The sequence below is a fragment of the Acinetobacter sp. CFCC 11171 genome (assembly GCF_003268405.1).
In the GTDB taxonomy this organism is placed as follows: Bacteria; Pseudomonadota; Gammaproteobacteria; order Pseudomonadales; family Moraxellaceae; genus Acinetobacter; species Acinetobacter amyesii.
Window position 1 is genome coordinate 57,672 of the sequence record NZ_LQXP01000010.1, and the last position, 41,480, is coordinate 99,151.

Here is a 41,480-nt window from a genome sequence, read left to right on the forward strand (position 1 = left end):
TGCGCCCTCTTTTCTTGCAGTAAAAATTGCAATAAGTGTTCCAACTTTGCGCTTTTTTGAATATTTTTTAAGATGCTTTTGTTTTAATATTTTAATCAATAATATCAATTATTTATGCCTACTTAATCAAGAATATTAAACACAAATTGACGTTAAGATGCTGATATATATAACATAATCAAGCTGCTTTATTGCTGATGAGCGCGGTTAAAGTCTATCAATGGGACGCCATCCATCTTCATTGGCTCAAAACTGCACTTGAACATCATCCATTCACATAAAAGCGCATAGCAAATTAAAAATTTTAGAGGAAATTCAGCTGACGGTGCTGCTGCAGCTCATCCAAAGAATTAATACTGTGAAAAAAGAGTGCATGGTTCTGAAAACGTGCGACTTGCATGTGCATTTTACTAAAACACCCCTTCAAACTGCGCTGTTTTTGATCAAGATGCGCCTGCAGCTTTGCGAGACTGCTTCGTTTCAGCAAACAAAATGGATACAGCGCTTTGCCATTAATTTCCACTACAGCTACTTCACACAAGGGATCCCGCTGCATGGCCTGATGCAATCTCGAAAGCACTCTCTTCGGGATATAGGTCACATCGCACGGGACAAACAAAACATAATCAGACTCAACATGTGACCACGCGCTTTTCATCCCCATCAATGGCCCTAAAAATCCGGCTTCATCATCTTGATAAAAGCGGATCGAGGGAATGAGCCGTTTATAAATCGAATGATCGCGATGGCTGTTGATCCAGACATTTTCAGCCCGTGATTTCAACTGCTGATGGATCTTAATCAGCTGAATTTCATTATCAAATTTTTGCAGCACTTTATTCATGCCGTTCATTCTGCGGGCCTGACCGCCCGCCAAAATAACCAAGTCTGTTTCTGGATAGCCTACTGATTTGGTGATTTTCTTCATCATTCTGCGTACTCCGTCTGACAGGCTTTAATTAAGCCTCGAATTTCTGATAAGCACGAACCGCAATTGCCGCCAGCCTTTAAACATGCAGTAACTTGTTTTTCATGAGTAATATTCTTTTCTTTAATGGTTTCGATAATGGTATTTTTACCGACTTTAAAGCAGCTGCACACCAGCGGACCTGCACTGTTGGTCATGTTCATCGGCTGACCTGCAAGCAGCGCTTTGCGGTGCATTGCGCTTAGTCGTTCACGCTTAAACATGCCAGCAATCCAATCACGGTCTGGCAGCATAGAGCGTTGCGCAATATATAGACTGGCAATTAAATGCCCATCTTGCAGCACCACGGTATGACTCAAATCGGCAGTTTGATCTTCCAAATTCAGCCATTCAAAGCTTTCATCGGTAAATGGCAGTAATGTTTTCAGCTGCTGAACCGTGTTTCTAAATTTTTTACGATCTGCCAACTCAAAACGTGTCGCTTTCGCTGTTTTAATTTTGGTCCACCACACCGTGTTTTGAATGGTGTTTTGCACCATTTGCTCAAAGCCGTCACGTACATACAGTACACCTTGCCACTGTGTATAAAACGGCTGTACAAATACAGGTGTATGTTTAAATTCAGGCTCACCAGATAGTGCATCGACCACAGGATTCACCACTTTGCCAATACGCGCATCCGATGCGACTTGGTCATTCCAATGAATTGGCGCAAAAATTTGACCGCGTCGAATTTTACTGCTGACCTGTGCACGTAAAATACATAAGCCCCAGTTAGATTTCACCTCAACCAGTTCACCATCTTTAACACCAAACTTCAGTGCATCTTGCGGGTGTATTTCACAAAATGGTTCGGCGATATGTGTACTCAAGTTTGCAGATAAACCCGTACGGCTCATGGTGTGCCATTGATCACGGATACGGCCAGTATTTAAAACCAGCGGATATTCGCCGCAAATCTTGTTCAAAGGGTCAATAGCGGTTGTTGCTACAAACTTAGCTTTGGCATCGGCATGGCTGAATTGGCCTGCTGCAAACAAACGGCTGACTGCATCAGTGCTCTGATCTAACTGCCAAACTGGCCATTGCACGGGCTTTAATTCAGCATAATCTTGTGCAGACAACTTACTTAAACCCTGCAAGTTAAAGTAGCGAAAAGACTCAGTGGTATCACGTTGATCTAAAGGCGCATTTTGATAAGCAGATAATTTTGCATGTTCAATAAATATGTCATAGCTGCTGCTGTAGTCAAAACCGCTATAACCCATCTTTTTCGCAACTTGTGCAATAGACCACCAGTCTGCTCTGGCTTCACCCGGCGCATCTAAAAAAGCAGTTTGACGTGAAATACGGCGTTCAGAATTGGTAACGGTTCCGTCTTTTTCACCCCAGCCCAATGCAGGTAAAAGCACATCTGCATATATTGCTGTGTCTGTGTCTTTGCAAATATCCGACACCACTACAAACTCGCATTGCTCTAAGGCACGTTTGACTTGATCTGCATCTGGTAAGCTAACTACAGGATTAGTAGCCATAATCCAGATGACTTTTATTTTGCCGCTTTCAACCGCCTGAAACAGATCAACCGCTTTTAATCCCGCTTTATTGGCAATAAATGGACTTTGCCAAAACGCTTGTACTAATGCCTGATGCGCTGTGTTATCGACATCTAAGTGCGCAGCCAGCATATTGGCTAAGCCGCCAACCTCGCGGCCACCCATTGCATTGGGTTGACCTGTCATAGAAAAAGGCGCTGCACCTAATTTTCCGATTTTGCCAGTCAGCAAATGGCAGTTAATAATACTGTTGGCTTTGTCTACACCGCGCGAAGACTGATTAACCCCCATCGAAAATAGCGACAAAACTTTGTCAGTTTGCGCAAATTTTTCAAAAAATAGCTGTAATTTTTCTAAAGAAATACCTGTATGCTCAGCAACTGCTGTCATAGAAGCTTCTGTTTCACTGTGCTCCAGCGCTTGCGCCAAACCTTGAGTATGTTTGGTGATAAAATCTACATCACTATGATTATTTTGTACTAAATACTGCAGCAAACCGTTGAACAGTGCGACATCTTGCCCCGGTAAAATTGGTAAATGCAAATCTGCAGCCTCACAGGTACTGGTAAAGCGCGGATCAATGACCACCACGAACAAATCACGTTCTTCTTTGGCTTTCATAATACGCTGATACAGCACGGGATGGCACCATGCTGTATTGGATCCGACCAGCACCACCATATCTGTATGCTCAAAGTCTTCATAGCTTGCTGGTACAAGGTCTTCACCAAATGCACGCTTATGTGCCGCCACAGCCGATGACATGCAAAGCCGTGAATTGGTGTCAATATTTGCAGTACCTAAATAGCCTTTGACAAATTTGTTAACGGCATAGTAATCCTCCGTCAGCAGTTGGCCCGACACATAAAAAGCGATGCTTTCACGTCCGTAAAGATCTATACATTGCTGAAATTTTTCGGCAATCAGTGCTGTTGCTGTGTTCCAATCTGTAGCCTGACGAGTATGAAATGGTGATGTTTGACGCCCAAGCATCGGCTGTAAAACACGTGTTTCTAATCCAATCGTATCGGCTAAGTTACTGCCTTTAATGCACAGCTTGCCATAGTTTGATGGATGGTTCGCATCGCCAGTCACGCTCACTTTTTGCCCTAAAGCTGTCTGTTCAACTGTTGCGCTCACGCCGCAGCCGACACCGCAATATGGACAAGTGGTTTGCGTTGTTTTAATTTTATTTTCTGTGGAGCTATGCAGTTCCACTATCGGGATGCTATTCACTTCTGCTGGCTCCTTTTCCAATTCTAACGAGGTATTGCAATAATTTTTAATATTAGACTACTTGCATAAGTAGATTTTTAATCAACACTTAATTCATATAGGAAGTTCCCTCTCCTTTTAAAGGATGAGGAACATAGTTCCGCAAGTGGGAGAGGATTTATATGAAAAGCCCCCTCATCCTCACCTTCTCCCAGTGGGAGAAGGGACTTTCAAAATTAAAGACGCATTACCCTGCTTTCTTTAATGCAAAATCCTTACCAAACAGCAATTTGTTTCGGATGCTTGAAATTGGAGTTTGATCTGAAATCAATTCTGCATACCATGCACCGTCTTCAGTATCGCCAAACAGCACAGCGCCAACCACTCTATCTTTTTGAATAATAATGCGTTTATAAATCTGACGCTTTTCATCATTCAAAATAATGTCTTCAAAATCATCCTGCGGTTCAAAGTTGCCAGCTGAAAATACATCACAGCCGCTGACTTTTAACTGCGTCGGAACCGTAGGCGCTTTGAAGGTTAAGCTGCCATGTTCGGCCAAATGCGATGCACAAATGAATGCCTGTCCCCAAAGCGGTTCAACTAAACCGAAAGTTTGGCTTCGGTGTTCAATACATTCACCCACCGCATAAATACTCGGATCAAAAGTTTGCATGGTGTCATTCACCATGACACCGCGGCCGCAGCGCAGTCCTGCACTTTGCGCAAGCTCAATATTCGGACGAATACCCACCGCAAAAACCACAAGATCTGCATCTAAAACAGTACCGTCTTGCAAACGCAGCTGCTTCACATGGCCATCTTCACCCATCAACTCTTGGGTATTTGCTGCGGTCATGATTTTTATACCTTTTTGTTCAATCGCATGATTGAGCATTAAGCTGGCTTTTTCATCTAACTGACGGTCCATAATACGATCCATCAAATGCAGTACTGTGACATTCATGCCACGCTGTTTCAGGCCATACGCAGCCTCTAGGCCAAGTAAACCGCCGCCAATCACCACTGCATTTTGCTTAGATTTACAGTAATCCAGCATGCGGTTTACATCATAAATATCACGGAAGCTGAGAACACCTTTTAAGTCAGTTCCCGGTATAGGCGGAATAAATGGCTTAGAACCTGTCGCTAAAATCAGACGGTCATAATCGATGACCAAGCCTTTTTCTGTGTATACCTGCTTGCGCGGACGGTCTATGCGTACCGCCGCATCACCTGCTACAAAACGGATATTTTTGTCTTTATACCAAGCATGTGAATGCAGCATGATATCTTCAATGGTTTTATCACCTGAAAGCACAGGGGAAAGCATAATTCGGTTGTAATTACCCCAAGGTTCTTCACCAATGACCGTAATTTCATAACGCTCTGGCGCCATATCCAGCAGATCTTCTAAGCAACGCATACCTGCTAAGCCATTGCCGACCAAAACAAGTTTCATCAACTCAGACGATGGCGCGTTATTGGTAATATAGGTTTTTTGAGCAGTTGGACTAATCAGCACGCGGCCATTTTCAATTTTGCTTGGAAAAACCAAGAGTTTTTGGTCTTTATCTTCTAAGCAGCGTCCAGTAGCAAGGCTGAAATGCTGTTTATAAATGGGTGATGCCACAACACGCTCACCCTGCAAGTCACCAATAATACCGCGGGACATAACATAGGCTTGACTAAACGGATCTTGATTGCTCAGTGCATAAACCCGCTTTTCTTCACCGACACGGAATATCGCAATTTGCTGATTTTCAATCAGTGCGCCCACACCTGTATTTGGCGTAATATCATCTAATGCACAAATATCAAACCAGTCTAAATCATTCATTTCTTTTAAAACTGTCATCTTTAAGTTCCTCTTATCATTCTTTAGCTTTATTAGATCTCTTACAGAAGTTCTTTTTATCCATAAATTCATTTAGATCTAAATTCCCTCTCCTTTTAGGAGAGGGTTAGGGAGAGGTATTTGTTAAAACTCTTCATCCTAGCCTTCTACCTGAGCCATATAAGGTCTAAGTAAAGGAATTTATACTTTGAAAAATAATGGAAAATTTTAATTTTAACTTTCGTAAGATCTCTATTGCTGTGATTAAGCTTCAACCACTGGAATGCGTGACGAATCGCGTTCAGCTTCTGTTTTGGGTCTGATTTGACCGCGAACGGATGCAAACTGAATATGCGGATCATTTTGCTGTTCTGCTTTTGCATTCACGAAAGTCACAAAGCGTTTACGTACTTCAGGATCTTCTACAGCAGTACGCCATTCATCTTGATATGTACCCACAACATGGCTCATACGGCGTTCAAGTTCACCCGCTACGCCAAGCGAATCATTTACAACGACATCTTTCAGGTAATCTAAACCGCCTTCCATGTTGTCGCGCCATACAGAAGTACGCTGCAAACGGTCTGCTGTTTGAATGTAGAACATAAAGAAACGGTCAATGTATTTGATCAATGTTTGCGTATCTAAGTCTGATGCCAAAAGCTCTGCGTGACGTGGCTTCATACCGCCATTGCCGCATACATAAAGGTTCCAGCCCTTTTCTGTCGCAATCACGCCCACATCTTTACTTTGCGCCTCAGCACATTCACGGGTACAGCCCGACACAGCCATTTTCAGTTTGTGCGGTGAGCGAAGGCCTTTGTAGCGGTTCTCTAAATAAATCGCCAAGCCGACTGAATCGTCCACGCCATAACGGCACCAAGTACTGCCGACACAAGATTTCACTGTACGCAGTGATTTGCCGTAGGCATGGCCAGACTCAAAACCAGCAGCAATCAATTTTTCCCAGATTTCAGGCAGTTGATGCACTTGTGCACCAAACATATCAACACGCTGACCGCCTGTAAGTTTGGTATATAGACCATATTCTTTGGCAATTTGACCCACGGCAATTAATCCGTCCGGAGTAACTTCACCGCCTGCCATACGTGGCACGACTGAATAAGAGCCGTCTTTTTGTATGTTGCCTAGGTAGTAGTCATTACTGTCTTGCAAGCCCGCATGGCTTGGTTTAAGTACAAAGTCATTCCAGCATGAAGCTAGGATATTGGCTGCCGTCGGTTTGCAGATATCACAGCCTAAGCCATGGCCATGCTGCTGAATCAGGTCATCAAAAGTTTTGATTTCATTCACACGTACCAAGTGATAGAGCTCTTGGCGTGAATAAGCAAAGTGTTCACATAAATGGTTATTTACAGTTACACCTTGACGCTGAAGCTCCGATTTAAGTACTTGAGTGACTAATGGCGCACAGCCGCCGCAAGCTGTTGCAGCTTTAGTACATTTTTTCAATGCGCCTAAAGAAGTCGATCCGTCAGCAATGGCTGAACAAATATCTGCTTTAGAGACGTTGTTACATGAACAAATCGTTGCGCTGTCTGGCAGCAGATCGACACCGCTTCCGCCCGATTTACCTGCAGATTGTGCATAGCCAGGCATGATTAGGCTTTCTGGGCTTTCTGGAACTTCTAAGCCATTCAGCATCATTTGCAGCAGGTCATTGTATTCTTTAGCACAGCCCACCAATACTGCACCTAGCAGCTTAGTTTTCTCTGCATTCACGACAATTTTTTTATAAACCTGAGCTGCTTCATCTGCATAGAAATAGCTTAAAGAATTTGGTGTCATTGCATGCGCATCGCCTACAGATGCAACATCAACTCCCATCAGTTTCAGCTTGGTGCTCATATCTGCACCAGCGAAAAGCGTGCAGTTTTGTTCCATCACATGCTTTGCTGCAATACGTGCCATGTCATAGCCCGGCGCAACTAGGCCATAAATTTTATTTTGCCAAAGCGCACATTCACCAATTGCATAAATGTCAGGGTTTGAAGTTTGGCAATAATCGTTAATTACAATACCGCCACGCTCACCAATGGCTAAACCACTTTGGCGCGCTAATTCATCGCGTGGGCGGATACCTGCAGAGAATAAGATGATGTCGGTTTCCAGTTCAGAACCATCACCAAACTTCATTACATGCTTCGCATTTGCACCGTCTTCAATGCAAGATGTTGCTTTTTGCGTATGGACTTTAACACCTAGATTTTCAATTTTCGAGCGTAAAACTTTACCGCCTAGATCATCAATCTGAACTGCCATTAAGCGTGGTGCAAATTCAACAACATGGGTTTCTAAGTTTAAATCACGCAGCGCTTTTGCTGCTTCTAGACCCAATAAACCGCCGCCGATCACCACACCTGTTTTAGCATTGAAGCTTGCGGCACGGATGGCATCCAAGTCTTCAATGGTACGGTACACAAAGCAGTTTTCACGCTCATTTCCTGGAATTGGCGGCACAAATGCATATGAACCTGTTGCGAGCACCAGCTTGTCAAAAGAAAGAATATCACCGTGATTGGTCGTGACCGTTTTATTGCACTGATCAATTTCAACTGCTTTGGTGCTCAGGCGTAAATCTATACCGTATGCATCAGCAAAGTCGCTGCGGCACAGGGTTAAGTCTTTCGCTGACTTGCCGCTGAAGTATTCAGTTAAGTGCACACGGTCGTAAGCTAGACGCGGCTCTTCAGCTAAAATGGTTAATTCAACATCATCACCTGCGTGTTCCAGTACAGATTCGATAAACTTGTGGCCAACCATGCCATGTCCAATCATGATGATTTTCATATTCTTTCTCCGCAATATTTTCTTTTGCACAGCCTAAGCCTCTATACGCTTAGGCTGCTATTTGTATTAGTTTTGAACTTCAGCTAGATTTCTTTCATTCACAGCTTGTTCAAATAAGCGCTGTTCTTTTTCTTTATGCTCTACAGAGAAGCGGATCATCAGCACACAGCTTGCAGCAATCACCACCAAACCGCCAAGCACCATCAGCGTGGTTTGAATATCCAACATGCCTTTAAGCAAGAATCCTGCAGCTACCGCACCAACGTTACCGCCTGCGCCGATAATGCCTGCCACGCCGCCTAAAGCATCACGGTCAATGAATGGCACCAAGGCATAGGTTGCGCCGCACGCCATATGGGTGAAGAGCGCAAAGACTGTCATGGCAAGAATGGCGAAGATTGGCGTGCTCATTTGCGAGAACAGTATTAAAAACAGTCCTTCTAGCAGAATCATCGCAAACAGAACTTTGGTACGGCCATCCAAGCCTTTGGTAGTCGCGACTTTGTCTGAAACAATGCCGCCGAGCGCGCGGGCAAACAGTGCCAATAGACCGAAGATCCCTGCTGCCATACCCGCTTCTTTTAATCCAAATTGGAAGTTGTCGACGTAATACAGCGCAATAATGTTGTGAATAAAGATTTCTATACCAAAGCAAGCTGCATAAGCGCCAAATAAAATCCATACGCGATAGTTACGTGCAGCGTGCATGAGAATGGCTACACCGCCTTTTTTATCTGAACCGACTGCAACGCCTTGTTCACGCAGTTCTTTAAAGTTGCCTTGCGGGCAGTCTTGGGTAAATTTCCAATACAGCGCGCCTACGATCAGCATCATTACACCAGGAACGATTAACGCTATGCGCCAGCCCATCGCTTGCTCTACACCAAACATAACGAGTGCGCTAAGCAATAAAGGCATGAGGGCTTGAGTTGCACCGCCGCCTGCATTACCCCAGCCTGCGGTTGCCGCATTGGCTGTACCCACCACATTAGGCGCAAACATAATGCTAGTGTGGTATTGCGTGATGACAAAGCTTGCGCCGATCGCACCGATCAGCAAGCGGAAGAAAAGAAAAGATTCATAGCTATTCGCAGATGCAACCCCAAAGACTGGGATGCTGCCGACAATTAATAATGCTGTGTAGGTCTTACGCGGGCCATATTTATCACATAAAGGCCCAACGATCAGACGAACTAAAATGGTGATTGCAACCGCAGCAATATTAATATTGGCAATTTGATCTTTAGTCAGGTGAAATTCACCTGCAATCACTGGCATCAAAGGCGCACAGGCAAACCATGCAAAGAAGCAAACAAAGAATGCGAGCCAACTCATGTGGAAGGCCCGCATTGCTGCTGAAGAAAAATTAAATAGACTTATTTTTGTGGCTTTTTTGGCATTTAAATTTGAAGACATAACCTTCTCCTGACTGAACTGAACGCATGAATTACTCGGTTATGTCGCTAACACATAACAGAGTCGATCAGAACGGACGTCGTTGGCCGTCTAACAAATTTTTAGAGTCTTCATTGACTCAACAAGTATTAAGCACGAGCCATGCCAAGTTTTTATTTTCGACTTCAATTCATCTTTACATTGCGGCTTTGAACGCCGACTTGTCAGAAATTAAGCGAATTAAGGTAAATAGATAGTCAATGTGCCTATAGAGATGCAGCTAAATGTTCAAGCGTGGTTCAGCCCTGCACAAGATCAGTGCATGGAAATGGTTCAATTTAAAAATGCGCACATAACTATACTCAAACATAGAAGCAGATTTATATTTTGTATTGCCTTTAGATTTGGCATTTAATTTGCTTAGCAAGCTCAATACGTATCTGTTTGGCTCTGTCTGAGTGTTTGCATGCCAAAACTAAAAATAGCCCTGATTGATGATGATCAAGAACGCGCTGAATTTATTCAAGCCTCATTAATTCAGCATGACTTTGATGTGGTCGCCAGTTTTATGATTGATCATTTAAATATGTCATATCTGCAAAATATTCAGGCAGATGTGATTTTATTGGATATGGATCATCCGCATCGCGATGTCATTGAAAGCTGTGTCAGCCAATTTGACTTACCGACTGTTCTATTCACTAAAAATTCGAGTCTCGAAATTATCCGAAGCGCGATTGATGCGGGTGTGACAGCATATATTGTCGATGGTATTGACCCTGCACGTTTGAATAGCATTTTAGAAATTTCGATTGAACAATATAAAAAGCATAAAAAACTACTGAATGATTTGGCTGAAACCAAGTGCAAACTGGCCGATCGAAAAGATATTGAAAAAGCCAAAGTGCTTTTAATACAAATGCATGGTTTAACCGAAGATCAAGCATTTAATTTACTGAGAAAAAATGCCATGAGTCACCGTATGACAATGGGTGAAATGGCGCGTCGGCTGCTTGATGCGCAAGCGTTGTTACAGTCTCAATTTAAGGAATAAACCATGCAAAAGCTTGAAAAAACAGATATTCAATTGGGCTATATTCCTTTACTCGACTGTGTTGCTTTGCTCTGGGCAGAACATCAAGGATATTTTGCTGAACAAGGGTTAAATGTCACACTGACTCAAGAACCGTCTTGGGCAAGTTTACGCGACCGTCTAGCTTTTGGTTTTTTAGATGCTGCCCATTGCTTATCGGCCATGCTGCCTGCGTCTGTGACGGGTAAAGACCATCTCGGCATTCCCTTACAAACCTCTCTTACACTCAGTACTAATTGTGCTTATATTAGTTTGAGTCAAAAGCTGTGCTATGAATTAAATATCCATGCTTTGGATCTTCCAAAAAATTCAGCAGAGAAATTTGCATCGGCGATAAAACAGAATCAAACGATTCAGTTGGCGCATGTTTTTCAGCATTCGATTCATCATTATATTTTAAGAGAATGGCTGGCACTTGCCGACACGGAACTCGCTCAAACGCAAACGTTTTCAACTTTACCACCGCCTTATATAGTGGAAGCAATATCAACGCAACGAATTGATGGATTTTGTGTCGGAGAGCCGTGGAATACACAAGCTGAAATACAAGGCTATAGTCGTATTATCGTCAATAGCCAAGATATTATTGATCATATTCCAGATAAAGTTTTGGCTTTTACCCATGATTGGGCAGAAAAACATCCCAATACCTTAAAGGCAATCAATCTTGCCATCCAAAAAGCCCAAAACGATCTGCTTCAACAAACGCATTTTTCTGAAATATTTTCTTTGTTAAAGCAATATCACATCATCCGTTTTGATTGTTCTGAGCAGATTCACGTCGAGGCTTTTTATCGGATCAAAAGCATCATTCAAAATTTTGGCAAGACCCAAGCGCCACAAATTTCAGACTTTGAATGGATGATTCAAAAAATGCAGCAATACGATCAATTAAATATTGAAGATGAAAAGGTTTTTGAAATAGCTCAGTCTTGTATTTATCAAGATACTTTGGGCTGAAGTGATTGATATTCCATAAGACTCTATCATCTGAATAGTGGATTTTATGAAATATCAATCATGAAACCTTGATTAGTTATGCATCTGCATCGATGGCGCGTAAATCGATATTTTCTTCAACGAAAACTTCACGAATGCAATCCAGTATCTTTGGAATGTAATTACTATGATCCATATTGCGCACCGACAAAGAAATTGGACTATAGGCTTCCAAATCTAAGATTGGGATGTACATCAAATTTTTCATCCCAATATCACTAGCACTTTCAGGGATCAAAGAAATGCCTTCTCCCGACGCCACCAAGCCCAAAGCCATATGAATTTCACGCACTTCGGTTAAATGTTTAGGCACAAGTCCTAATTCGGTAAAAATGGATTGAATGAGGGTGGAAAAATTCGGTTTAGGTGTCGTAGGGTAGGCAAAAATTGGTTCATCTAAAATTTGAGAAAGATAAATGCCTTTGTCTTTAAATTCAGCCAAATGATGATTTTTATGTATAGCTAAACGTAGCGCTTCTTTTCTTAATAAAATACGTTTAATAGACGGATCTGTTAATCGCAGTCGTCCAAAACCAATATCGATTCGACCGGTTTTTAAGGCTTCAATCTGATCGCGTGTACCACATTCTATGAGTTCAACATGAATATCTGGGTTACGTTGTCGAAATAAATAAATAATTTGTGGCAATAATGCGTATAAAAGCGAACTGACATAACCAATGCGGACAGTTTTATCGACGGCATTAATTCGCTGTGCCATGGTTGTGGCCTGGGCGGTATGCGTCAATATCTGTACAGCATGCTCATAAAAGAACATACCTGCTTCTGTGGTTTTCACGGGTCTAGAACCACGCTCAAACAACGTAATCCCCAGTTCTTCTTCAAGTTTTTGAATTTGGCGGCTCAAAGGCGGCTGAGCAATACATAATTTTTCTGCTGCCTTGGTAATACTTTGCTCTTCAACCACGGTGACAAAGTAACGTAAGTGCCTTAATTCCATTTATATACCTTTTAAGTATCTAAAAATACCAAAATCGCTCTAGTTAAAGATATTACATTAAATTAGGGTATATAAATAGTTGGATAGATAAGAAATACGCAAGATGTATAAGTCGATTGAAACCCTGCTCGTGGAAATCCCAACAATCCGTCCGCACAAGATGGCTGTTGCAACCATGCAAAAGCAAACCCTTGTTTTGATTAAAATCACCACCGAAGATGGTTATATCGGTTGGGGTGAAGCGACGACGATTGGTGGTCTAGGCTATGGTGAAGAAAGCCCTGAAAGCATTCGTACCAATATTGAAACTTATTTTAGTCCTTTACTGAAAACCCTCACTGGTTTGAATGTTGCTCAAACCATGCAAGCCATTAAACGTAATATTAACGGCAATCGCTTTGCTAAATGTGCCATTCAAACGGCGCTACTCGATATTTTGGCGCAGCGTTTAAATTTGCCTTTAAGCGAAGTACTGGGCGGCCGTTTACGTGACAGCTTACCTGTTCTTTGGGTACTTGCATCTGGCAATACGGAAAAAGACATTGCCGAAGCAAAAAAAATGATTGCGACAAAACGACATAATATTTTCAAACTTAAAATCGGTTCACGCCCCGTTGAAGCTGATGTTGAGCATGTATTAGCCATAAAAAAAGCGTTAGGTGCGGACATTTCTATTCGTGTGGATGTCAACCGTGCATGGTCTGAATTAGATGCCATTAAAGGCATTCAATTGTTACAAGATGGTGGTGTTGATCTGATTGAGCAGCCTTGTGCAATCGATAACATTGACGCGATGCGCCGTTTAACTCGTCGTTTTGATATAGCCATTATGGCAGATGAATCATTGATGGGTCCGCAAACGGCATATCAACTTGCGCGGCACAATTCTGCCTCTGTTTTTGCAGTCAAAGTTGCACAGTCTGGTGGTTTAATCGAAGGCTGTGAGGTTTCTAAAATCGCCAAACTTGCGGGTATCGATTTATATGGTGGAACCATGCTTGAAGGCCCTGTGGGCACTATTGCATCTGCACATGCATTTTCAACTTTTGACAATTTAGCTTATGGCACGGAGCTTTTTGGTCCATTACTGCTAACTGAAGAAATTTTAAAAACCCCGCTTCAATATCAAGATTTCGAACTCAAGATTCCGACCACAGCGGGTTTAGGGATTGAAATTGATGAAAACAAAATTGATGACTTACGTCGTAAATAACATTTAGCTAGGAGTGAGAAATGCTTTTCCAAGTACGCATGGATGTCAATATTCCATTAGATATGCCAGTCGAAAAAGCCAATGAAATTAAAGCTGTAGAAAAAGCTTATTCACAAGATCTACAACATCAAGGCAAATGGCGTCATATCTGGCGCATTACTGGTCAATATTCAAATATCAGTATTTTTGATGTTGAAAGCAATGAAGAGCTACACAACATTTTACAAGGGTTGCCCCTTTACCCGTATATGAATATTGAAGTTATGGCTTTAAATCGTCATCCCTCTTCTGTTCGTGGTGATGACAGCTGATGCGATTGGATTCCAATTGTGTAGCACATAGTTGGAATCCATTTTCTGCATTTTTAAGTTTGTAAATATTTGAAATAAAAGATTATCTGCCTTGCATGACTGAAGTGGTTAGTCAGGTAAATAGTTTTATCGTTCTTGATGAAGGATCGTAGCATGATTGATAAAAGTACCGCTTCCTTAACAGAAGCACTTTCTCAAATTAAGGATGGATCAACCATTATGATTGGCGGCTTCGGTACGGCTGGTCAGCCTGCTGAACTGATTGGTGGATTGATAGAACTTGGCATCAAAGATCTCATCATCGTCAACAACAATGCAGGGAATGGTGACTATGGATTGGCTAAATTACTCAAAGCCGGTGCTGTTCGTAAGATGATTTGTTCTTTCCCTCGCCAATCCGACTCTTGGGTGTTCGATGAGCTATACCGTGCAGGAAAAATAGAACTTGAGCTTGTACCACAAGGTAATTTGGCTTGCCGTATCCAGGCGGCAGGCATGGGTTTGGGTCCAATTTATACACCAACAGGTTTTGGTACGTTGTTGGCAGAAGGCAAACCTACACTCAATTATGAAGGCAAAGATTTTGTCCTCGAAAATCCAATTAAAGCTGATTTTGCTTTAATCAAAGCTCATCAGGGCGACCGCTGGGGCAACTTGGTTTACAACAAATCAGCGCGTAATTTTGGCCCCATTATGGCCATGGCGGCAGATGTGACGATTGCTCAAGTCTCAGAAGTGGTTGAACTTGGTGCATTGGACCCAGAGCACATTATTACCCCTGGCATTTTTGTACAACATGTTGTGGCTGTTCAACCTGCACAGCTTGAGCAATCTGCATAAATCACGTGAGGAAAGAACCATGAGCTATACCAAATTAACCCGTGATCAAATTGCTGAACGTGTTGCACAAGATATTCCAGATGGCGCTTATGTCAATTTAGGCATTGGCTTGCCCACTAAAATTTCAAATTATTTACCAACAGACAAAGATGTTTTTCTACATTCAGAAAATGGCCTTTTGGCTTTTGGTCCTCCTCCGGCTAAAGGCGAAGAAGACCCTGAATTAATTAATGCAGGAAAAGAGTTTGTCACTATGCAAACGGGTGGCTGCTTTTTTCATCACGGTGACTCTTTTGCCATGATGCGTGGCGGTCATTTAGATATTGCAGTATTAGGCGCTTTTCAGGTTGCCCAAAATGGTGACTTAGCAAATTGGCATACTGGTGCGCCAGATGCAATTCCTGCTGTAGGTGGTGCAATGGATTTGGCTGTTGGGGCGAAAAAAGTCTTTATTACTACTGACCATGTGACCAAAAAAGGTGAACCGAAAATTGTCGCTGAATTGTCATACCCTGCGACAGGCCTGCAATGTGTCGATCGTATTTACACAGATTTGTGCGTCATTGATGTAACAGTTGAAGGCATGAAAGTGATTGAAAAAGTTGAGGGTCTGAGCTTTGACGAATTACAGTCAATGACCGGTGCAAAGCTGATAGATACGACAGCATAAAGCAAAAAGTCCCTCCTTGATTAAAGGAGGGATTTAGGGAGGATTAATATTCAAAAATTAACTTCCTGTAAATCCCTCCCAACCTCCCGTTAAAAGGGAGGAGCTGAGTTTTTAGGATTTATAAAATGAAAAATGCCTATATTATTGATGCAATCCGTACCCCTTTCGGTCGCTATGCGGGCGGTTTAGCAGCAATGCGTACCGACGACCTAGGTGCCTTACCTATCAAGGCACTGATGCAGCGAAATCCAAGTATTGCTTGGGAGTCTGTTGATGACGTGATTTACGGCTGTGCGAACCAAGCCGGTGAAGATAACCGTAATGTTGCACGAATGTCGTCGCTACTCGCAGGTGTACCTTTTCAAGTTCCTGCTACAACTGTGAACCGACTTTGTGGTTCATCACTTGATGCAATTGCGATGGCAGCCCGTGCAATTAAGGTAAATGAAGCAGACTTAATTATTGCCGGCGGTGTTGAGAGTATGTCCCGTGCACCCTTTGTTATGGGTAAATCGGAAAGTGCTTATGGACGCAGCCAAAAGATAGAAGACACCACCATGGGTTGGCGTTTTATCAATCCAATCCTTAAGCAAATGTATGGCGTGGAAACCATGCCTCAAACCGCTGAAAATGTGGCAGAACAATTCAATATTAACCGTGAAGATCAAGATGCTTTTGCCTTAGAAAGTCAGCGCCGTACAGCCGCTGCACAAGCCAATGGTTTTTTTGAGAAAGAAATCATCCCTGTAATCATTCCACAGCGTAAAGGCGACCCACTGATAGTCGATACAGATGAGCATCCACGCGGATCGACGACAGCAGAAGGTTTGGCAAAACTCAAACCTGTAGTGAAAGCAGATGGTACTGTAACTGCGGGCAATGCTTCAGGAATCAATGATGGTGCGGCTGCACTACTGATTGCTTCAGATGATGCTGTTAACAAATTTAAGTTAAAGCCACGGGCCAAAATTATTGCGGCAACGGTGGTGGGTGTTGAACCCAAAATCATGGGCTTTGGTCCTGCGCCTGCCATCAAAAAGCTATTAGCTCAAACAGGTCTAAGCCTTGAACAAATGGATGTGATCGAGCTGAATGAAGCTTTTGCGGCTCAAGCCTTAGCGGTTACCCGTGAACTAGGTTTGGAAGATGGTGCTAAACATGTCAATCCAAACGGTGGCGCTATTGCTTTGGGGCATCCTTTAGGTGCATCTGGAGCCCGTTTAGTGACGACTGCGTTAAATCAACTTGAGGCAATTTCAGGTCAATATGCCCTCTGTTCGATGTGCATTGGTGTCGGTCAAGGCATCGCTTTGATTATTGAACGTGTTTAATCCTCAATAAAAGTCCTCCTTCTTATAGGGGGATTTAGGGGATTTATAAAATTAAGGATTCAAAATATGCCTACATTCATATCCAATGATGCAACGATTAATTACGCAACTTTTGGTGACCACACACAACCTGCGATTGTCTTTTCTAATTCTTTAGGCACAAAGTTCAGCATGTGGAAGCCTCAGATAGAGGCGCTGCAGCAGGATTATTTTGTCATTTGTTATGATACACGTGGTCATGGTGCATCTTCTGCCCCTCAAGGGCCTTATAGCCTTGATCAATTGGGTACAGATGTCATCCATTTATTGGATCATTTAAATATTCAACAGGCCACATTTTGTGGAATATCGATGGGTGGTTTAACAGGTCAATGGCTTGCAATACATCATCCTGAACGCTTTAACCATGTCATTGTATGCAATACCGCTGCAAAAATTGGGCAAGAATCAGCTTGGAATGAACGTGCACAGTTAGTCCGTCAACAAGGTCTGAAACCAATTGCAGAAACGGCAGCATCACGATGGTTTACAGAACCCTTTATCCAAAGTAACACGGCAACTGTACAATCTTTGAGTAACGACCTCGGAGCTGGCAGCCCAGAAGGTTATGCAAGTTGTTGTGAAGCTTTGGCTAAAGCGGATTTACGCAATGAAATCTCGTCTATTCACGTACCTGTATTAATTATTGCAGGTCAACAAGACCCTGTAACTACAGTTGCAGATGGTCAATTCATGCAAGAACGCATTGCAAATAGCCAATTATTTGAAATTAATGCATCGCATATTTCAAACATCGAACAGCCAGATGCATTTAATCAGGCTTTGCAGAATTTTATACAGCAATAATATGCAGCTGAACAAATTCAATGTAATGTTATTAAAATAGAGCCTTGCCATTGTGCAGGGCTTTATTTCGTTTGAAGGCTTTGATTTAATGTCCGTTCTTAAAATAAATGGACAATTAGAAGAATGATTCATCTATATAAAAAACGGATCAATATTGCTTTCTAGTTTAATCATTGGCTTTAGTTCTACGATTTCTAATGCAGATGTTACAACTCAGCGTATTAAGGATATAAAGACTTATACTCTCGTCAATGGAGATGGTATCGAAATCTTTCTGTGCATTTAGTAGACTTGAAAAATAGGCATATAAATGCTTATTGCGTGCAGCATTGCGGAAATTGGTTTGTGTATAATCCAGAATTTGAATGTTATAGCTTTAAGAAAAAATATCAAGGCGCAAAAGTATGGACATCTCTTTCATACGAAAAAATAAAGACCGTATTGCAGGCCCAAGCTTTGATGAATAATTATACTTTATCTAGAAAATTAACATTAAAAGCACTCCTTAAATGAATATTGATATTGAAAAAGACCGAAGTATTGGAGTCCTTCGGTCTAAACTTTTAACTCCACTCATTCCACATAGGCGTTTACGACCAGATATTGAAGAATAGTTTGAAGAATAATCTCTGGGAATTTTAAGCTGCAGGATGATTGAGTTGATCAATGATACCTTGTGCAGCCAATTCATTTAATTCAGCTTCAGTTTTAAATTGGGACAAAATTTCGATTGTGTGCTGCCCTAACTGCGGCGGTGCATGACGGTATTCTACAGGCGTATCAGATAATTTCATCGGTGATCCAATCACTTTAAAATCTTGATTTAAAGCATGTGGAATATTCACAACCATTTGACGATGTTGAATTTGCGGTTCATTTAATGCGTCTTCTACAGAGTTGATTACACCCACTGGCACTTTTACCGCATGAATCGCATCAACCCAAACTTGAGCATCTTGAGTCAGAAAATAAGCACTCAATAATGGAATTAATTCTTCACGGTTCTTCACTCGATCTTGATTACGTAAATAGTTCGGCTGATCTAGCAGTTCTTTATAGCCAATCGCAATACACAAATCTTTAAATTGTTTGTCATTACCACAGGCAATAATAAATTCTTTATCTTTAGCTTTAAAGGTTTGATACGGTACGATATTCGGGTGATTATTTCCCATACGTTTAGGTGCTTTACCCGAGGTCAAATAGTTCATACCTTGATTGGCTAGCGCCGCCACCTGTACATCGAGTAATGACATATCGATATATTGACCGCGTCCTGTATGCTGCCGCGCCAACAATGCCGCCTGAATGGCAATCGTTGAGTACAGTCCGGTCTGAATATCGACCACAGCGACCCCCACCTTTTGTGCGCCACCACCGATTACATCATCAGATTCACCAGTAATACTCATCAGACCTGACATGCCTTGAATAATAAAGTCATAGCCTGGTTCTTCCGCACGTGGACCATCCTGACCAAAACCTGTAATTGAGCAATATACGATATTGGGATTTAGTGCACTGAGCGATGCATAATCCAAACCATATTTTGCAAGTGAACCTGCTTTGTAGTTTTCAATCACGACATCTGCAGTTTGGGCAATTTCACGGACTAGGGCTTGCCCTTCTTCACTGGCAATATCAATGGCTACAGAATATTTGTTACGGTTCGCACATTGGTAATAGCCTGATTCTTTCGTCGCTTGACCTTGCTGATTTGGCATCCAAGGTGGTCCCCACATACGGGTATCATCCCCGACTTTAGGACGCTCAATTTTGATTACCTCTGCACCTAAATCAGCCAATATTTGACCGCACCAAGGACCTGCCAAAACACGGCTTAAGTCCAATACGCGAATTCCTTTTAATGCACCCATAGTTCACTCCAGATGTGCCATAGTATTGAGCTATGGCACAGATATTTTTAGTTATTTTACTGTTGCAGTTTTTGCAGACGCTTTTTGCTCTGCATCAGCAACATGTGTATCTAAACTTGCCAGTTTTTCTTTTTCCGCATCTGAAGAAAGTGATGCTTGCTGTGGGTCATATTGGCGTTCACGGATGAACAAGCCCGGAATAACACCTGCAATAAAGTAAGCAGCACCCATCACAATAAAGGCCATAGTGAACGATCCGCCAGCAGCAATCATACCAATGGTTGCTGGTGCTATGGCTGCGCCTAAACGTCCCATATTGTAAGCACCGCCAATAGCCGTTCCGCGTACATCCGTAGAGAAACTTTCTGCCATATACGTTGCATTTACACCGTATGGAATACCGTATAAGAAACCGAAAGTTACGAGTAAATAGGCGATGTTGGTTGGTGTGTTATAGAAAATGATGATCGGTAAGAATGCTGCCGTAGCTACCGTACCAAACACAAAGGTAATACGACGTCCAAATTTGTCAGCGGCATAGCCTGCTAAAATTTTACCCAGAATCATGGCGGTATATGCACCTACCATATAGCCAGCCATGGCTTTAAAGTTCATGCTGAGTTCAGTTTCTAAATACGTTGGCATCCAGTTGTTGACACCGTAATAACCGAATTGTAGAAATGCAGCGGTCGACATCCAAAAGAAGAACATTTTACGATGATTGGTATGTCCAAAAATACGTTTATAAATGCTTTCAGAAGGTGCGTTTTGCTTGGCTGCAGCTTGCTGCTGTACAGGTTCAAGCTTTAATTCACGGCGTTTTATCTGCTCAATTTTTGCTTCCTGCCAAGATTTTGGCTCAGGAACAAAACGCATAAAGATAAGGGCAAATGCAGCAGGAATAATGGTGACATAAAATAGCATCCGCCAGCCGTGATCTGGAATAATGGCACCCGCCATCAGCGTTGCAACGATATAACCCACGGTTTGACCGGTTTGCAAAGTCCCAAGTACTGTTGTGCGGTATTTGGTTGGTACATATTCTGCCATGAGCGTATTACACGCCATATAAAGTGAGCCCAGACCAAATGCGCCAATAAAACGTAAAATTAAAAATTGTTCATAGCTTTGGGTAAAGCCTAAAATACAGGTCATGATTGAGAAAAATACTACCGACCAAGCAATAGTTTTCACACGGCCAAATTTATCGCACGCCCATCCACCCGAAATACCACCCAGCGCCATCCCTGCTAAAGAAGAACTACCAAGCATTCCGGCTTGAAATGTACTTAAACCAAATTCAGCCTTTAAACTGGTGAGACTGAATGACAGCAACATGATGTCTACACCATCAATCACCAAAGAAATAAAGGCAAAAATAAAAGCCATTTTCCAAGTGTTGCTTGTAATACGATGCATCGTGCCCACGTTAGAAGGCAATTTGAGCGTTCCTGCTCCGTTTTGCATTTCGTTATTCATTTCCTTGTTCCTCATTTTCCCAAATGAGTCATCGGCATTCCTATGTCTGCACATTTGCCTTTTTTATTCTTTTTATTTCATCACTGCTCAGGCTATTGCACAGAGTTACAAGAGTGTTTCACGATGAATCCTTTATTGATTAAGTTTATTTTTGCATAAAAAGTCTCTAAGGCACTCTATGCAGAGCACCTTATCGATATATAATTCAATTAGTTACTAAAAGCCGCGATGCCTGTTTGCGCACGACCTAAGATCAGTGCATGTACATCATGCGTTCCTTCATACGTGTTGACGACTTCGAGATTGACCAGATGGCGGGCAACACCAAACTCATCAGAAATGCCGTTACCACCCATCATGTCACGCGCAACACGGGCAATATCTAAAGCCTTGCCACAGTTGTTACGTTTAATTAATGATGTGCCTTCTACAGCAGCAATGCCTTCATCTTTCATACGTCCAAATCGAAGCGCAGCTTGTAAACCCAAGGCAATCTCAGTTTGCATATCTGCAAGTTTCTTTTGAATCAGCTGATTCGCTGCCAATGGTCGGCCAAACTGTTTACGGTCCATAGTATATTGGTGCGCTGTATGCCAGCAGAATTCTGCGGCGCCCATTGCGCCCCAAGCGATACCATAACGAGCACTATTTAGACAGGTAAATGGACCTTTTAAACCACGTACTTCTGGAAAAGCATTCTCTTCAGGGACAAAGACATTGTCCATCACAATTTCACCGGTAATCGATGCACGTAAGCCAACTTTACCGTGAATTGCAGGAGCAGATAGACCTTCCCAGCCTTTTTCTAAAATAAAACCACGAATGTCACCAACATTACCTTCAGGCGATACTTCTTTCGCCCAAACAACAAACACGTCGGCAATTGGGCTGTTGGTAATCCACATTTTTGCACCCGTGAGACGATAGCCACCTTCGACCTTTTTTGCACGAGTAATCATGCTACCTGGGGCAGAGCCATGATCTGGTTCAGTTAAACCAAAACAGCCAATGTATTCGCCTGTTGCCATTTTTGGTAGGTATTTCTGTTTTTGCGCTTCAGAGCCAAATTCATTGATTGGTACCATCACCAAAGAACTTTGAACGCTGGCCATTGAGCGGTAGCCAGAATCCACATATTCAATTTCACGCGCAACTAGACCGTAGCTAACATAGTTTAGACCTGCGCCGCCGTATTGCTCTGGAATCGTTGGGCCAAGTAAGCCAAGTTCGCCCATTTCTCGGAAAATAGATGCATCGGTTTTTTCATGGCGGAATTGTTCGAGTACACGTGGCTGTAAACGCTCTTGACAGTATGCATGCGCAGTATCGCGAATCATGCGTTCTTCTTCAGTTAATTGCTGTTCCAAAAGAAACGGATCTTGCCAGTTAAATTGTACTTTTGGTTTGTTTACATTGACCATTTGATTCATCGCATCCTCTGCTTTTTCGGGCTTTCTTTGTTTTATTTGATGCTATGTGTGAAAAGTGATTCATTCAAACGATTAATTTGCATGTAGATATGCGCCTTTCGCATACCTGAGCTTTGTTCACAGCGTGTTAAGCACTTTAGCCACTGATTTAAGCGATGGATTGCTTTATTTATAGACTATAGTGGTATATGAAAATCATTCTTATATGCCATTTTGTGATACCTCTCGATAAAAAGGACTTTATCTATGCGGCGTAATATTCCATCATTGCAAAGCTTAATTTGCTTTGAATCTGCTGCAAAACACGCAAGTTATACGCATGCTTCTCAAGAGTTATTTATTACTCAAAGTGCTGTGTCACGCCAAATTCAACAGCTTGAAGAATATTTGGGTGTAATGCTATTTAGCCGAACGCGTCACGGTGTAGATCTCACTGAAGCAGGCAAACAATATGCAAAAAGTATTAAACCCTTTTTGCAAGGCATCGAAAAAAGCACCTCTGATATCATGACGCACAAAGGCTTAGGCGGTACTTTAAAGCTGGGCGTTGTGCCAACGTTTGCCACACGTTGGCTGTTGCCAAAATTAAATAATTTAAATGCACAGCATCCTGAAATTACCGTGCATTTGGAAACCAGTACCAAACCTTTTTTGTTTAATGAAAATGTCTTTGACGCGGCGATTTTTGCAGGAACGCAACAGCAAATTGAGCATTGGCCGGGCATTCAAGCGCATTATTTAATGGATGAAGAAGTGGTTCCCGTTTGTTCCCCCAAATTGATTGAAAACAATTTTCCCCATGCGGAAATGACGGATGATCATAGTTTTAATTTAAGTGATGAAGAATTGCTTCGATTACCCTTATTACAGCAAACAACCCGTCCAAGTATTTGGCAAGAATGGTTTCAAGCCCATCAAATTCAGCATCCCAAGCCTTTCGATGGGCAGAGGCATGAACTATTTTCTATGCTTTCTGTGGCAGCCAGTCATGGCATGGGAATGGCACTGATTCCACAAATGCTGATCGAAGCAGAACTGAGAAAAAAAGAATTGGTGATTGCATCAAATAAAAAACTGCACGGTAGCAGAAAGTATTATTTGGTCCACTCGAGTCAAGACAGTTCACCGCAAATACAAAAATTTGTCGATTGGGTGCTACAAGAATTGCATCAGCTGAGTTGAAGTAGTCGCTATATTTTGAGTACAGTAAATTCGCTGCATTATTCGTTCAATACATGTAACCGTACCTAATGGACGCATCAATTAAAATATAAGGCTATAATCTATGCAAAAAATTGTGGTGTTTTCAGGTGCTGGTATGAGCGCAGAAAGCGGCATCAATACCTTCCGTGACAGTGATGGTCTTTGGGAGCAGCATCGCATTGAAGATGTGGCCACACCTGAAGCTTGGGCACGCGATCCAGCTTTAGTACAGCGTTTTTATAATGAACGCCGTAAACATATTTTAGCCGCAGATCCTAATGCAGCGCATAAATTGATTGCTGAACTCGATGATTTTTTTGATGTACAAGTCATCACACAAAATATTGATGACTTACACGAACGTGCAGGCAGTCACAATGTACTGCATCTGCATGGCAATATTCGTTACGCAAAAAGCTCTGGCCCTCAGGCGCAATACACGCAGGAATTTTTCCCTATTGAAGGTACTGATTTAAACTTAGAGACCGACAAATGCCCTGAGGGTTATCCTTTACGGCCACATGTGGTCTGGTTTGGCGAAGCAGTTCCTGCCTATGAAGATGCCAGTGTAAGTGTACAAACAGCAGATATTTTTATTGTGATTGGCACAAGTCTGGCAGTCTATCCTGTGGCTGGATTAATTCACGAAATCCCTGCCAACTGCCGTGCATTTTATATCGACCCGAAAGCAGACTATCAACGCGTACCTGAGCAGTATCAATTGATTAAAGCAGGCGCGAGTGAAGGAATGAAAAAACTTTTTTTGCAATTGGTTGCGCCATAAAAGCACATTTTGGCATCAGTATCGATCAAAAAAACTAATATTGCCTGCTTCTTTTGCAGGCTTTTTGCTGTTTATAGCCTATCTAACTTTGCATAAGGCCAATAAAACACGGCATACAAGCGTTTGGCATTCAAATTGCTTAATAGTATTACGTTTTATTAAAAAAGTAATATTGGGGCTTGGTCAGTATGGGTTATGTCGCAAGAGAGCTCAGTCCGAAAAGTAAGCTATTGCTTGGCTTAGGATCATTTTTAATTCCTGTGCTCATTTGGTGTGCAGTGAGTTATTTGCCATTTTTATGGCATCCACAGGTGCAAATAACGCAGTCTGGCAGTGTGCCGTATTTTCAGGTCGATAGCCGTGTAGACAAAGCGGTGTTTTATGCCGAAGCGCAATCTGCGGTCAATGCAGGTTTAGCACCACCTCAAGGTAAACTGGTCAATCCGATCTATCTACCAGCACCGCATAAAGTGGCAAAAGCGCTGGTTACAGCCTTTATCACCCCGCCTGCCCAACCTGATGCCCCATGGTTTCATCAAAGCTTATGGCACAGTATTAAAATTGTGTTCAGCGCTTTTTTTATTGCCTCTCTCATCGGTATTCCGCTGGGTATTCTTTGCGGTTTTTCTCAAAAAATATCACAACTGACAGAACCCTTTGTTGAGTTTTTCCGTTACTTGCCCGCTCCTGCTTTTGGTGCCTTAGCCGTTGCAATTTTAGGCATTAATGATGCACCTAAAATCGCCATTATTGTGATTGGTACCCTATTTCAGCAAATTCTAATTATTGCCAATACCACACGGATGGTAGACCGTGGCCTGATCGAAGCAGGTTTTACGTTGGGCACCAATAAATTGAAAAGCTTATTTCATGTGGTGATTCCAGCGGCACTACCCGATATTTACCGCGACTTGCGTGTATTGCTCGGCTGGGCTTGGACCTATCTGATCGTATCTGAACTGATCGGCACAACATCTGGGATTACATGGTTTATTACCCAACAAGCGCGTTACCAAAACTTTGACAATGTTTATGCCGCTATCCTCATCATTGGGGTGATTGGCTTGGTGTGTGATGTGGTTCTGATGAAACTCGGTCAACGTCTATTTAAATGGAAAGCAGGAGCAAAATAATGAACAGCACAGAATTTAATTCCAGCACGTATTTCGATGCAATTTATGCGCGACCTGTCATTTTAGAAGCAAAAAAACTCACACAAAGTTTTAAGCACGGCAAAACTGAACGCACTATTTTAAATCAGTTGGATTTAAAGATTCATAAACGTGAATTTATCTGCGTGATTGGCCCATCGGGTTGCGGTAAATCGACCTTTAGCCGAATTGTGGCTGGGCTTGATCCTTACAGTAGCGGTGAATTGCTGGTCGATGGCCAAGCGATTGAAGGCCCAAACCCTGAGCGTGGCATGGTGTTTCAAGGCTACACGCTTTTCCATGGAAAACAGTCAAAGAAAATGTGATGTTCGGCCCTTTAATGAAAGGTGCCAGCAATGCTTCGGCTGAATCCAGCGCCCGCGAATGGATTGATATTATTGGTCTAGAAAAATACCAAGATCAGTACCCGCATGAGCTTTCTGGCGGGATGAAACAGCGTGTTGCGATTGCCCGAGCATTGGTCAATGAACCCAAAATATTATTGATGGATGAGCCGTTTGGCGCGCTTGACCCGCATACCCGTCAAAAAATGCAAAAACATTTAATGGATCTTTGGCAAAACATTGATATCACGATTATTTTTGTGACCCACGATATGGATGAAGCGATTCTATTGGCGGATCGTATTGTGGCGCTCAAAGCCAATCCTGGTGAAATTAAAGAAATTATTGAGGTCGATTTACCCCGTCCTCGTAATCCTGAACTCATGCTGAGTCCTGAATTTAAACAACTGCGCGAACGGGTGGATTTCTTGGTACATGCGCAGGAAGACGAGCTCGACCCAGCGATGGAAAACCTACCGAAAATTCCACGTATGACTCAAGTCAGTACGCAAAAATAACTGGATTAATCCCTCTTCATCTTTAGGACGGCCTAAATGATTTACTACAGCGTTGGACGGCCAACATTATAGGAATTGAAGATGAATGAATCTTATGTTTTGCCACTTGTTGATATATCGAAAATGCAAAGTACGGTACTGTCAGAACGCTTAGAAGTAGCCTCTGCATTGGATCAAGCCTGTAAAGATGTTGGTTTTCTTTATTTAAAAGGTGATCAGTTCAATTTTGATTTTGCGACATCACTGATTCAGGTGGCAAAGTGTTATTTTCAACAAGATACCGCCAGTAAAATGCAACACTATATTGGGCTGTCGAAAAATCATAGTGGCTATGTGCCAATTGGTGAAGAACAATTTGCAGGCAACAGCTACGACTTAAAAGAAGCCTATGACGTCAATTATGATTACCACGGCGAAACTACGGCATTTCCTTTGCTTGGCCCTACTTTATGGCCAGATGATGCCACATTTAAAAGCACGGTCAGTGATTATTACTGCCATTTACGCAGTATTAGTGAGCAGATTTTTCAGGCCTTTGCTTTAGCATTGAATGTAGATGAGCATTTTTTTGATCGCAAAATTACCCATCCGACCAGCCAATTGCGTCTAATCCATTATCCCTATAACCCTGAAGTAAAAGATGCTGAAGGTATTGGCGTGCATACAGATTATGAGTGCTTTACACTGCTCTTACCGACTGCACCAGGTTTGCAGGTACTCAATAAACAAGGTGAATGGATGGATATTCCATTGATTGATAATACCTTGGTGATGAATATTGGCGACATGATGGAAATTTTGTCGAATGGCAAATATTTGGCCACCAAGCATCGTGTTAAAAAAGTCTCTGAAGAACGCTACTCTTTCCCTCTGTTCTGTACCTGTAATTACGACACAATTATTGAGCCAGTATATTCTACTAAAGCGCCCAAATATCAGCCCTTAATTGGTGGCGAACATTTATTTAATCAAACCGCGCAAACCTTTAGTTATCTCAAAAAACGTATCGCTTCAGGAGAGCTAAGTCTTAGAAATGCTGTGCCTTTGTCATCATTTGGTATGGATGAAAATACAGAAGTACAAGGAGCAAGCGCATGAATCTATTTCAGGCTTTAGCACAGCTTCCAGCAAGCCAAGAGGTTTCAGGTCCTATTCCAGACTATTTATATGGTGCTTTTCGCCGAAAAAGTATCAGTTTTTCGAATGGATTAACGGATGAAAAAACCATTGTGTATTGGTTTCAGTCACGTAGTTTCACCATCGATCTACGTTTAAAAAGCCGTGAAAATACGCCAGTGAATGAACGTCAAGGCTGGATTGGCAACACTCTTTGGGATGCTGAACAGCAATTATTGTCTTGGGACGTTAAAGCACACTCAAATTATCAAAATCATGTGCAATGGCCAGAACCTGCAAAACTACATGCGATTGGCAACTGTATTTTAGAATTCTCTCCAAGCAATGCGTATGTCGAAGACTGGCGTCAACAAGTGCATGAAGGGCTATTTTTAGGCCTGCGCTTGAAGTCAGCTTTAGATGTAGAAAGCCATCAGCCATTGCAGATGGATGGCGGTTTAATTATTTGTGATAAGCATGTGGCCTTCGCACTGAGCCGTTTACCTACAGATCAGCAAACAGTTGCCAGCATCAACATATCATCTGCACCTACTATGTATGAAACGGTGATTGAAAGCTTTGAAGTATCCATCGCTATTGATGGTCTGCATAAGCACCTTACAACGACTTCCTCTCAGCAAGATCAATCACTTAATTTTGATGATTTTAAAGTTATTGATGAAACACATTTGATGCAAAACGTCATTATTAATGGTCAAGCAGTACAGCTGATGTACGAGGTGGATATTTATGTTCCACATTATGCATTTCAGCATCACACTGATACCACGACAGAAAGTACAGATTGGTTACGAAATGAAAAACAGCACCTCTTGCACCATGCAATAGAATGTCTATAGGAAATCGATGTCGTTTATATATTTGCTCATCGCAATCATTGCTGAAGTGGTTGCCACGTCCGCCTTAAAAGCCAGCAATGGCTTTACTGAACTTGTGCCGATTATTTTTACCGTATTGGGCTATGCCATTGCGCTCTTTTTTTTAGGTTTGACCTTTAAATCGATTCCTATGGGATTGGCCTACGCCATGTGGTCTGCTGCAGGCATTGTACTGATTTCTTGTGTGGGCTGGATTGTGTTTAAACAAAATTTAGACCTACCTGCCATGATTGGTTTGGCCTTTATTTTATTGGGTATTGTGATTATTAATGTTTTTTCTAAAAGCACAGAGCTTTGAAATGTCAGTTTTAAAATGAATTTTTTAAATAATATCTCTGAAATTTTAAAGACTTAAATTGCTATAGATAAAAATGCTCTAGCTTGCTGTTGCACACTAGAGCATACGTTTCGAATGAATTAACTGTGATCAGTCTGCCACTATAAAATGCCTTTCACTAGAAAAAAGCATCCAACAATACATAACAGCACAGCAAAACATTTTTTCAGTACTGCTGGTGAAAGCGCATGCGCAGTTTTCGCGCCATATTTAGCCGTAAAGAAACTCATCACACTAATGCCCAAAAAGGCATAAATATGAATAAAGCCAATGGTATTTGGAATTTCAACTTGCTGTTGCATACCAAAAAACATAAAGCCTAATGCACCAGCAATGGCAATAGGTAAACCGCAAGCGGCAGACGTCCCGACCGCTTTTTGCATCACCACGCCATTTGCCGTTAAATACGGCACTGTAATACTGCCACCACCAATACCGAAGATGGCAGATGCAACGCCAATACCCGAACCCGCCACAATTTGCTTGCCTGTAGATGGCAGTGTTTTGTTGGAATCGACTGGCTTTTTTGCACCCATAAACATGTTATAAGCCACCCAAAGTAAAAACACACCGACAATCATTTGCAGATGCAAACCTGACAGCCAGCCTGCAATGCCCGCGCCTGCAAAACAGCCAATCGCCATTGGCGGAGCTAAATTTTTAAATACAGGCCAAATCACAGCGCCATTTTTATTGTGCGCCATTAAGGAGCTGATCGATGTCACCACAATCGTAGCCAAAGATGTACCAAGCGCCAAATGCATAATCACATCAGGGCTATAGCCCATTTGGCTAAAAACAATATAGAGCAATGGCACAATGATGGTGCCACCACCGACACCAAACAGCCCTGCAGCAAAACCAGCAAATGCACCAATAATTAAGAAAGTAATGAGTTCCACAATATACCGATTTAAAATGAAGAGAAATCTTGTATAAATCAAATATGTACTATCATTCGGTGAATAATGAATGTTCCCTCTCTTTTTTAAAGGATGAGGAACATGCTCCTCATCACAAAGGGAGAAGCAACTTTTAGTTACTCATTTAAAATCACATTCTGAATGTTTTTTGACTTTGGCAAGAAATCTAATATTGATTATAAATAATTTACGAAGTGATTAAGCCAACTCCACTTGACCCACGGCATGATAAGCACGGTTGAAATACACCAAGCTTTCCTCCTGCTGACTTTGCTTGATTGCGACCACACGGCACATAAACACGCTGTGCGTACCCACTTCTTGAATCTGTTCAATCTGACAGTCAAAACTGACCAAAGCATCTTTTAATATTGGTGAACCTGTTTCTAATGTGGTCCAAGAACCCAATTTAAACCGCTCTTCCGAATTGAATTTGCTTGAAGCAAAAGCATTGGAAATCTGCTCATGCTGTGCGCCCAAAACATTGACAGACAGAACTTTATTTTCAAGAAAATGCGCATGAGAACGAGATGATTGATTCATACAAACCAGCAAAGTTGGCGGTGTATCTGTCACACTGCATACTGCTGATGCTGTAAATCCATGCATGCCTGCTTCGCCCTCAGTCGTAATCACGTTGACTGCAGTCGTCAATAAAGACATTGCATTTCTAAAATCAGTTGCTTCAATCATCTCTTCAATCTCAATGGTCTATATGGCTTATCTCTTTCTCAGGTTTGGACAATAGCAAATTTAATTTCCTTATTGCCCTTACATGAAACCGAGTCAGCTCGAATTTATGCGGTCAATTCTTGACGAATAATGGCAGCGCCTGCGCTTAACGCATTTAGTTTGCCTTGCGCCACTTGGCGAGGTAAAGGCGCCATACCGCAGTTTGTTGAAGGATATAGCTTGTCGGCATCTACAAACTGAAGCGCTTTGCGTAATGTATTTGCTACTTCTTCTGCTGTTTCAACCTGATTGGTTGCTACATCAATGGCGCCAACCATCACTTTTTTACCGCGGATGAGTTCGATTAAATCCATCGGTACACGAGAGTTTTGGCATTCAAGCGAGATGATATCGAGCTTCGATTGCTGCAATTTCGGGAATGATTCTTCGTATTGGCGCCATTCATTACCTAAAGTTTGTTTCCAATCAGTATTGGCTTTAATACCGTAACCATAGCAAATGTGAACTGCTGTTTCGCATTTCAAACCTTCAAGCGCACGCTCTAAGGTCGCAATACCCCAGTCATTGACTTCATCAAAAAATACGTTAAACGCAGGCTCATCAAATTGAATAATATCCACGCCTGCCGCTTCAAGCTCTAACGCTTCTTGATTGAGGATTTTAGCAAATTCCCAAGCCAATTTTTCACGGCTCTTGTAATGGCCATCATACAAAGTATCAATCATCGTCATTGGGCCAGGCAGTGCCCATTTGATCGGCTGATTGGTTTGGCTGCGTAAGAATTTCGCATCATCCACAAACACTGCTTTCTTACGAGATACTTCACCCACAACTGACGGTACACTTGCATCATAACGATTACGAATACGTATCGTTTCACGCTTTTCGAAATCAACACCTTCAAGATGTTCAATAAATGTGGTTACAAAATGCTGACGGGTTTGTTCACCATCACTGACAATATCAATGCCTGCATGGATTTGTTCATGCAAAGATAATTTCAACGCATCACGTTTTGCATCTAATAATTCTTCGCCTTCAAGCTTCCATGCTGACCACAGTTTTTCAGGTTCAGCCAGCCAAGATGGTTTAGGTAAGCTGCCAGCAGTTGAAGTTGGGAGTAAAATGGCCATATTCGATCTTCTATCTCTATATTCTAAATTTTGCAAAACCAAAAAGTTATCAATTGATTATTAAATTCATATTGAAAGTCCCTTCTCCCTATGGGATGAGGAGCATGCTCCGCAAGAGGATGAGGGAGCATTTCATATAAATCCTCTCCCTAACCCTCTCCTTAAAAGGAGAGGGAAATTTCTTTACGAAATAAATATTGATCACAAATTAACTGATGCATGAAACATATTCTTTAAAACAGCTGCTTTAAATCACAAGTGATTTAAAATTAAGCTGCGGCTGCATTTTCAATACTAAAATTAGCCGCCCACTCATTCAGAATGTCTTTATATGGCTGGATAAAGTTCTCTTCCGTCCATTTGCCCTGTTTAACCGCCAACTGACCACGTTCAACACGGTCATACACAATACGGGTTAATGAGTAATCACCGAAACTTAAGCTTGGTTGATACACTAAACCTGCTGTCGCATTGGTATTGTAAATTTCAGGACGGTAGATTTTTTGGAAGCTTTCCATGGTGCTGATCGCGCTGATCAGTTCGAAATCTGTATAGTCGCTCAGCAAGTTATTTGCTGAATAAAATGCCAATGGTGCAGTCGCATTTTCAGGTTTGAAGTAACGAACGCTTAAGCCCATTTTTGCAAAATAGTCATCGGTACGTGAATAATCATCATTAGTGTATTCCACACCTAAGATCGGATGCACATTTGCAGTACGGTAATAGGTTTTTGTCGTTGAAATACTTAAACAGATGACAGGCTGTTTTTTAAATTCAGCTTTGAATACGTCAGAATTGATCAAGTGTTGATATAGCTTGCCGTGTAAATCACCAAAATCTTCAGGTTTTTCATTGAACTTACAGCCGAGTGCTGGTAATACCACGCTGAAGTCATAGTCACGTACATACGATGAAAAACTGTTGCCGATCATGCCTTCAATGCGTTCATTGGTTTTATGGTCGATGATGGTACTCTTTAAAGTTTCAATAAATGGGAAAGTTTGACCATTGCCTTCCACATCGAGTTCAGCCGAAATGATGTCAATTTCAAGTGAATAACGATCTGCATTTGGGTTGTCACAAGTAGCTAAACTATTGAAACGGTTATTAATCATTGCCAAAGTACGGCGCAGATTCTCTTCACGGTGTTCACCACGTGCCAAATTGGCAAAGTTCGTTGTTAAACGTGTATTGTCAGCTGGTTTATAGTTTTCATCAAAGCGGATACGTTTGATTGAACATGCAAATTTATGACTCATGGAGATTCACTACCCTAAAATTAAAAATAATCAAAATTTCTGTATGAAGTAATTTATACGTGAAACTTAAGATGAATAAAAATGATTTAACCTCAACTCAAAGTGAGATAAATTCATGTTTAAGATTTAAATACAATGAATTTTCTTCAACTATGCATCATTCAACTGGCGATAAAAAACTGCCACTCAGGTAGCATTTAAATTTTATTTAATATAAATAAGGGCTTAAAAAAAATTCAATGAATAATTTTTCATTCAAACACACATCTGAAATGTGTCGAATCGTACAGATTGGCTCAATATCTCCACTCTCAAAATTTAGCGATTTATTCATTAGGGTGAATTTTTCTAACTTTAAAATGAAAAAAGATCAAATCACTAATTGTTTTAATATTGAATCTGTAACACTAATATACTTTTGCCCTGAGCTATAAAGTTCTTAAACCTTGCCATAAATAGATAAACCAAATATGAAATCAGCATATATTCATGTCGTTTCAGCTTTTTAGTCAATATACTGAATATGACTCAACTTATACTTAGAAAAAATCAGCATATTCGAGCTTTGGTATGTTAAGGAATCCCTAAAATATTCGGTTTATACTTATACCTTCTTAAAATCATGTCTAATAAATTAGAACGTCAGACACTGACTCTCCCAGTAGGTCATGACAAGCTTTTACTCCACTCTTGCTGTGCACCATGCTTTGGCGAAGTCATGGAAACATTAATTGAATCAGGTATCGATTTTTCAATTTTCTTTTACAATCCCAATATTCATCCTGTGAAAGAATATGAAATCCGTAAAGAGGAAAATATCCGCTTTGCAGAAAAACACAATATTCCGTTTATCGACTGTGATTACGACACAGACAATGGGTTTGCTCGCGCTAAATGTATGGAAAATGAGCCTGAAAAAGGCATTCGTTGCACGATGTGTTTTGATATTCGCTTCGAGCGTACTGCACTTTATGCGGCAGAACATGGTTTTAGCTTAATTAGTAGCTCACTGGGAATTTCACGCTGGAAAAATATAAAGCAGATTAATGACTGTGGTCATCGCTCCGCTTCACATTATGAAGGCATAAGTTATTGGGACATTAAATTGATATTGTTAGCCCTGAAGCATTTATACTATTCAGAGCTTATTTTATTTACGTTTCAACTTATTTCAGTTCTTCAACCAAAGCTGGATAGATTGATCCATCGACATCCATTTCAGTTTTATAAATGCCATTAGCAACATTAAATTTATTTACGTGGTAACTAGAACCATAAATCGAGTCAAAACCAGTTCCTTTTTTAAAGACTTGTTTGTTGGCAGCTAAATCCAGCAAATGTGTGCCTCCAATAAACTGTTCATACTGTGCAGGATCAACGCCGACACGAGTAGACATGATTTTCACAGCATCGGCATGTGTTGCAGGGTCGTTGATGTATTTAACAGTTTTATCCCAAACTTGAATGATTTTTTTCCATTCTTCTTTGTTAGCAGATAAATGCGTCATGTTGACGGTTAATGTGTCATAAATCAGACCGGGTTTATCTTTCGATGTATAAATGATTTTAGAGCCAGCAACAGATTTCAGTGCTTGATTTGCGACCGGTTGCCACACCGCAATCGCTGCAATATCAGGACTTGCAAATACTTGTGGCAGCTCGTTGGTCATGGTGTTGACCAACTTTACTTCAGAAGCTTGAATTTTTGCATCATCTAACGCCGTCGTCAAAAGCAAATGATCAACCAAGCCTTTTTCTGTCGCGATACTTTTTCCTTTTAGATCGGCAAGGCTATTGATGCCATCTTTAGCAATGATGACATCATTACCCGCAGAATAGTCCGTCGCCATAATCATGACGCCTTTCGTGCCACCAGAACCCGTGACCAAGTTGTCGCCATTGGTGACCAAAACAGCATCCAACTGATTTGCCGCAAATGCAGATAGTGAAGCTGAATAATCAAACCATTTAAAGTCTACATTGACACCAGCTTCTTTTAACCAGCCTTTTTCAATAGCAACTTGCCATGCGACAAAACCAGGCCAGTCGCTATAGCCGATCGTGATGGCTTTTGTATTGACTGTGCCTTCTGCTTGCACGTTTGGTTCTGGAGTTTTTGTAGTATTGTCACAACCACCCAGTAAGATGGCAGTCACAACGGATGCAGATAAGCAGGCTTTTTTGATCATAGTGCGATTTCCCCGATGGCATTACAGTTAAATTTTGTATTGGTATACAAAACGATGGTGTATTCGGCTTACTGACGGATTGAGCATTACGCTTTGCATGATTTAGTCTTTGGTTACCTGCATTGGCATGTGCTTGCTGTTTATCTGTGATTTGGTCTTTAAACTGACCTTGTGATCGATATAATTGGCCCATTTTAAAACTCCTTAATTCTTTGCATTTTGCGGAATTGGCGGCATTACAGCGTCCATCAACTCCAAATGTCCTTTAATCACACCTTTAAGTGCTGAAAAATGCTGACTAATAACTTTGAGCTCTGAACTGACGCCTTGCAGAATCATGACTTCTAAAATTTTGTGGTCATCGAGTTGAATATGCAGCGAGCTCACCACTTGTTCTAAAAACTGCTGCTGTAAATCTAAAAGCTGAATACGTAGTGCCGTACTACTTGCGTCATACAGTAAGGTAAATGTGCCGACCATTACTTCGTTACGCTGCTCCTGATCGGCAATCAGATGCTTATTGATCATGTCGACAATGGCCTGAGAACGGCTTTCATAATGCTGATCGACAATTTTTTGGTCCAATGCATCGACTGTTTTTTCAGGCACGGTAATACTGATACGCGCCAGCTTTTGTTTAGGCACTGTTTTTCCTTATTTTTTTTGATGAATATAGAAACCCGCGCGGCACTCAGTAGCTCAATAAAAAACTGCTTTAATTGATGCAGAAATGTTGCGGATTGATAGCGTTTCATATGCATCTCCTGTTTGAGTAATACAAAATATTTATTTCGTAATATCGATAGAAATGCAGAATCTGTGCCAAGTGAGAAATACAAAAAATGATCGATTATTTTGTTCTTTTAACTTTCTTTTAGATTTTATTGTTCGTTATTTGTGCAATAAATGCACTCATCGAGACCCCTTTGCACTATTGCTGCGATGGGTGATTTTATGATGGACTATTTCTAAAACTTATTAGACTTATTAACCAAGAGCATTGACCGATATGCAACAAACTCGAAGTTCAACTTATTTCATCAACATTGAACATCATTTATACTGATTAAACTTTCTATTCATCACTCAACGCCTATGAAGTATTTCAGCTGCGCGGTCTGTTCTAACCAAATCTTTTTTGCCAATTCACACTGTGTCAATTGTCAGACTGCGCTGGGTTATATTGCCTCTGAAAAGCAAATGGGCTGTTTTGACAAGCATAGCAGTACGTTATGGCTTGCGTTAAATCCTGAAATAAAGGGAAAACGCTTTAAACCTTGTCATAATTATCAGCACCATCATGTATGCAACTGGATGGTACCTGCTGACAGTGAAGAAATTTATTGTGAGTCTTGCCTGCTCACACATACCATTCCCAACTTAGATAACCCAGACCATATTGTGTACTGGGCACGATTGGAACATGCCAAACGGCGTTTTTTGTATTTAATGCAGCAACTGAATACCATGCCGCGTCCTAAACGCAGTCAAGATGACCGTTTTGGACTTCGTTTTGATTTTTTGATGCCAACAGAAAATACACCAGTCATGACCGGTCATGCCAATGGCATTATTACCTTAAATGCCAGTGAAGCAGATGTGATTTACCGCGAAACAACGCGTATAAAAATGGGTGAAAACTACCGTACACTTCTAGGTCATTTTAGACATGAAAGCGGTCATTATTATTTTGATTTGATCAAACATTTACACCCAGAGCTGATTGATGAATTTCGGGAACTATTTGGTGATGAACGACAAGATTATAGTGAAGCTTTGAAACGACATTATAATGACGGTGCGCCACAAAATTGGGCGGATTACTATGTCAGTTCATATGCCAGTACGCATCCTTGGGAAGATTGGGCGGAAACATGGGCGCATTATTTGCACATGATGGATACTCTAGAAACAGCCTACTATGCAGGATTAGTGGTCAAAACCAATAAGTCAGATTTAAATAATTTAGAACTGAAAGAGAACCCGATTGGCGCTCAGGATTTTGACCTATTGCTGCAACATTGGATGACCTTGACCTTTAATTTAAATGCGTTGAACCGCAGCATGGGCTTAGATGATGCATATCCGTTTACGCTGTCGAATCCAGTATTGGATAAACTTAGATTCATTCACCACAAACTGCTCAACATGACCTTAAAAAACCAGCAGCACAATTAGATTAAATTTAATACGTGATATTGTTTGAACCTCAGATCAACTTTTCTGTATTACAGCATTCGTACATTAGCTTATAGAAAGGATGTATACGTAGTAATTTTCTTGGATTGAGCGCTGTAACACCTGCCCTATTTTTACTATTTTATAAAGGTTAAAATAACAAAAAATAGATGCCTGTGACCTTTCCCATGATGCCTTTCATGCATTTACCAGCTCGTTTTATGTGTATCATCAGCCTGAGTTTGCTCAGTGGATGCCAATTGGTCAAATTACAAGAAAATCAACTCAGTGCGTCACTAAATAATAAAACAGATAGCATATTAACCCATCAGAAGCTCAGTACATTTAGCCATCAAATCCTGTTAATGGTGAATGAAAGCGACCAATCTTGTTTAAGTGCGCTTGAAAGCTGTATTCACAAAATGCGTAATAATGAAACTTTAGATATTGCTCAAGTCTATGCAGCAGCAAGTGAGCTGTACATGGCACGTGCTTTAAGCGCCGATCAAAATCCACAATGCAAAAAAAGCTTAAAACAACACAGCGGAAAACTCGCATCAAGCAAAATAAAAATGTGTATGGATCAGCAGCTTGCAGACTTTGATTTCAGTCTGCGCTACAGCTATGTCTATCTATTTAAATCCGCTCAAGCCCCAGAAGAACGCTTATTTGATTTGCGTCAGGGACAAGTCCGCACCTTTTATAATGTGGCTTTATCACGTTTAATCACCTCATCATTCAGCCGTTTTGACTATCAGCAAATGCCTGAAAGTTTAATGTTGGGTTCATCGCTTTATCATTTTAACTATGAGCATTATCCTGAAATCAAAAATGCGGACATTGATAAATTACTGTCGAGCTATAATTTTAATTTTTCAGGCTTAAAAACCATTAACCGTCAGGAAGGAATTGGTTCTGAATTTGTCTTAGTCAAAAAAGCCACGGATCTGTCTGCTGCGCAGCCTTTTGTACTAGACCCTGAACAATATTATTCAAATAAACCCAACCCCAATATCCATACAGCACGCTATTTATCTGTCAGTGCGATAGCAGAGCCTGCCAAGACCAATAGCAGCATTAGTGAAATTTTGTCGCCGCAATCAGACTTTAAGGTTGAATTATTTAATCCCTATCAATTTAAAAAGGCAAAAATTGAATCTCAGCCCTATACACTAACAGCCAATTATTCTGCGCCTTATGGTCTTTGGTTAGCCGAAAATAAATTAGGACAATCTGGCTATTGGACACTTCTGAATAAGGAAGAACATTTGCGCATGCCACATGTGTTTATGTTAGAGCCGTATCAACCCAATAAAAAGATTATTGTCATGGTTCACGGTTTAGCCAGCAGTCCTGAAACTTGGATCAGCCTGACCAATAACATCATGGGTGATCAAAAACTGCGTGATCATTACCAAGTTTGGCAAGTGTTTTACTCAACCAATATGCCAATATTTGAGAGTCGTTTTCAAATCAATGCTTTACTCAAACAGGCATTTGCAACTGTTCAGCCCAATACGCCATCGGCTCAGGATGCTGTCATTATCGGGCATAGTATGGGCGGCATCATTAGTCGTTTATTGGTTAGTGATGCAGATATTTCCGCTCAAGCTATTCCACTCATGAACTATGAACAAAATACACAGTTACAACGTCATCCAATTATCCGCGATCGTTTTGTCTTTAAAGCATTGAAGCCAGTTAGTCGTGCAATTTTCATTGCCGCACCGCATCATGGTACTGACTATGCAGACCGCTGGTTTACCAATTTGGCGAAAAAAATCGTAGTATTGCCTTTAAGTTTTTTAAATGATGTCAATGTTGAACTCCCGAATGCAAAAAATTCAACTATGGGCCTGATTAAGTCTGGACCTGCAGATTTAAGTCAACAATCACGTTTTATGCTGCTGACTGCTGACATCATGCCAAATAAAGATATTCCTTATCATTCTATTATGGGAAATCAGACGCAAAGTACTGAACCGAGCAAAATGTCGGATGGCATTGTTCCCTATACAAGTTCTCATTTAGATGGTGCGGTGTCTGAAAAGATTTTCAATGGTGGACATTCCATCCATGAGTCTGCAGATGCCATTTTAGAATTGCGACGCATTTTGAGAGAGCATTTGGATAAATAAGCGAACTTTTTAATCACGGTTTTTGTGAACTCGAGCTCGTAGGCCGTCTAAAGTGATCTTTATCGTTTTTTGCCCTTTAACTTTTTCTGCTTGTTCTGTTAAATGCACATCTTCCGAAAAACAATCATTCAAAATTATTTTTGCATTTTCCCTAATTCGATTTCGACTTTCAGAGCTACGACAATCTAATAGTTCTTCTAGTTTTTTAGCCATAATTAATAAATCCCCCTTAGATTCTTTTTTAGGTTGAAACGCTTGCAAAAAAGCGTAAATAGATAATATTGTTCATTTTTACCAATGTCCTAAAGATGTAAATAACAGTTAAATATTGATCTTTTTTAGTTGGGTTATATTTATCTTTTAATAGCTAACACAAAATGTTAAAGTTTTATTTTGATTAATTTTAAACCAAAAATTCAACTACAGATAAAGATTATTATGAAATTAATAGCACTTAAATTAGAAAAACTTTAGGGGATATCAGGGCGAAAACTTGATAAATATCGATTCAAATTTAACAGGAATCATTGGGAAAAATGATGCTGGTAAATCTACGATTTTAGAAGCATTAGATATTTTTTTTGAAAACTCCTCTTTAGAAAAGACCGATAAATGTGTGCACTGTACAGAAGAAGATAATATTTCAATAACTTGTATTTTTGATGACATTCCAACATCGCTAACACTAGATGCAACATCCGTCACTACTTTACAGAATGAATATCTATTAAATTCAGAGGGTCACTTAGAAATAAAAAAAACATTCCGTGTAAATCAAAAAATATCTACAGATCTGAGCTTGATTGCGAAATATCCGAGTAATTCCGGATTAGATAATTTGATAATATTGAAAAATGCAGATTTAAAAGCCTTATTTAAAACCAAAAATTTAGATATCTCTCAAGTAACCGATCAAAGATCTAATACATCATTAAGACAATCCTTATTTCAATCAGAGACACTCGCATTCGCAATTAAGGAAATTCCTTTAAACAAAGAGGATGCAAAAAATGTCTGGGATGTATTAAAAAACTTTTTACCTATTTATGCTTTATTCAAATCGGACCGAAATAGTAGCGATCAAGATAGCGAAGTCCAAGATCCTATGAAACTTGCTATCAAGCATGCTCTCTCTGAAATTCAACCACAATTACAAGTGATTCAAGAACATATCAAAAATAAGGTAGAAGATGTAGCAGGAAGAACTTTAGAAAAACTCTCTGAAATGGATTCAGCATTAGCAAAAGATTTAATTCCTGATTTTTCAAAGGAACCTAAGTGGGAATCTATTTTCTCGATGGCTTTAGCATCTGAACAAGGGATTCCTGTCAACAAAAGAGGAAGTGGTGTTAGAAGATTAATTCTTCTAAATTTTTTTAGAGCCGAAGCAGAGAAAAAATTTCAAGAAGCAAATGGACGATCTATAATTTATGCAATTGAAGAACCTGAAACTTCACAACATCCTAATTATCAGGAAATGTTGATAAAAGCTCTATTAGAACTATCTTTACTTCCTAAAACTCAAATTTTAGTAACAACACATACCCCTGCTTTGGCAGGACTTATGCCTATTACTAGCCTGAGATACATAGCTAAAAATGAGAGTAATCAACATGTAATTTCTCATACTGACAACGATGACATACTAAAATCTGTCAGTAGTGATCTAGGTATACATCCTTTTAGTGAAATTTCTAATCCTCAATCTCGAGGGTATATCTTTGTTGAAGGTGTATCAGATGTCGTATTTTTGAAACACATATTTGCTAAATATGCTGAAAAAGGATTGATCCAAAAAGATTATATCGCTGAATTAGAAGTAC

General features: G+C 40.9%; 34 protein-coding genes and 2 pseudogenes. 19 read left to right on the plus strand and 17 right to left on the minus strand.

Going from position 1 to position 41,480, the window contains the following annotated elements:
• Window positions 1-304: 304 nt before the first annotated feature.
• The 5 genes from mobA to AVJ20_RS06880 form a co-directional block, all read right to left on the minus strand.
• Window positions 305-928 (minus strand): NTP transferase domain-containing protein, encoded by a 624-nt coding sequence (mobA, locus tag AVJ20_RS06860; RefSeq protein WP_111884705.1) that lies wholly within the window; start codon window positions 926-928, stop codon window positions 305-307.
• Window positions 928-3,720, minus strand: a complete 2,793-nt coding sequence (locus AVJ20_RS06865) for a nitrate reductase (RefSeq protein WP_111884706.1) — start codon at window positions 3,718-3,720, stop codon at window positions 928-930. The genes mobA and AVJ20_RS06865 overlap by 1 nt, the downstream gene beginning before the upstream one ends.
• Before the next feature lie 226 nt (window positions 3,721-3,946).
• Window positions 3,947-5,557, minus strand: a complete 1,611-nt coding sequence (gene nirD, locus AVJ20_RS06870; protein WP_111884677.1) for a nitrite reductase small subunit NirD — start codon at window positions 5,555-5,557, stop codon at window positions 3,947-3,949.
• A 243-nt stretch (window positions 5,558-5,800) separates the two neighbouring features.
• Entirely contained in the window at window positions 5,801-8,347 is a 2,547-nt protein-coding gene (gene nirB / locus AVJ20_RS06875; protein WP_111884678.1) for a nitrite reductase large subunit NirB, read from the minus strand.
• A gap of 66 nt (window positions 8,348-8,413) precedes the next feature.
• Window positions 8,414-9,763, minus strand: coding sequence for an MFS transporter (locus tag AVJ20_RS06880; RefSeq protein ID WP_111884679.1), 1,350 nt, complete (start codon window positions 9,761-9,763; stop codon window positions 8,414-8,416).
• A gap of 445 nt (window positions 9,764-10,208) precedes the next feature.
• Here AVJ20_RS06880 and AVJ20_RS06885 point away from each other — a divergent pair, with 445 nt between their 5' ends.
• Together AVJ20_RS06885 and AVJ20_RS06890 are read left to right on the plus strand one after the other, a co-directional pair.
• A complete protein-coding gene (locus tag AVJ20_RS06885; protein WP_078190882.1) occupies window positions 10,209-10,796 on the plus strand; it encodes an ANTAR domain-containing response regulator in 588 nt (195 codons plus the stop codon).
• Between the two features lie 3 nt (window positions 10,797-10,799).
• Window positions 10,800-11,795 (plus strand): ABC transporter substrate-binding protein, encoded by a 996-nt coding sequence (locus AVJ20_RS06890; protein WP_111884680.1) that lies wholly within the window; start codon window positions 10,800-10,802, stop codon window positions 11,793-11,795.
• A gap of 76 nt (window positions 11,796-11,871) precedes the next feature.
• On the opposite strand, the gene catM is transcribed toward AVJ20_RS06890, so the two are convergent.
• The gene (gene catM / locus AVJ20_RS06895) at window positions 11,872-12,795 is read right to left on the minus strand and encodes a cis,cis-muconate-binding transcription regulator CatM (protein WP_078193763.1); all 924 of its coding nucleotides are present in this window, start codon (window positions 12,793-12,795) and stop codon (window positions 11,872-11,874) included.
• 103 nt (window positions 12,796-12,898) lie between these two features.
• Between catM and AVJ20_RS06900 the strand changes: the two genes are divergently transcribed.
• The 6 genes from AVJ20_RS06900 (at window position 12,899) to pcaD (ending at window position 18,006) form a co-directional block, all read left to right on the plus strand.
• The gene (locus tag AVJ20_RS06900) at window positions 12,899-14,008 is read left to right on the plus strand and encodes a muconate/chloromuconate family cycloisomerase (RefSeq protein WP_111884681.1); all 1,110 of its coding nucleotides are present in this window, start codon (window positions 12,899-12,901) and stop codon (window positions 14,006-14,008) included.
• A 20-nt stretch (window positions 14,009-14,028) separates the two neighbouring features.
• Window positions 14,029-14,319 carry a muconolactone Delta-isomerase gene (gene catC / locus AVJ20_RS06905; RefSeq protein WP_111884682.1) on the plus strand — a complete coding sequence of 97 codons (291 nt, stop codon included), beginning with the start codon at window positions 14,029-14,031 and terminating at the stop codon, window positions 14,317-14,319.
• A 153-nt stretch (window positions 14,320-14,472) separates the two neighbouring features.
• Window positions 14,473-15,159, plus strand: a complete 687-nt coding sequence (locus tag AVJ20_RS06910) for a 3-oxoacid CoA-transferase subunit A (RefSeq protein ID WP_111884683.1) — start codon at window positions 14,473-14,475, stop codon at window positions 15,157-15,159.
• Window positions 15,160-15,178: 19 nt separating this feature from the next.
• Window positions 15,179-15,829 (plus strand): 3-oxoacid CoA-transferase subunit B, encoded by a 651-nt coding sequence (locus AVJ20_RS06915; RefSeq protein ID WP_078193766.1) that lies wholly within the window; start codon window positions 15,179-15,181, stop codon window positions 15,827-15,829.
• Window positions 15,830-15,954: 125 nt separating this feature from the next.
• Window positions 15,955-17,160 (plus strand): 3-oxoadipyl-CoA thiolase, encoded by a 1,206-nt coding sequence (gene pcaF, locus AVJ20_RS06920; protein WP_111884684.1) that lies wholly within the window; start codon window positions 15,955-15,957, stop codon window positions 17,158-17,160.
• Between the two features lie 66 nt (window positions 17,161-17,226).
• On the plus strand, window positions 17,227-18,006 hold the full coding sequence (gene pcaD / locus AVJ20_RS06925; RefSeq protein WP_111884685.1) for a 3-oxoadipate enol-lactonase: 780 nt from the start codon (window positions 17,227-17,229) through the stop codon (window positions 18,004-18,006).
• 638 nt (window positions 18,007-18,644) lie between these two features.
• Here the strand turns inward: pcaD and AVJ20_RS06935 are convergent.
• The 3 genes from AVJ20_RS06935 to AVJ20_RS06945 form a co-directional block, all read right to left on the minus strand.
• Window positions 18,645-19,883 (minus strand): CaiB/BaiF CoA transferase family protein, encoded by a 1,239-nt coding sequence (locus tag AVJ20_RS06935; protein ID WP_111884686.1) that lies wholly within the window; start codon window positions 19,881-19,883, stop codon window positions 18,645-18,647.
• A gap of 51 nt (window positions 19,884-19,934) precedes the next feature.
• Complete coding sequence (locus tag AVJ20_RS06940) at window positions 19,935-21,362, minus strand: MFS transporter (protein ID WP_111884687.1); 1,428 nt, start codon at window positions 21,360-21,362, stop codon at window positions 19,935-19,937.
• 209 nt (window positions 21,363-21,571) lie between these two features.
• A complete protein-coding gene (locus tag AVJ20_RS06945; RefSeq protein WP_111884688.1) occupies window positions 21,572-22,792 on the minus strand; it encodes an acyl-CoA dehydrogenase in 1,221 nt (406 codons plus the stop codon).
• Between the two features lie 246 nt (window positions 22,793-23,038).
• On the opposite strand from AVJ20_RS06945, the gene AVJ20_RS06950 reads away from it, so the two are divergent.
• The 7 genes and pseudogenes from AVJ20_RS06950 (at window position 23,039) to AVJ20_RS06980 (ending at window position 29,105) form a co-directional block, all read left to right on the plus strand.
• Window positions 23,039-23,974 (plus strand): LysR substrate-binding domain-containing protein, encoded by a 936-nt coding sequence (locus AVJ20_RS06950; RefSeq protein ID WP_111884689.1) that lies wholly within the window; start codon window positions 23,039-23,041, stop codon window positions 23,972-23,974.
• 103 nt (window positions 23,975-24,077) lie between these two features.
• Complete coding sequence (locus AVJ20_RS06955; protein ID WP_111884690.1) at window positions 24,078-24,779, plus strand: SIR2 family NAD-dependent protein deacylase; 702 nt, start codon at window positions 24,078-24,080, stop codon at window positions 24,777-24,779.
• 188 nt (window positions 24,780-24,967) lie between these two features.
• On the plus strand, window positions 24,968-25,912 hold the full coding sequence (locus AVJ20_RS06960) for an ABC transporter permease (protein ID WP_111884691.1): 945 nt from the start codon (window positions 24,968-24,970) through the stop codon (window positions 25,910-25,912).
• Window positions 25,912-26,792, plus strand: a pseudogene (locus tag AVJ20_RS06965) (ABC transporter ATP-binding protein). Before AVJ20_RS06960 ends, AVJ20_RS06965 begins: the two are co-directional and overlap by 1 nt.
• Before the next feature lie 81 nt (window positions 26,793-26,873).
• Entirely contained in the window at window positions 26,874-27,890 is a 1,017-nt protein-coding gene (locus AVJ20_RS06970; protein WP_111884692.1) for an isopenicillin N synthase family dioxygenase, read from the plus strand.
• Window positions 27,887-28,768, plus strand: coding sequence for a hypothetical protein (locus tag AVJ20_RS06975; protein WP_111884693.1), 882 nt, complete (start codon window positions 27,887-27,889; stop codon window positions 28,766-28,768). Before AVJ20_RS06970 ends, AVJ20_RS06975 begins: the two co-directional genes overlap by 4 nt.
• Window positions 28,769-28,775: 7 nt before the next feature.
• Window positions 28,776-29,105 carry a DMT family transporter gene (locus tag AVJ20_RS06980; protein ID WP_111884694.1) on the plus strand — a complete coding sequence of 110 codons (330 nt, stop codon included), beginning with the start codon at window positions 28,776-28,778 and terminating at the stop codon, window positions 29,103-29,105.
• A 140-nt stretch (window positions 29,106-29,245) separates the two neighbouring features.
• Here the strand turns inward: AVJ20_RS06980 and AVJ20_RS06985 are convergent, their stop codons facing one another.
• The 4 genes from AVJ20_RS06985 to AVJ20_RS07000 all read right to left on the minus strand — a co-directional run bounded on the left by AVJ20_RS06985 (window position 29,246) and on the right by AVJ20_RS07000 (window position 33,152).
• On the minus strand, window positions 29,246-30,046 hold the full coding sequence (locus AVJ20_RS06985) for a sulfite exporter TauE/SafE family protein (protein ID WP_111884695.1): 801 nt from the start codon (window positions 30,044-30,046) through the stop codon (window positions 29,246-29,248).
• A 219-nt stretch (window positions 30,047-30,265) separates the two neighbouring features.
• Window positions 30,266-30,760 (minus strand): flavin reductase, encoded by a 495-nt coding sequence (locus AVJ20_RS06990; RefSeq protein WP_111884696.1) that lies wholly within the window; start codon window positions 30,758-30,760, stop codon window positions 30,266-30,268.
• 104 nt (window positions 30,761-30,864) lie between these two features.
• Window positions 30,865-31,893: a methionine synthase gene (locus tag AVJ20_RS06995; protein WP_111884697.1), complete on the minus strand. Its 1,029-nt coding sequence runs from the start codon at window positions 31,891-31,893 to the stop codon at window positions 30,865-30,867.
• 269 nt (window positions 31,894-32,162) lie between these two features.
• Window positions 32,163-33,152, minus strand: coding sequence for a putative oxygenase MesX (locus tag AVJ20_RS07000; RefSeq protein ID WP_111884698.1), 990 nt, complete (start codon window positions 33,150-33,152; stop codon window positions 32,163-32,165).
• A gap of 622 nt (window positions 33,153-33,774) precedes the next feature.
• On the opposite strand from AVJ20_RS07000, the pseudogene AVJ20_RS07005 reads away from it, so the two are divergent.
• Window positions 33,775-34,251: pseudogene (locus AVJ20_RS07005) on the plus strand (epoxyqueuosine reductase QueH); the annotation flags it as partial.
• Between the two features lie 67 nt (window positions 34,252-34,318).
• Here AVJ20_RS07005 and AVJ20_RS07010 read toward each other — a convergent pair.
• Genes AVJ20_RS07010 through AVJ20_RS07015 form a run of 3 tightly spaced genes read right to left on the minus strand, consistent with a single transcriptional unit; the run spans window position 34,319 to window position 35,986 of the window.
• Window positions 34,319-35,341 carry an ABC transporter substrate-binding protein gene (locus tag AVJ20_RS07010; RefSeq protein ID WP_111884699.1) on the minus strand — a complete coding sequence of 341 codons (1,023 nt, stop codon included), beginning with the start codon at window positions 35,339-35,341 and terminating at the stop codon, window positions 34,319-34,321.
• The gene (locus tag AVJ20_RS18325; RefSeq protein WP_162689743.1) at window positions 35,280-35,534 is read right to left on the minus strand and encodes a hypothetical protein; all 255 of its coding nucleotides are present in this window, start codon (window positions 35,532-35,534) and stop codon (window positions 35,280-35,282) included. Before AVJ20_RS18325 ends, AVJ20_RS07010 begins: the two co-directional genes overlap by 62 nt.
• 11 nt (window positions 35,535-35,545) lie before the next feature.
• A complete protein-coding gene (locus tag AVJ20_RS07015; RefSeq protein ID WP_078190923.1) occupies window positions 35,546-35,986 on the minus strand; it encodes a CopG family ribbon-helix-helix protein in 441 nt (146 codons plus the stop codon).
• 450 nt (window positions 35,987-36,436) lie between these two features.
• Between AVJ20_RS07015 and AVJ20_RS07020 the strand changes: the two genes are divergently transcribed.
• Window positions 36,437-37,519: a zinc-binding metallopeptidase family protein gene (locus tag AVJ20_RS07020; protein ID WP_111884700.1), complete on the plus strand. Its 1,083-nt coding sequence runs from the start codon at window positions 36,437-36,439 to the stop codon at window positions 37,517-37,519.
• 200 nt (window positions 37,520-37,719) lie between these two features.
• A complete protein-coding gene (locus AVJ20_RS07025) occupies window positions 37,720-39,657 on the plus strand; it encodes an esterase/lipase family protein (protein WP_228157174.1) in 1,938 nt (645 codons plus the stop codon).
• Between the two features lie 9 nt (window positions 39,658-39,666).
• Here the strand turns inward: AVJ20_RS07025 and AVJ20_RS07030 are convergent, their stop codons facing one another.
• Window positions 39,667-39,870, minus strand: a complete 204-nt coding sequence (locus AVJ20_RS07030; protein WP_171319240.1) for a hypothetical protein — start codon at window positions 39,868-39,870, stop codon at window positions 39,667-39,669.
• A 280-nt stretch (window positions 39,871-40,150) separates the two neighbouring features.
• Between AVJ20_RS07030 and AVJ20_RS07035 the strand changes: the two genes are divergently transcribed.
• On the plus strand, window positions 40,151-41,480 hold a 1,330-nt coding region (locus AVJ20_RS07035), incomplete at its 3' end, for an ATP-binding protein (protein ID WP_228157175.1).

Excerpts from the sequence above, each read along its gene's own strand:
- AVJ20_RS06960 (WP_111884691.1), top strand. The coding sequence starts at position 24,968 with ATGGGTTATGTCGCAAGAGAGCTCAGTCCGAAAAGTAAGCTATTGCTT.
- AVJ20_RS06880 (WP_111884679.1), bottom strand. The coding sequence starts at position 9,763 with ATGTCTTCAAATTTAAATGCCAAAAAAGCCACAAAAATAAGTCTATTT.
- AVJ20_RS06955 (WP_111884690.1), top strand. The coding sequence starts at position 24,078 with ATGCAAAAAATTGTGGTGTTTTCAGGTGCTGGTATGAGCGCAGAAAGC.
- AVJ20_RS06915 (WP_078193766.1), top strand. The coding sequence starts at position 15,179 with ATGAGCTATACCAAATTAACCCGTGATCAAATTGCTGAACGTGTTGCA.
- AVJ20_RS06975 (WP_111884693.1), top strand. The coding sequence starts at position 27,887 with ATGAATCTATTTCAGGCTTTAGCACAGCTTCCAGCAAGCCAAGAGGTT.
- AVJ20_RS06990 (WP_111884696.1), bottom strand. The coding sequence starts at position 30,760 with ATGATTGAAGCAACTGATTTTAGAAATGCAATGTCTTTATTGACGACT.
- nirD (WP_111884677.1), bottom strand. The coding sequence starts at position 5,557 with ATGACAGTTTTAAAAGAAATGAATGATTTAGACTGGTTTGATATTTGT.
- AVJ20_RS07030 (WP_171319240.1), bottom strand. The coding sequence starts at position 39,870 with ATGGCTAAAAAACTAGAAGAACTATTAGATTGTCGTAGCTCTGAAAGT.
- AVJ20_RS18325 (WP_162689743.1), bottom strand. The coding sequence starts at position 35,534 with ATGGGCCAATTATATCGATCACAAGGTCAGTTTAAAGACCAAATCACA.
- mobA (WP_111884705.1), bottom strand. The coding sequence starts at position 928 with ATGAAGAAAATCACCAAATCAGTAGGCTATCCAGAAACAGACTTGGTT.
- AVJ20_RS07000 (WP_111884698.1), bottom strand. The coding sequence starts at position 33,152 with ATGAGTCATAAATTTGCATGTTCAATCAAACGTATCCGCTTTGATGAA.
- AVJ20_RS07025 (WP_228157174.1), top strand. The coding sequence starts at position 37,720 with ATGCATTTACCAGCTCGTTTTATGTGTATCATCAGCCTGAGTTTGCTC.
- pcaD (WP_111884685.1), top strand. The coding sequence starts at position 17,227 with ATGCCTACATTCATATCCAATGATGCAACGATTAATTACGCAACTTTT.
- nirB (WP_111884678.1), bottom strand. The coding sequence starts at position 8,347 with ATGAAAATCATCATGATTGGACATGGCATGGTTGGCCACAAGTTTATC.
- AVJ20_RS06970 (WP_111884692.1), top strand. The coding sequence starts at position 26,874 with ATGAATGAATCTTATGTTTTGCCACTTGTTGATATATCGAAAATGCAA.
- AVJ20_RS06910 (WP_111884683.1), top strand. The coding sequence starts at position 14,473 with ATGATTGATAAAAGTACCGCTTCCTTAACAGAAGCACTTTCTCAAATT.
- AVJ20_RS06950 (WP_111884689.1), top strand. The coding sequence starts at position 23,039 with ATGCGGCGTAATATTCCATCATTGCAAAGCTTAATTTGCTTTGAATCT.
- pcaF (WP_111884684.1), top strand. The coding sequence starts at position 15,955 with ATGAAAAATGCCTATATTATTGATGCAATCCGTACCCCTTTCGGTCGC.
- AVJ20_RS06900 (WP_111884681.1), top strand. The coding sequence starts at position 12,899 with ATGTATAAGTCGATTGAAACCCTGCTCGTGGAAATCCCAACAATCCGT.
- AVJ20_RS07020 (WP_111884700.1), top strand. The coding sequence starts at position 36,437 with ATGAAGTATTTCAGCTGCGCGGTCTGTTCTAACCAAATCTTTTTTGCC.
- AVJ20_RS06940 (WP_111884687.1), bottom strand. The coding sequence starts at position 21,362 with ATGAATAACGAAATGCAAAACGGAGCAGGAACGCTCAAATTGCCTTCT.
- AVJ20_RS06995 (WP_111884697.1), bottom strand. The coding sequence starts at position 31,893 with ATGGCCATTTTACTCCCAACTTCAACTGCTGGCAGCTTACCTAAACCA.
- catC (WP_111884682.1), top strand. The coding sequence starts at position 14,029 with ATGCTTTTCCAAGTACGCATGGATGTCAATATTCCATTAGATATGCCA.
- AVJ20_RS06885 (WP_078190882.1), top strand. The coding sequence starts at position 10,209 with ATGCCAAAACTAAAAATAGCCCTGATTGATGATGATCAAGAACGCGCT.
- catM (WP_078193763.1), bottom strand. The coding sequence starts at position 12,795 with ATGGAATTAAGGCACTTACGTTACTTTGTCACCGTGGTTGAAGAGCAA.
- AVJ20_RS06935 (WP_111884686.1), bottom strand. The coding sequence starts at position 19,883 with ATGGGTGCATTAAAAGGAATTCGCGTATTGGACTTAAGCCGTGTTTTG.
- AVJ20_RS07010 (WP_111884699.1), bottom strand. The coding sequence starts at position 35,341 with ATGATCAAAAAAGCCTGCTTATCTGCATCCGTTGTGACTGCCATCTTA.
- AVJ20_RS06980 (WP_111884694.1), top strand. The coding sequence starts at position 28,776 with ATGTCGTTTATATATTTGCTCATCGCAATCATTGCTGAAGTGGTTGCC.
- AVJ20_RS06890 (WP_111884680.1), top strand. The coding sequence starts at position 10,800 with ATGCAAAAGCTTGAAAAAACAGATATTCAATTGGGCTATATTCCTTTA.
- AVJ20_RS06945 (WP_111884688.1), bottom strand. The coding sequence starts at position 22,792 with ATGAATCAAATGGTCAATGTAAACAAACCAAAAGTACAATTTAACTGG.